This is a genomic window from Superficieibacter electus (genome assembly GCF_002915575.1).
In the GTDB taxonomy this organism is placed as follows: domain Bacteria; phylum Pseudomonadota; class Gammaproteobacteria; order Enterobacterales; family Enterobacteriaceae; genus Superficieibacter; species Superficieibacter electus.
The window spans coordinates 1-52,261 of record NZ_PQGD01000030.1 but is presented as its reverse complement, the minus strand read 5'-3'; the positions used below and the strand labels follow the sequence as shown (position 1 = coordinate 52,261).

General features: G+C 52.9%; 51 protein-coding genes and 4 tRNA genes. 25 read left to right on the top strand and 30 right to left on the bottom strand.

Annotation, left to right across the window (positions count from 1 at the left end):
• Positions 1-197: 197 nt before the first annotated feature.
• The 7 genes from dedD to pdxB form a co-directional block, all read right to left on the bottom strand.
• Complete coding sequence (gene dedD / locus CHU32_RS25175) at positions 198-896, bottom strand: cell division protein DedD (RefSeq protein ID WP_103674410.1); 699 nt, start codon at positions 894-896, stop codon at positions 198-200.
• Positions 886-2,154, bottom strand: a complete 1,269-nt coding sequence (gene folC, locus CHU32_RS25170; protein ID WP_103674411.1) for a bifunctional tetrahydrofolate synthase/dihydrofolate synthase — start codon at positions 2,152-2,154, stop codon at positions 886-888. Before folC ends, dedD begins: the two co-directional genes overlap by 11 nt.
• Before the next feature lie 70 nt (positions 2,155-2,224).
• On the bottom strand, positions 2,225-3,139 hold the full coding sequence (gene accD, locus CHU32_RS25165; protein WP_103674412.1) for an acetyl-CoA carboxylase, carboxyltransferase subunit beta: 915 nt from the start codon (positions 3,137-3,139) through the stop codon (positions 2,225-2,227).
• Positions 3,140-3,284: 145 nt separating this feature from the next.
• Positions 3,285-3,944: a DedA family protein gene (locus tag CHU32_RS25160; protein ID WP_103674413.1), complete on the bottom strand. Its 660-nt coding sequence runs from the start codon at positions 3,942-3,944 to the stop codon at positions 3,285-3,287.
• A 27-nt stretch (positions 3,945-3,971) separates the two neighbouring features.
• Positions 3,972-4,784 carry a tRNA pseudouridine(38-40) synthase TruA gene (gene truA, locus CHU32_RS25155; RefSeq protein ID WP_103674414.1) on the bottom strand — a complete coding sequence of 271 codons (813 nt, stop codon included), beginning with the start codon at positions 4,782-4,784 and terminating at the stop codon, positions 3,972-3,974.
• Positions 4,785-4,786: 2 nt separating this feature from the next.
• Entirely contained in the window at positions 4,787-5,797 is a 1,011-nt protein-coding gene (locus CHU32_RS25150; protein WP_103674415.1) for an aspartate-semialdehyde dehydrogenase, read from the bottom strand.
• Between the two features lie 59 nt (positions 5,798-5,856).
• A complete protein-coding gene (gene pdxB / locus CHU32_RS25145; RefSeq protein WP_103674416.1) occupies positions 5,857-6,993 on the bottom strand; it encodes a 4-phosphoerythronate dehydrogenase PdxB in 1,137 nt (378 codons plus the stop codon).
• A gap of 107 nt (positions 6,994-7,100) precedes the next feature.
• Between pdxB and flk the strand changes: the two genes are divergently transcribed.
• On the top strand, positions 7,101-8,105 hold the full coding sequence (flk, locus tag CHU32_RS25140) for a flagella biosynthesis regulator Flk (protein WP_103674417.1): 1,005 nt from the start codon (positions 7,101-7,103) through the stop codon (positions 8,103-8,105).
• Between the two features lie 37 nt (positions 8,106-8,142).
• On the opposite strand, the gene CHU32_RS25135 is transcribed toward flk, so the two are convergent.
• A complete protein-coding gene (locus CHU32_RS25135) occupies positions 8,143-9,465 on the bottom strand; it encodes a PTS sugar transporter subunit IIC (protein WP_103674418.1) in 1,323 nt (440 codons plus the stop codon).
• 199 nt (positions 9,466-9,664) lie between these two features.
• Between CHU32_RS25135 and CHU32_RS25130 the strand changes: the two genes are divergently transcribed.
• On the top strand, positions 9,665-10,363 hold the full coding sequence (locus CHU32_RS25130; protein ID WP_103674419.1) for a GntR family transcriptional regulator: 699 nt from the start codon (positions 9,665-9,667) through the stop codon (positions 10,361-10,363).
• A 43-nt stretch (positions 10,364-10,406) separates the two neighbouring features.
• Here CHU32_RS25130 and CHU32_RS25125 read toward each other — a convergent pair whose 3' ends face one another.
• Positions 10,407-10,721, bottom strand: a complete 315-nt coding sequence (locus CHU32_RS25125; protein ID WP_103674420.1) for a hypothetical protein — start codon at positions 10,719-10,721, stop codon at positions 10,407-10,409.
• A gap of 62 nt (positions 10,722-10,783) precedes the next feature.
• Between CHU32_RS25125 and CHU32_RS25120 the strand changes: the two genes are divergently transcribed.
• Positions 10,784-11,485 (top strand): SLC5/6 family protein, encoded by a 702-nt coding sequence (locus CHU32_RS25120; RefSeq protein WP_103674421.1) that lies wholly within the window; start codon positions 10,784-10,786, stop codon positions 11,483-11,485.
• A 1-nt stretch (position 11,486) separates the two neighbouring features.
• On the opposite strand, the gene CHU32_RS25115 is transcribed toward CHU32_RS25120, so the two are convergent.
• Positions 11,487-12,674, bottom strand: a complete 1,188-nt coding sequence (locus CHU32_RS25115) for an MFS transporter (protein WP_103674422.1) — start codon at positions 12,672-12,674, stop codon at positions 11,487-11,489.
• A 356-nt stretch (positions 12,675-13,030) separates the two neighbouring features.
• Between CHU32_RS25115 and CHU32_RS25110 the strand changes: the two genes are divergently transcribed.
• Positions 13,031-13,441 (top strand): hypothetical protein, encoded by a 411-nt coding sequence (locus tag CHU32_RS25110; protein ID WP_103674423.1) that lies wholly within the window; start codon positions 13,031-13,033, stop codon positions 13,439-13,441.
• A gap of 96 nt (positions 13,442-13,537) precedes the next feature.
• Here the strand turns inward: CHU32_RS25110 and CHU32_RS25105 are convergent, their stop codons facing one another.
• Both CHU32_RS25105 and fabB read right to left on the bottom strand, forming a co-directional pair.
• Entirely contained in the window at positions 13,538-14,191 is a 654-nt protein-coding gene (locus CHU32_RS25105; RefSeq protein ID WP_103674424.1) for a CPBP family intramembrane glutamic endopeptidase, read from the bottom strand.
• Between the two features lie 94 nt (positions 14,192-14,285).
• Positions 14,286-15,506 carry a beta-ketoacyl-ACP synthase I gene (gene fabB / locus CHU32_RS25100; protein ID WP_103674425.1) on the bottom strand — a complete coding sequence of 407 codons (1,221 nt, stop codon included), beginning with the start codon at positions 15,504-15,506 and terminating at the stop codon, positions 14,286-14,288.
• 157 nt (positions 15,507-15,663) lie between these two features.
• Between fabB and mnmC the strand changes: the two genes are divergently transcribed.
• The gene (gene mnmC, locus CHU32_RS25095) at positions 15,664-17,676 is read left to right on the top strand and encodes a bifunctional tRNA (5-methylaminomethyl-2-thiouridine)(34)-methyltransferase MnmC2/FAD-dependent 5-carboxymethylaminomethyl-2-thiouridine(34) oxidoreductase MnmC1 (RefSeq protein ID WP_176691608.1); all 2,013 of its coding nucleotides are present in this window, start codon (positions 15,664-15,666) and stop codon (positions 17,674-17,676) included.
• 262 nt (positions 17,677-17,938) lie between these two features.
• Here mnmC and CHU32_RS25090 read toward each other — a convergent pair whose 3' ends face one another.
• The 6 genes from CHU32_RS25090 to prmB are packed head-to-tail and all read right to left on the bottom strand — an operon-like array spanning position 17,939 to position 22,482.
• Positions 17,939-18,217, bottom strand: a complete 279-nt coding sequence (locus tag CHU32_RS25090; protein WP_103674427.1) for a YfcL family protein — start codon at positions 18,215-18,217, stop codon at positions 17,939-17,941.
• A 25-nt stretch (positions 18,218-18,242) separates the two neighbouring features.
• A complete protein-coding gene (locus tag CHU32_RS25085; protein ID WP_103674428.1) occupies positions 18,243-18,788 on the bottom strand; it encodes an elongation factor P hydroxylase in 546 nt (181 codons plus the stop codon).
• Positions 18,788-19,597: a sulfite exporter TauE/SafE family protein gene (locus CHU32_RS25080; RefSeq protein ID WP_103674429.1), complete on the bottom strand. Its 810-nt coding sequence runs from the start codon at positions 19,595-19,597 to the stop codon at positions 18,788-18,790. The genes CHU32_RS25085 and CHU32_RS25080 overlap by 1 nt, the downstream gene beginning before the upstream one ends.
• The gene (mepA, locus tag CHU32_RS25075) at positions 19,598-20,422 is read right to left on the bottom strand and encodes a penicillin-insensitive murein endopeptidase (RefSeq protein ID WP_103674430.1); all 825 of its coding nucleotides are present in this window, start codon (positions 20,420-20,422) and stop codon (positions 19,598-19,600) included.
• 2 nt (positions 20,423-20,424) lie between these two features.
• A complete protein-coding gene (gene aroC, locus CHU32_RS25070) occupies positions 20,425-21,510 on the bottom strand; it encodes a chorismate synthase (RefSeq protein WP_103674431.1) in 1,086 nt (361 codons plus the stop codon).
• Positions 21,511-21,549: 39 nt separating this feature from the next.
• Positions 21,550-22,482: a 50S ribosomal protein L3 N(5)-glutamine methyltransferase gene (gene prmB / locus CHU32_RS25065; protein WP_103674432.1), complete on the bottom strand. Its 933-nt coding sequence runs from the start codon at positions 22,480-22,482 to the stop codon at positions 21,550-21,552.
• Between the two features lie 166 nt (positions 22,483-22,648).
• Between prmB and smrB the strand changes: the two genes are divergently transcribed.
• Positions 22,649-23,200: an endonuclease SmrB gene (smrB, locus tag CHU32_RS25060; protein ID WP_103674433.1), complete on the top strand. Its 552-nt coding sequence runs from the start codon at positions 22,649-22,651 to the stop codon at positions 23,198-23,200.
• 35 nt (positions 23,201-23,235) lie between these two features.
• Here the strand turns inward: smrB and sixA are convergent, their stop codons facing one another.
• The 4 genes from sixA to CHU32_RS25040 form a co-directional block, all read right to left on the bottom strand.
• Positions 23,236-23,721, bottom strand: a complete 486-nt coding sequence (gene sixA, locus CHU32_RS25055) for a phosphohistidine phosphatase SixA (RefSeq protein WP_103674434.1) — start codon at positions 23,719-23,721, stop codon at positions 23,236-23,238.
• A 188-nt stretch (positions 23,722-23,909) separates the two neighbouring features.
• Positions 23,910-26,075, bottom strand: coding sequence for a fatty acid oxidation complex subunit alpha FadJ (fadJ, locus tag CHU32_RS25050; RefSeq protein WP_103674435.1), 2,166 nt, complete (start codon positions 26,073-26,075; stop codon positions 23,910-23,912).
• The gene (gene fadI / locus CHU32_RS25045) at positions 26,075-27,385 is read right to left on the bottom strand and encodes an acetyl-CoA C-acyltransferase FadI (RefSeq protein WP_103674436.1); all 1,311 of its coding nucleotides are present in this window, start codon (positions 27,383-27,385) and stop codon (positions 26,075-26,077) included. The genes fadJ and fadI overlap by 1 nt, the downstream gene beginning before the upstream one ends.
• A 159-nt stretch (positions 27,386-27,544) precedes the next feature.
• The gene (locus CHU32_RS25040; protein ID WP_103674437.1) at positions 27,545-27,829 is read right to left on the bottom strand and encodes a YfcZ/YiiS family protein; all 285 of its coding nucleotides are present in this window, start codon (positions 27,827-27,829) and stop codon (positions 27,545-27,547) included.
• A 368-nt stretch (positions 27,830-28,197) separates the two neighbouring features.
• On the opposite strand from CHU32_RS25040, the gene fadL reads away from it, so the two are divergent.
• A complete protein-coding gene (fadL, locus tag CHU32_RS25030; protein ID WP_103674439.1) occupies positions 28,198-29,559 on the top strand; it encodes a long-chain fatty acid transporter FadL in 1,362 nt (453 codons plus the stop codon).
• Between the two features lie 31 nt (positions 29,560-29,590).
• On the opposite strand, the gene CHU32_RS25025 is transcribed toward fadL, so the two are convergent.
• Positions 29,591-29,995: a MarR family winged helix-turn-helix transcriptional regulator gene (locus tag CHU32_RS25025; RefSeq protein WP_103674482.1), complete on the bottom strand. Its 405-nt coding sequence runs from the start codon at positions 29,993-29,995 to the stop codon at positions 29,591-29,593.
• A 207-nt stretch (positions 29,996-30,202) separates the two neighbouring features.
• Between CHU32_RS25025 and CHU32_RS25020 the strand changes: the two genes are divergently transcribed.
• Entirely contained in the window at positions 30,203-31,630 is a 1,428-nt protein-coding gene (locus CHU32_RS25020; protein ID WP_103674440.1) for a non-oxidative hydroxyarylic acid decarboxylases subunit C, read from the top strand.
• A 10-nt stretch (positions 31,631-31,640) separates the two neighbouring features.
• On the top strand, positions 31,641-31,877 hold the full coding sequence (locus CHU32_RS25015) for a non-oxidative hydroxyarylic acid decarboxylases subunit D (RefSeq protein WP_103674441.1): 237 nt from the start codon (positions 31,641-31,643) through the stop codon (positions 31,875-31,877).
• Positions 31,878-31,915: 38 nt separating this feature from the next.
• On the opposite strand, the gene mlaA is transcribed toward CHU32_RS25015, so the two are convergent.
• Positions 31,916-32,671 (bottom strand): phospholipid-binding lipoprotein MlaA, encoded by a 756-nt coding sequence (mlaA, locus tag CHU32_RS25010; RefSeq protein ID WP_103674442.1) that lies wholly within the window; start codon positions 32,669-32,671, stop codon positions 31,916-31,918.
• A 311-nt stretch (positions 32,672-32,982) separates the two neighbouring features.
• Here mlaA and CHU32_RS25005 point away from each other — a divergent pair, with 311 nt between their 5' ends.
• From CHU32_RS25005 to ypdK, 7 genes are all read left to right on the top strand, one after another.
• The gene (locus CHU32_RS25005; protein WP_103674443.1) at positions 32,983-33,921 is read left to right on the top strand and encodes a formate/nitrite transporter family protein; all 939 of its coding nucleotides are present in this window, start codon (positions 32,983-32,985) and stop codon (positions 33,919-33,921) included.
• A gap of 75 nt (positions 33,922-33,996) precedes the next feature.
• A tRNA-Arg gene (locus CHU32_RS25000) sits at positions 33,997-34,068 on the top strand.
• A gap of 451 nt (positions 34,069-34,519) precedes the next feature.
• Positions 34,520-35,059: a DUF2058 domain-containing protein gene (locus tag CHU32_RS24990; RefSeq protein WP_103674483.1), complete on the top strand. Its 540-nt coding sequence runs from the start codon at positions 34,520-34,522 to the stop codon at positions 35,057-35,059.
• 308 nt (positions 35,060-35,367) lie between these two features.
• On the top strand, positions 35,368-36,024 hold the full coding sequence (locus CHU32_RS24985) for a nucleoside recognition domain-containing protein (protein ID WP_103674445.1): 657 nt from the start codon (positions 35,368-35,370) through the stop codon (positions 36,022-36,024).
• Position 36,025: 1 nt separating this feature from the next.
• Complete coding sequence (locus CHU32_RS24980) at positions 36,026-36,487, top strand: YjiG family protein (protein WP_103674446.1); 462 nt, start codon at positions 36,026-36,028, stop codon at positions 36,485-36,487.
• 12 nt (positions 36,488-36,499) lie between these two features.
• Positions 36,500-37,663 carry a beta-aspartyl-peptidase gene (iadA, locus tag CHU32_RS24975; protein WP_103674447.1) on the top strand — a complete coding sequence of 388 codons (1,164 nt, stop codon included), beginning with the start codon at positions 36,500-36,502 and terminating at the stop codon, positions 37,661-37,663.
• 383 nt (positions 37,664-38,046) lie between these two features.
• A complete protein-coding gene (ypdK, locus tag CHU32_RS24970) occupies positions 38,047-38,118 on the top strand; it encodes a membrane protein YpdK (RefSeq protein ID WP_099458783.1) in 72 nt (23 codons plus the stop codon).
• 40 nt (positions 38,119-38,158) lie between these two features.
• Here the strand turns inward: ypdK and alaC are convergent, their stop codons facing one another.
• Positions 38,159-39,403: an alanine transaminase gene (alaC, locus tag CHU32_RS24965; RefSeq protein ID WP_103674448.1), complete on the bottom strand. Its 1,245-nt coding sequence runs from the start codon at positions 39,401-39,403 to the stop codon at positions 38,159-38,161.
• A gap of 386 nt (positions 39,404-39,789) precedes the next feature.
• Between alaC and CHU32_RS24960 the strand changes: the two genes are divergently transcribed.
• Together CHU32_RS24960 and CHU32_RS24955 are read left to right on the top strand one after the other, a co-directional pair.
• Positions 39,790-41,487: a sensor histidine kinase gene (locus CHU32_RS24960; protein WP_103674449.1), complete on the top strand. Its 1,698-nt coding sequence runs from the start codon at positions 39,790-39,792 to the stop codon at positions 41,485-41,487.
• Between the two features lie 12 nt (positions 41,488-41,499).
• Entirely contained in the window at positions 41,500-42,231 is a 732-nt protein-coding gene (locus CHU32_RS24955; RefSeq protein ID WP_103674450.1) for a LytR/AlgR family response regulator transcription factor, read from the top strand.
• A 38-nt stretch (positions 42,232-42,269) separates the two neighbouring features.
• On the opposite strand, the gene glk is transcribed toward CHU32_RS24955, so the two are convergent.
• Entirely contained in the window at positions 42,270-43,235 is a 966-nt protein-coding gene (gene glk, locus CHU32_RS24950) for a glucokinase (protein ID WP_103674451.1), read from the bottom strand.
• Positions 43,236-43,440: 205 nt separating this feature from the next.
• Between glk and CHU32_RS24945 the strand changes: the two genes are divergently transcribed.
• From CHU32_RS24945 to CHU32_RS24935, 3 genes are all read left to right on the top strand, one after another.
• A complete protein-coding gene (locus CHU32_RS24945) occupies positions 43,441-44,676 on the top strand; it encodes an ion channel protein (RefSeq protein WP_103674452.1) in 1,236 nt (411 codons plus the stop codon).
• 142 nt (positions 44,677-44,818) lie between these two features.
• The gene (gene mgrA / locus CHU32_RS24940; RefSeq protein WP_103674453.1) at positions 44,819-45,817 is read left to right on the top strand and encodes an L-glyceraldehyde 3-phosphate reductase; all 999 of its coding nucleotides are present in this window, start codon (positions 44,819-44,821) and stop codon (positions 45,815-45,817) included.
• A gap of 124 nt (positions 45,818-45,941) precedes the next feature.
• Entirely contained in the window at positions 45,942-46,277 is a 336-nt protein-coding gene (locus tag CHU32_RS24935) for a DUF2502 domain-containing protein (RefSeq protein ID WP_103674454.1), read from the top strand.
• A 37-nt stretch (positions 46,278-46,314) separates the two neighbouring features.
• Here the strand turns inward: CHU32_RS24935 and CHU32_RS24930 are convergent, their stop codons facing one another.
• Positions 46,315-47,556: an Nramp family divalent metal transporter gene (locus CHU32_RS24930; RefSeq protein ID WP_103750945.1), complete on the bottom strand. Its 1,242-nt coding sequence runs from the start codon at positions 47,554-47,556 to the stop codon at positions 46,315-46,317.
• 350 nt (positions 47,557-47,906) lie between these two features.
• Between CHU32_RS24930 and nupC the strand changes: the two genes are divergently transcribed.
• Complete coding sequence (gene nupC / locus CHU32_RS24925) at positions 47,907-49,109, top strand: nucleoside permease NupC (RefSeq protein WP_103674456.1); 1,203 nt, start codon at positions 47,907-47,909, stop codon at positions 49,107-49,109.
• A gap of 186 nt (positions 49,110-49,295) precedes the next feature.
• Here the strand turns inward: nupC and CHU32_RS24920 are convergent.
• Together CHU32_RS24920 and CHU32_RS24915 are read right to left on the bottom strand one after the other, a co-directional pair.
• Positions 49,296-49,371, bottom strand: a tRNA-Ala gene (locus CHU32_RS24920).
• 39 nt (positions 49,372-49,410) lie between these two features.
• A tRNA-Ala gene (locus CHU32_RS24915) sits at positions 49,411-49,486 on the bottom strand.
• A gap of 220 nt (positions 49,487-49,706) precedes the next feature.
• Between CHU32_RS24915 and CHU32_RS24910 the strand changes: the two genes are divergently transcribed.
• Positions 49,707-50,072, top strand: coding sequence for a YfeC-like transcriptional regulator (locus CHU32_RS24910; protein WP_103674457.1), 366 nt, complete (start codon positions 49,707-49,709; stop codon positions 50,070-50,072).
• Positions 50,069-50,464, top strand: a complete 396-nt coding sequence (locus tag CHU32_RS24905; protein WP_103674458.1) for a YfeC-like transcriptional regulator — start codon at positions 50,069-50,071, stop codon at positions 50,462-50,464. Before CHU32_RS24910 ends, CHU32_RS24905 begins: the two co-directional genes overlap by 4 nt.
• A 47-nt stretch (positions 50,465-50,511) precedes the next feature.
• On the opposite strand, the gene gltX is transcribed toward CHU32_RS24905, so the two are convergent.
• Entirely contained in the window at positions 50,512-51,927 is a 1,416-nt protein-coding gene (gene gltX / locus CHU32_RS24900) for a glutamate--tRNA ligase (protein WP_103674459.1), read from the bottom strand.
• 257 nt (positions 51,928-52,184) lie between these two features.
• On the opposite strand from gltX, the gene CHU32_RS24895 reads away from it, so the two are divergent.
• Positions 52,185-52,260: transfer RNA gene (locus tag CHU32_RS24895), tRNA-Val, on the top strand.
• The last annotated feature ends 1 nt before the right edge of the window (position 52,261 follow it).

The following is a 52,261-nucleotide window of genomic DNA, read 5'->3' as shown; positions in this document are numbered from 1 at the left end:
TCTCCCTGAGGGAGAGAGAGGTTGAGCGCTGTACCCGGGGTTCACCCTCTCCCCGGCCCTCTCCCTGAGGGAGAGGGTGTATGGGGACTGTACCCGGAATACGGGTACTGAGTTAAGGATGAAAATGCTGAGTCAGACGCCGGACTGTCCCCTCTCCCTCAGGGAGAGGGTTAGGGTGAGGGTGGGAAGCCCCCACCCTAGTTCACGCTGTAGTTCATCACCACGCCGTTCAAACCCGATAGCTGATTCAGCTCGCCCAGTGAACTCTTAAGCTTATCTTTCGATGCGTCAGGCCCTACCAGGATGCGGGTGATTTTACCCTGTACCGGCGTTGAAGGCGATGTATAAACCCGGTAACCAGCCCCGCGAAGTTTGCCGACAATCTCACTGACTTTATCCGCATTTTTCAGCGCCCCCAGTTGCACCACATACGCCTTGCCGGCTGGCGCGGGTTTATCCTCCGCCACTGGCTTCGCGGTGGCTGGCGATGGCGTTTCGCTGGCAGCGGCCAGTTGCTCGCTGGTTTTGTCACGCTGCGGCTTTGGCTGCGGCTTGTCCGCCGGTTTGGGTTTTGGCGGATCGGGCTGCACCGGGATCTGATCGATATCCGCACCGTTGTTCGCTGCCAGGCGCGACGGGTCCAGGGTAGGCGCAGCGGCATCGCCCGCCCTTACTTCTTCTGCTGCGCCTTCAGGCGGTTGTGCAGGCAGCGCCTGCGTTGCGGCAGGCAGCATATCAGGTTCATCGCGATCGCCCGCTTTTGGCACCAGCGGGATTGCGGCGAACTCATCCTGATAATGTTTTTTCTGGCCGTCGAGCAGGCCAGGCAGGACGATAACGCCCAGCGCGACCAGCACAATAGTGCCGACTAAACGGTTCTGAAACTTACTTGCCACCGGATCTCCCCGCCTCTGTTTCTTCCATTACGTGTGCTACCGTGTGAAACGAGCCACACACCAGCACGGTGTCTTCTGGCTGTGCATCTGCCATCGCAGCATGCCACGCTTTCCCTACTGTGGTATACACCTCGCCGTCGGGTAAATGCTCCAGCAACTGCTCAGCCGTTGCGCCGCGTGGGCCTTCTAACGGGGCGCAATACCAGCTGTCTACACAATCCGTCAGGCAGGCCAGCGTCCCGGCAATATCTTTATCATGCAGCATACCAATGACCGCCAGCACGCGCCCGGTTTTTGGTAGCATTTTGAGACGCCCGGCTAAATATGCGGCAGCGTGCGGATTGTGCGCCACGTCGAGGATCACCCGTGGCGCGTCGCTGATAATCTGAAAACGGCCCGGCAAAATGGCGCTGGCGAGACCTTCACGAATTGCCTGTTCGCTGACCTTTAGCGCACTGGCGCGAAGCGCGGCCAGCGCGGTGGCGGCATTAGGCTGCGGCACCTGCGGGATTGGCAGCGCGTTAAGTTCGCCCTGCGCATCGACAAAACGCCAGTCGCGCTCGCAGACCTCATAGTGCCAGTCAACGTCACGACGCCGCAACGTTGCGCCTTTTTCTGCCGCCACCGCCGCAATAGATTGCGGCATATCCGGCTCGCCAACAATAGCAGGCTTACCGGCGCGGAAAATACCGGCTTTCTCTCGCCCGATACTTTCACGGTCCGGCCCCAGCCAGTCAGTATGATCCAGCGCGATGCTGGTCACCACCGACACATCGGCATCAACAATGTTGGTGGCGTCCAGCCGTCCACCCAGCCCGACCTCAAGGATCACCACGTCAAGCTGCGCCTGTTTAAATAGCCACAGCGCTGACAGGGTACCGTACTCAAAATAGGTTAAAGACGTTTCCCCACGCGCCGCTTCAATAGCCGCAAAGGAAGCCGTATGCGCCGCTTCCGGCAGTTCTGCGCCCTGTACGCGAACCCGTTCGGTATAACGCACCAGATGCGGCGAGCTGTAAACGCCGGTTTTATAGCCTGCCGCCATCAGGACAGACTCCAGTGTGCGACAGGTCGTGCCTTTGCCATTCGTTCCCGCAACGGTGAAGACAAACGGCGCGGGCCGCAGCACGCCCAGGCGTGCGGCGACATCGCCAACGCGCGCCAGCCCTAAATCGATGGTCTTTGCGTGCAGATTTTCCAGATAAGAAAGCCACGCCGCCAGAGGCGACGTGGCGTCAGGGATAAGTACTTTTTCCATGATGTCCGCAACGTTTAACGGTTAAGGAAAGCAAAAGGGCAGCGCCGTCTGGCCCTGCCCTTATGCATTATCAGGCCTCGATTTCCTGATCCGGTACTGGCGGCACGACCACCTCTTCACGCGGGGCGTCCGGGTCAGGTGCCGGAAGATTCATCAGCTTCGCCAGAATGCTGGCCAGTTTCAGGCGCATCTCCGGCCGGCGGACGATCATATCAATCGCGCCTTTTTCAATCAGAAACTCACTGCGCTGGAAGCCTGGCGGCAGTTTTTCACGCACGGTCTGCTCAATAACGCGGGGGCCAGCAAAGCCGATCAGCGCTTTTGGCTCAGCAATGTTGAGGTCGCCCAGCATCGCAAAGCTTGCAGAAACACCGCCCATGGTCGGGTCAGTCAGCACCGAGATGTACGGCAAACCGCGTTCCTGCATTTTGGCCAGCGCCGCAGAGGTTTTCGCCATCTGCATCAGCGACATCAGGGCTTCCTGCATACGCGCGCCGCCTGAGGCGGAGAAGCAGATCAGCGGACAGTTGTCTTCCAGCGCCTGTTCAACCGCGCGTACAAAACGCGCGCCGACCACGGACCCCATTGAACCACCCATAAAGGCGAATTCAAACGCGGCAGCTACTACAGGCATGTCGTAAAGCGTGCCTTTCATGACCACCAGCGCGTCTTTCTCACCGGTCTCTTTCTGCGCGCTTGCCAGCCTGTCTTTGTATTTTTTGGAATCTCTGAACTTCAGTACGTCTTTCGGTTCCAGCTCGCTTCCCAGCTCGACCAGTGAACCTTCATCCAGCAGGCTATGCAGGCGATTGCGCGCCGACATTCGCATGTGATGGTCACACTTAGGACATACTTCAAGATTGCGCTCCAGCTCGGCACGATAAAGTACCTGACCACAGCTGTCACACTTCGTCCACACCCCTTCAGGGATACTGGCCTTGCGGGTGGGGGTGATGTTGCTTTTAATTCGTTCAATCCAGCTCATTGATAACCTTTCTGCCTGAACCTGGCCGATGCCAGTTTTGTCAACCGGGAGGGGTTTACACTTCCGCCTGACCATGAATGTTGCACATTAAAACATAACAGTTCACAAGTTGGGATAAAAAAGTGGTCGAACCGCCGTTACCCCATCATTTTATCTGTTTTGATGCCGCTCGCTTATGACGAATAATTTCAATCACGCCGGGTAATACAGACAGCACAATGATCGCCACAATCAATAGTTTAAGGTTTTCCTGCACCACAGGAAGATCGCCGAACAGGTAGCCCGCGTAGGTGAAAAGCAGCACCCACAGCAGCGCGCCAGCCACGTTATATGCCGCAAAATGACGATACGACATATGGCCCATTCCCGCGACAAAAGGCGCGAAGGTTCTGACGATAGGCACAAAGCGCGCAAGGATGATCGTTTTGCCGCCGTGTTTATCATAGAAGGCATGAGTTTTGTCGAGGTAGCTGCGGCGGAAAATTTTCGAGTTCGGGTTACTGAAGAGCTTATCGCCAAATAACCGACCAATCGTGTAGTTCACCGCATCACCCAGCACTGCCGCCACGATCATTAACATCACCATCAGGTGAACGTTCAGATCGTTGGTGGGCAGCGCGGAAAGCGCCCCGGCGACGAACAGCAGCGAATCACCCGGCAGAAACGGGGTGACGACCAGGCCGGTTTCACAAAACAGGATCAAAAACAGGATCGCGTAAACCCAGACGCCATATTCAGCGACCAGTTCCGCCAGGTGCACATCAATATGCAGGATGAAATCAATCAGGAAGTAAATCAGATCCATGAGGTTATATGCCTTTATACCGTCTTATTAGTCCGCCAGAAACAGCGGGCCCATCGGCGTGACCGGCAGGTCGAAATGGTCCGGGTAATCTACCGCCACCAGATACAATCCTTCCGCTTTCGCCGTTGCCGCTGCCAGGTTCCTGTCCTTCGCAGCAAGCAGTTCTGCTATCCAGCTCTCTGGCTGGTTGTTCGCGCCTACTTCCATCAGACTGCCGACAATGTTCCTTACCATATGATGAACAAAGGCATTTGCTTTGATATCGACCACCACGTAAGCGCCGTAACGCTCGACGTTAATGTGCATGACGTTACGCCACGGCGTGCGCGATTGACACTGCACGGCGCGAAACGACGTAAAATCATTCTCCCCCAGCAGCGCCTGGGCGGCACGATGCATGCGCGCAGCGTCCAGCGGCTGATGATAATGGGACACGCCCTGGCTAAGCACTGCCGGACGTAAACGATGATTGTAGATCACATAGCGGTAGCGGCGAGCCGTGGCGCTAAAACGGGCGTGAAAATCATCCGCTACATGTTTCACCCAGCGCACCGCAATGTCACCAGGTAAATTCGCATTTACACCCAGCGTCCAGGCCGCGTCTTTGCGCACCGCATGAGTTTCAAAGTGCACCACCTGTCCCGTGCCGTGAACGCCCGCGTCGGTACGCCCGGCACAGAACACGTTAATCGGCTCGTTAGCCACCTGCGAGAGCGCTTTCTCCAGTTTTTCCTGGACGCTGCGCACTTCATTTTGCCGCTGCCAGCCGTAATATTTGCTGCCGTCGTACTCAATACCAAGCGCAATTTTCATGACCGGCTGCTGTACTACTTCGGTCATAATTACAGGTACTCCTGCACCAGTTTCTCGGCGATTTTCACTGCCATCAGCGCGCCGCCAAAGCGCACGTTGTCGGCAACTGACCAGAACTGAACCTGCTCCGGCATACCGTAATCATTGCGTACGCAGCCGACAGAAAGATGCGCGCTGCCGGAGGCGTCGCCCACCTGGGTCGGGAAATCACTCTCTTCAGACAGTACGATATCTTCGCCACGGGCAAAAGCTTCGCGCGCTTCTTCAGCGGCCAGCGGACGCAGCGCTTCAAAACTGACCATTTGCGCATGCCCGTAAAAGACCGAAGAGCGTACGCAACTGGCAGAAATCATTAAGCCGTCATCCTGCAAAATTTTCCGCACCTGATCGACAATGATCCGTTCCTCGCGCACGGTGCCTTCACGATCCGGCAAAAACGGCAGCAGGTTGAAGGCTAACTGACGGCCAAAGAAATCGTCTTCATCAATCGGAATACCGTTGAGCAGTTTCGCACTCTGCCCCGCCAGCGCATCCACCGCTTTTTTGCCCTGCGCAGAAGCGGAAAGCAGGCTGGTTACCGCGATACGTGCCAGCCCACCATCGTCAATCAGCGGTTTAAGCGCAGTGAGCAACTGGCTGGTCAGACTATCGGCAACTGCAATAATGTTGCGATTACGATAATCGGCCAGCACGAAGGGATTTACCTCCGGTATTACCAGCGGTACATCTGGTTCAAGCGCAAACAGACCGCTGGTATCAATGACCAGGCAACCGGCATTGGCAGCTTCTTCGGCATAAGTCGCTGCTGCCTCTGCGCCAGCGACAAAAAAGGCCAGCAGGACCTGCGTCCAGTCAAAATCAGCGGCATCTTCCACCCGTACGGTCTTTCCTGCGTAGCGCAGTGAATCGCCTGCATTTTCACTGCGCGCCAGAGCGTACAGTTCGCCAACCGGAAACTCACGCTCGGCCAGCGTTTCAAGCAAAGCTTCGCCTACGGTGCCCGTCGCGCCCAGCACGGCAATATTCCAGCCTTCAGACATAATGATTTACTCCAGAAATAGCGACGCACCCCGCCATCGGGCGGGGTACAAAAACAGGATTAACGAATGGGGTGATGAACGGCGTTGAAGCCGAGCTTATGCAGCAAGGTTGCCGCTCCGGCGTCGTCACATTGCACATATAATGAAGACCACTCGCGGCGCTCAAGATAATGTTTACGCAGTTTGTCGAACTCACCCGGTACGCCTGCGACTTTTCGCAGCGGCGCATCGTCGCGGCGCACATCATACACCAAATGCACCAGCCTTTTTAGCGTGGCTTGATCGACCGGTCCCTGCAAAGTGATACGGCCAAACTCTGGCGCAGGCAGCAGCGTAGCCAGCGCCACCTGCTGACGTTGACCAATAAACTCACTAAATGCCTCAAATACCTGAGTGGTACCGCGCGCTTTGCCCTCCAGCGTATAGCCGGCGATATGCGGCGTACCGATATCCACCCGTTCCAGCAGGTCGGTCAGGAGCTCAGGCTCAGGTTCCCAGACATCCAGCACGGTACTCAGAGCCTGACCTTCGCGTAAACAAGTCAGCAGCGCGGCGTTATCCACCACTGGCCCCCGGCAGGCATTGATCAGGATGGTCCCCGGCTTCAGGCGACGGATCAGTGCTTCATCGGCAAGATGCAGCGTGTTATATGGCCCGTCTTTATAGAGCGGCGTATGGAACGTTAACACGTCGGCTTCGCGCACCAGATCGTCCAGTGGACGAAAATCACCTTCCTCGCCACGATCGGCGCGCGGCGGATCGCAGAGCAGCGTGCGCACGCCCAACGCCTCAAGCCGTTCTGCCAGACGACGACCAACGTTACCCACGCCAACGATCCCCACTGTGCGGTCGGTCAGAGTAAAGCCATCGCGTTCCGCCAGCATTAACAGAGCGGAAAATACGTATTCCACGACGGCGATGGCATTACAACCCGGTGCAGCAGAAAAACCAATGCCCGCCTGCGCCAGCCACGCCTCGTCAACATGATCGGTCCCCGCCGTTGCCGTACCGACAAAGGTAATCCCCTGCCCCGCCAGCAGCGCTTCATTCACTTTAGTGACCGAACGTACCATTAGCGCTTGTGCATCCGCCAGGGCGGCCAGTGGGATCGGCCGCCCCGGAACCGCGGTTACCTCACCCAGACGGCTGAAGAGTTCACGCGCGTAGGGCATATTTTCATCAACGAGGATTTTCACGATAAAGTACCTGTCTGAAAGGAGAGATCGTCGGGCAAGTGTGCCATAATCCCGCCGCCAGGCATACTCGCAAACCTGGTTCAGTATGATGACACTAAGGATTTCGAATGACGCAACCCATCTCAGGTATGCCCGCTCGCCCTCCGGGTGATGGCCCTGCCACATCTTCAGCGGTCGGTGAACAGCCGCTTTCCAGCCAGCAGCGTACCGTTCTGGAGCGTCTTATTACGCGACTGGTGGCGCTGACTCGCCAACAAAGCGCTGAAGTCTGGGCCGGGGTAAAGCACGATCTCGGCGTAAAAAATGAGATGCCGTTGCTATCACGTCATTTTCCTGCCGCAGAGCAAAACCTGACTCAGCGTCTGGATGCAGCCCAGCAGAGTTACAGCAACCGTCAGACGCTGGCGCAGCTTACCGAGCTCTTGAATCTCGGTAATAACCGTCAGGCGGTGAGTGATTTTATCCGCCAGCAGTATGGTCAGACAGCGCTCAGTCAACTGACGCCTGAACAGCTTAAGGGCGTGCTGACGCTGCTGCAAAATAATGAGCTGTCAATTCCGCAGCCACAGCAACGTCCGGCGACCGATCGTCCGCTGCTTCCGGCTGAGCACAATACGCTTAACCAACTGGTGACAAAACTTGCCGCCGCGACCGGTGAATCCGGCAAGCTGATCTGGCAATCAATGCTGGAGCTTTCGGGCGTGAAAAGCGGGGAGCTAATTCCGGCAAAACAGTTTACGCATCTGGTGACCTGGTTACAGGCGCGTCAGACGCTGAGTAGCCAACCCGCCCCGACCCTCCATACGTTACAGTCAGCACTGAAGCAGCCGCTGGAGCCGCAGGAGTGGGATTGGCTTGTGGATTACGCGCGCCAGAACTGGCAGGTTAATCCACACGCGATACTGACCACGGCGCAGGTGCAGGATTTACTGAATCAGGTATTTTTAGGCCGGGCAGAGCGTCCGCAGAATGCCCAGGACATTCGCGATGCTCAGCCGATCCACCGTCCTTTTGCCGCGTTGTATGACAACATTAAAATGATGTCGGCGCGTCCTGGCGTGATGCTCATTGCGCTGATAATTGCCTTTATGGTGCTGTATCTGGTGCTTTAAACCGTTGCCCCTGAGCCAGCGCTCAGGGGCATTATCGTTACGCGGATTGTTGCGTCGCATTCACCTTGTTCGCGGCAATCACAAACGGCAGATAAATAAGCGTTGCTGAGACCAGACACAATAGTCCTACCAGTAACGCCATCCAGTTCCCTCCAGTGCCAAAAAAGGCAATCAACGGTCCTGGCGTGGTCCAGGGGACGGCGTAGGCAATTGGCGGAATAATGCCGGTGCTAATGAAAACATAGCCTATTAACGAGCTGACCATTGGCACCAGGATAAACGGGATAATAAAGATCGGGTTCAGCACTATCGGCAGTCCGAACATCACCGGTTCGTTGATATTAAATAACCCTGGTACAAATGACATCTTAGCCAGATCGCGATAATCAGAACGACGTGACGCAATAAAAATAGCGATGAGCAAGCCGAGGGTCATTCCGGAGCCGCCGTAATTGGCGAACGCATCATTGATGCCACCCCAGGTAATCGGATAAGGCGCGCCCCACGTATCGCCATGCTGTGCTGCCCACGACAGGTTTTCCAGGTTTGCTTCAGAAAAAATGGATTCACGGATCGCCGCAATAGTATTCGGTCCGTGAATACCAAGGAACCACAACAGGTTCGAGACCACGCCCAGAATCAGCACGGCGAAAATGTTGGTGCCCATATTTTTCAGCGGAGCCTGAATGAGTTTGTAGATCAAATCATTCAGCCCCTCCGGCGAAAGCATCAGCAAAAGATAATTGAGAATGGAAAAAAGCATCATCACCACAATGATAGGGATCAGCACTTTAAAAGAACGTGCGACCGCAGGTGGCACGGCATCCGGCATGGTGATGGTAATTTTCGGGTTCTTCGCTAACCGGCAAAATAACTCGCTGGACAGCAGCGCCACAATCACCGCGACGAACAGTCCCTGCGGACCAAGGTATTTGGTGGTCATATATGCCTGGCCACCGATGTCCTGATAAGGCGTATAGACGACGAAAAAAGCCCCAATGGCGGTCAGACCGCAGAGCAGATCATCTTCGTGAAAGCTTTTTGCCATATTACGACCGACCAGAAAAGCGATCAGGATCGACATAATATTCACCGAACCATTCATCACTGGTGAGAAAATAGCCTGGGCTTCTTCAAGATGAGGAAATATGGCATTGAGGTGCAGCAATGTGGCGACAAAACCATCCGGAGATAATATTGCAAAGTTAATTAATACAATGATGGAGCTGGCCATCACAATCGGGAACGATAGAATAAACGCATCCCGTATCGCCGAGACATGACGCTGCGAATTGAGTTTTATCGCCACCGGGACAAGTACTTTCTCCATCCCTCGTTCAAATGAGTTCATTAACGACATAGCGACTCCTTTTTATGTCATCTTACTGCTTCCAGAAAACTTTACTTTATTTATGCTAAATGTTTTCTTTTGCTACCCCGATCACATTAAAGTAGCAATATAAAGGTTCAACTTAAGCCATAAAAAGGAACCACTTTTGTTATCTTGTTGAACTTTCAGATCTAACCTGCTGTTTTAAAAAAATTACTGAGGTCCATAAGTGATTTACAAAAATGTTGCAAATATTCTGAAAAATAAAATAAATCATCACACTTATAACACCGGCGATGCTTTACCTTGCGAAAAAACACTGGCAACCGATCTTAACGTTTCCCGCAATACTTTACGCAAGGCGCTCAAACTGTTAGCACAGGAGGGAATTATTGAGCGGGTACATGGCTCTGGAACATATATAAAAGAAAAGAATTTCATTGCCCATATGGATCATATGAATAGTTTTAGCGAAATAGCGCATAAAGCGGGGAAAATCGCCAGCAGCCAGATATTAAAATTTGAAATGCAGCCCGCCTCAGTGCTGGTCGCCGGTGGACTGAATATTGCGGTGGCGGAACCGGTTTATTATATCAAACGCCTGCGTCTGATTGATAATATCGTTATGCAGGTCGAAGAAACCTGGATGTCCGTAAACCGCTTCCCTGCCCTGACTATTGCACATATGAAAAGCTCGAAATTTTCTTTTATTGAAAAAGAATGTGGCGTTACCATCACCGGAACGTTCGAGACGTTTTCGCCAACCCTTCCTACCCCTGAACTGGCAGAAATACTGCGGATCAGTACCAAAGATCCTATCTTACAGATCCAGACGCAGGCGATTGATATTAATCAGCAGCCCGTTGATTATTCAATCCTCTACTCAAACAGCTTTGAGTTCCAGGTGAAATACTTTTTCCCGCGTTGAGAGGAGGCAGATCCCGCGGCCCACAGGATCTGCCTCTCCGTCATTATGGTTGCTGATTAAATGTCGCATCCAGCTGGTCACTAAACCAGCGACCATTAAGCATCTGGCTAATCACCGTTTTCTTATCGCTGGCCGGGAGAGTGCCATCTTCTTTTATCGCCGAAATGACATCGTCCTGGTTATAGTCTTTATTGCTCATATAGAGGATCGCCCGCTGCCGGTTAGCATCCATCATCAGCAGTGACTGGCCTTTTTTGACGTTGTCAGGCGACCACGGTAACCATTCTACGCCTGTTTTGCTAACGGGCTTCCCATGCAATAAAAAACTACCAATGTAGTCATTAAATTTAACCGTCAAATCCTGCGCACCCGGCAGCGCAATGGCTTTCTGAATGAAATCCCTGTTCAGGACCGTGGTTAATGCTCTATGGCATTATTGCCATGGCTGCATTAGGTTTGGGTAGCGGGCAGATTAAAAATCCAGAAGCTGCGTTGCTGGAGATGATCTCGTATAGCGGGTGCGGCGTAATGTTGGGGATTGTCACCACCTTTATTCTGGCCGCGTCATTAGGTACGCTGGATTCAACACTCATCTCTCTGTCAGGTATATTATCAAATGATATTGTGATGAATATCAAGAACATCGCTAATGGTAAAGCCTGCATTGGAGGAAAAGAAAGCACCGATGAAGGGATCAAAAATACCGCAAATAATGGCGGTGCTGAAGTCAAATTGACATGTTGTTTTATCCTGTTATTGGGGGTATCAGCCTATTTTTTAAGCCTGAAGACATTACCGCTATTGGTCATCATGATTAACTATGCCAGCAGTGGAATTTTACAAGTCTTGCCTGCGGCGATTGGCGGATTGTACTGGAAAAAATCGACCCCGATCGCTGCTATATCATCAATGATCGTTGGCGTCGCAACGTTTTTAACCCTGGATTGGGTTAAGGTCAACCTTTACCAGAATAGTGAAAGTTTTATGCACGGCTATTTTCTCGGGCTACCCGCGCTGCTGGCTTCTCTTTTCGTTTTCATTCTGGTTTCTTTATTAACCTGGCGCAGCTATTATGCTGCCGACGTAAGCCGACGGCTGGTTATTGACGGGCTTTTTAAATAAATTACGCGGCAGAAGGTTGCCGGAAAGATAAGATCGTGACGATGATCCCTACAAGGGCAGACACTGCCCCGGCGAGGAAAACGGATGAATACCCGCAGGATGTCGCCAGCATGCCTGCCAGCGGCCCGGTCAATCCCATTGCTATGTCCTGAAAAGCAGCATAACCGCCAAGCGCGGTACCACGCACCTGTGGCGGTACGCGTTTTACAACCTCAACGCCCAGCGCCGGGAAGATAAGAGAACAGCCAGCGCCCGTTAGTGCCGCGCCCGCCATCGCCACCCACGCATCAGGAGCCAGCCATAAAATAATCAGCCCACTGGTTTCCACCAGCAGTGAGAAAATTGCCACCCGGACGCCGCCAAAGCGGTCGGGCATCCAGCCAAACAAAATGCGCACCAGTACAAATGCGCCACCAAAGGCGGTCAGCGTAAAGCCCGCCATCGACCAGTTATTGCTGACAAAATAGAGTGAAATAAAGGTACTAATTACGGCAAATCCGACGCCCTGCAACGCCAGTCCCAACCCCGGTTTCCAGATCAGACCAATGACACTCCACAATGTCGGGCGCTCTCCCCCATGCGCAGGCACCTTACGTACCGTGCCGTTGCAGGCCCAGGCCAGCACCGGCAGGAGCATGGTAACTATCGCCAGCACGGCGAAACCATAGCGATCGTGAATGAAGAGTCCCAGCGGTGCGCCAGCAGCCAGTGCGCCAAAAATAGCCATCCCGTTCCAGGACATCACTTTCCCTGAACGTGCAGGTCCCACCAGCCCCATGCCCCAGGTCAGCGTGCCGGTCAGCAGCTGGCTTTCACCAAAGCCAAGGATCAGACGGCCAATGAGGAGCAGGCCAAATTTCACTATGGGAGCGACTGGCAACAACGCCGCCAGCAGCCATGCTCCGCCTGCGATGGCGCACGCGAGCATCCCCTGCATTACCGAACGTTTTGCACCATATTGATCGGCAAGACGTCCGGCATAACCACGGGTTAAAACGGTAGCCAGGAATTGAATGCCCACCGCAAGCCCCACCATGGTATTGCCAAAACCCAGTTCCTGATGCACAAACAGCGGAATGACCGGTAACGGGATACCGACCGTCATGTAGGTGAGAAAGACGGCAAAAGCGATGCGAAACAGTGAGGCATTCCCTGAACCGGGAAGTGTTGTGTGTGTTACAGATGACATGCATTACTCCATAATGCGAAGTAAGGCGGGAAAGACCACGCCCCCTTCACCCAATGTACAGGATTAAGGTGCGTTGGATAACGTTAAACGCTTACGCATTATCGCCGGGATAATGTTGGGACGGAATTTTGCCTGTCTGAACAGCAGATTGTCAACTGTCAGTGTTTTGCTTCCCTGCATATCGATGTCCATAACCGATTTATCATCGCACCTGTTTTTATACTCAAATATCAGTCATTGCTTTGGTTCACTTCTCACATCTTCTCATCCCGCGATATTTCAGCATCTTTTGTCAAAAGGCCTGTTCAGTGCGCACGCTTAATAAATACCAAAGGTGACATTTAACAGGGATTTTTATGGTCTGGAATAAATACGCTGCCGCAGATTATGCAAAAGCACATGCTAATGCACACTCAACAGGCAGGTGTGCGGAATACACCCGAAAGGCGATTAATGCCGGAGGCGTTGATATCGGTCGAACCCTGCATGCAAAAGATTACGGCCCTCTTCTGCAAGCGGCAGGATTTAATGGTATTGAAGCTGATGACCTGCCAGTTATTGGTGATGTGGTGATTTTGCAGCCTTATGCAGGTGGAAACCACAGCGGACACATGGCAATTTTTGATGGGCAATACTGGTATTCAGATTTCAAACAGCGTGATATGTGGGGCGGACCAGGCTACAGAGCCGCGCGCCCGGCCTACAAAATATACAGGAAAGAGGTCGTGTTTCAGAGGGCGCTGGCTTTTGAGTGTACGCTGATGTAATTCAGCGTGACCAGGTAAGAGAATGAAATCTGTCGCTTCTGGCTGGCACATTAGCTGAAGCGGAAACCTTCATTTTCTTCCTTCCCCTGCCTTCGCTCAGGAAAAATGGAACATCACAAAACTGGCCCAGCTGTTGTTTATGATATGGAGCACCATCGGCACAATCAGGCCACGGTTGTTGATCCTGACAGTACACAGAATGGCTGAAAATATAAAAAGATAGATAAACGTACTTATGGCTGCATACTGAATGTGGGTGAGCGCGAACAACCCGGACGTGGCAATAATACCTGCCGTTTTGGCATAACGCCCCCAGCCGATGCTGCTATTCAGTACAAATCCGCGAAAAATAATTTCTTCATAAACAGGCGCAAATACGCTTATTGCCAGAATCACTGGCCATTTCACAGAAGCAGTTTGCTGCGGCAGTTCACTAAGCCAGGTTTCGGGCTGAGCAAAATAACCGTGAATAAAGGTTAACACCACTAATGCTAATGCAGGCAGCCAGAACCCCTGCGCAGAAAAACGGCCCAGCGTAAGAAAGGGATAACGGCGGGCATATAATGACCACGCCGCCACAGCAAAGGGTACCAGGATGAAAATGGGGACAAATGCCATTGCCAGTCCTGAGCGATAAAGCGCGGCATAACCTGGTATCATTGCCACCAGATAAAAGCACGAATACCAACCAAGAAAGACACCCAGGCATATCACGCTATGAATAACACGGTCAGCAGAATTGTTCATCATCCGTCACTTTCCCTGTAAATCTGTGGAGCCTGAAATGCAAAAAAACTGGCTATCAACTATAGCCAGTTTTGTTCCGTTGCAAAAACTGTTGGGCTTACGCTTTCAGCTTGCGCATAACCAGGGTGGCGTTAGTGCCACCAAAACCGAAGCTGTTGGACATAACGGTCGTCAGTTCACGCTCGGTCGGCGCGGTCACGATATTCAGACCAGCCGCCTGCTCGTCCAGCTCGTCGATGTTAATGCTCGGCGCGATGAATCCATGCTCCAGCATCAGCAGGGAGTAAATGGCTTCCTGCACGCCTGCTGCACCCAGGGAGTGACCCGTCATGGCTTTAGTAGCGGAAATCGCCGGAGAATGATCGCCGAACACTTCACGAATGGCCGCCAGTTCTTTGACGTCGCCTACCGGCGTAGACGTACCGTGGGAGTTCAGGTAGTCAATCGGGGTATCAACGCCGTGCATCGCCATTTTCATGCAGCGCACTGCGCCTTCGCCTGACGGTGCAACCATGTCCGCACCGTCTGAGGTTGCGCCATAGCCAACGATTTCCCCATAAATATGCGCGCCACGTGCCAGCGCATGTTCGAGTTCTTCGACCACCACCATGCCACCGCCGCCAGCGATAACAAAACCATCGCGGTGGGTATCATAGGTACGGGAGGCTTTTTCCGGGGTATCGTTGTACCTGGTGGACAGCGCGCCCATCGCGTCAAACTCGCAGGACATTTCCCAGCACAGCTCTTCGCCGCCGCCAGCAAACACGATGTCCTGTTTGCCCAACTGGATTTGCTCTACCGCATTACCAATACAATGCGCAGAGGTAGCGCAAGCGGAGCTGATAGAGTAGTTCACACCGTGAATTTTGAACGGCGTGGCAAGACAAGCGGAAACGCCAGAGGCCATCGCTTTAGTCACAACATAAGGCCCTACAGCTTTCAGACCACGCGGACCGCGCATGGCGTCTGCACCGAAGACCTGAAAACGCGGGGAGCCGCCGCCGGAGCCGGCAATCAGACCGACACGCGGGTTATTCTGATAAACGTCTTCAGAGAGGCCAGCATCAGCAACCGCCTGCTCCATAGAAAGGTATGCATAGATGGAAGCATCGCTCATAAAACGAACGACTTTACGATCGATAAGGCCAGTGGTATCCAGTTTTACGTTGCCCCAGACGTGGCTACGCATGCCAGAATCCTTCAGCTCCTGAGAGAAAGTGATCCCTGAACGTCCTTCACGCAGAGATGCCAGGACTTCCTGCTGGTTATTACCGATGCTGGAAACGATGCCCAGGCCAGTAATCACTGCACGTTTCATTCAATACCTCTGTAAGTGCACTATTTAAAGATTCGAGTCGCACAATAGCGTACACTTGTACGCCGAACAAGTCCGATCAGCCAAATTATGTTGAAATTTGCTCCGGCCCGCACACATCGCTAAGATCACGCTACTACCTGTCAGACGAGTAACTTACGTGAAACATAACGCCATACAACCTGCCAACCTTGAATTCAACAATGAGGGTACACCTGTTTCTCGAGATTTTGACGACGTCTACTTCTCAAACGACAACGGGCTGGAGGAGACGCGTTATGTTTTTCTTAACGGCAACCAGTTACCGGACCGTTTCATTACCCATTCCCGTCCGCAGATAGTCGTTGCGGAAAGTGGTTTCGGCACGGGCCTCAATTTTCTCACGCTCTGGCAGGCGTTTGACGCCTTTCGCGCCGCTCATCCCGACGCGATGCTACAACGGCTCCATTTCATCAGTTTCGAAAAATTCCCGCTACGAGCGGAAGACCTGCGGCTTGCGCATCAGCATTGGTTAGAACTGGCCGACCGGGCGCAGCAGCTACAGGAGCAGTGGCCGCTGCCGTTTGCCGGATGTCACCGGTTGCTGCTGGATGAAGGTCGCGTGACGCTCGATCTGTGGTTCGGGGATATCAATGAGCTTACCGGTAAGCTGGATGTTTCCCTCCAGCACAGTATTGATGTCTGGTTTCTGGATGGTTTTTCCCCGGCAAAAAATCCTGATATGTGGACGCCGGAACTGTTTGCCGCCATGGCGCGGCTTGCCCGTCCGGGCGGCACGCTGGCGACTTTTACTTCAGCGGGTTTCGTCCGTCGGGGGTTGCAGGATGCTGGCTTCACCATGAGCAAGCGTAAAGGGTTTGGTCGCAAGCGCGAAATGCTGACCGGGGTAATGGAGAAGCCGGAAGCCACCGCATCAACAACGCCGTGGTATACCCGAACAGGAACAACGGCGCGCGAAGCGGCAGTGATCGGCGGCGGTATCGCCAGCGCGCTGCTGGCGCTGGCCCTGCTGCGTCGTGGCTGGCAGGTGACGCTTTACTGCGAGGATGCGAGTCCGGCTCAGGGAGCGTCCGGTAACCGTCAGGGAGCACTTTATCCATTGCTCAGCGCTCACGACCCCGCGCTGGCGCGTTTCTTCCCGGCGGCATTTACCTTTGCGCGTCGCCTTTACGATGCCCTGCCCGTTGCGTTCGGTCATGACTGGTGTGGCGTCACGCAGGCGGGCTGGGATGCCAAAAGCCAGCAGAAGATTGCGCGGCTGCTGGAAATGGACCTGCCACGGGACATCGCGGTGGGCGTAGATGCACAGGAAATGGCGGAGAGTCTTGGGCTTGCGACGCACTGTGAGGGCGTGCAGTATCCACTCGGCGGCTGGTTATGCCCGGCACAGCTTACGGCGGCGGCGCTGTCACTGGCGATCGATCGCGGCCTGCGTACGGTCTGGCAAAAGCCGCTGGCGTCACTGGAAAAAAACGAGGGTGAATGGCACCTGGCTTTTGTCGATGGCGATGTGATAGCGCATAAGGTCGTGGTTCTGGCAAACGGCCACAACATCACCCAATTCACCCAGACTGCGCCGCTTCCGCTTTATGCCGTCGGTGGACAGGTCAGTCATATCCCGACCACGCCAGCGCTTTCCCGACTGCGCCAGGTACTGTGTTATGACGGCTATCTGACCCCACAGAACCCGCATAATCAGCAGCACTGCATCGGGGCCAGCTATCATCGCGGGCAGAGTGAGATCCAGTACACCGAAGAGGATCAGCAGCATAACCGTCAGCGGCTGATTGACTGCTTCCCCAACGCTGCGTGGACGAAGGAAGTGGATGTGAGCGGCGGTTCGGCCCGCTGCGGCGTGCGCTGTGCCACCCGTGATCATCTGCCGTTGATCGGTAACGTACCGGACTATGAAGCTACGCTTGCCGCCTACGCCGGGCTGACGCAGAGCAGTGATAATGCGGTCAGCGCGCCAGTTTATGAGAACTTGTTTATGCTCGGTGCGCTCGGGTCACGTGGTTTATGCAGCGCCCCGCTGGCGGCGGAAATTCTGGCCTCACAGATGAGTGAGGAGCCTGTGCCCCTGGATGCAGAAACCCTGGCCGCGCTAAACCCCAACCGGTTCTGGGTACGCAAATTACTGAAAGGGAAAAAGGTAAAAACGACGACGGTATAGCGGAAACTCTGCCCGGCGGCGCTGCGCTTGCGCGGGCCTACAATTGCAAAATAACCTGTTGATATTTAAAACTTTGTAGACCGGGTAAGGCACAGCCGCCACCCTGCATCAGCGCAGTGCAGATGTTGAACCTGCGCCATTTTGCCCGGCGGCGCTGCGCTTGCGCGGGCCTACAATTGCAAAACAAACTGTTGATATTTAAAACTTTGTAGACCGGGTAAGGCACAGCCGCCACCCGGCACTTTGGCTACAGCGGCAGAGATTATTTAAACTTCGCCTGCTGATACAGGTTATCCCACATGCCCAGCACCAGAGACTGATCGCGTGGAGAAAGTTCGCCCGCGTGAATAGCCGTTTGCAGACTGTTGGTCACCTGAGCGTAGACAGCTTCCGGGGAATGGTCATCACCGCTTTCCAGATCTGCCACTGCCAGCGTCAGATGCCCACGCAGATAACCGCTGGCAAATAACTCGTCATCACTGGCGTGTTCAACCATATCATCAATAAGTGCCAGGATACGTGATTCAAACTCCGCGATCATCTTCTTTCCTCTTGTCTTAATGTGGCTACAGGTCTTCAGGCCACGGGAACTGTTCTGCCGTCAGCGACGGCGTATGATAATAATGTTGTAATGCGTTGATAAAACGTGCCGGCCGCTCCGGTATTCCCTGATTCAGATACTCCATCACCTGCGCATGTACACGACGCTGAAAAACAATCCGATCCGGCTCAAAATCGCCCTCCAGATTGTCGCAACTGACGTTAAAAGGGTAACCCGCCGCGACGCAAAACAGCCAGTCAAAGGCCTGCGGTTTTACCTCAACATCTTCGAACTGACTCTGGGTGGTCGCATCGCGGCCGTCCGGGCAGTACCAGTAACCAAAATCCACCCGCTCACGACGCGCTTTCCCGGCGATGCACCAGTGCGAAATCTCGTGCAAGGCGCTGGCATAGTAGCCGTGAGCGAAAACGATGCGATGGTAAGGCACACTGTCGTCAGCAGGAAGATAGATCGGTTCGTCGTCGCCTTTAATCAGACGGGTATTAAAATCATCAGCAAAACAGCCGTTAAAAATCTCAATGAGCTGTTCGTAATTATGTGTACTGTTCATTAGTTCATCCCCAACCAGTGGAGGATCTCCTGTCCGTGGCTGTCATAAAGTAATTTGGCACTCATTACCGCAGAGACGATAACGATCATCGGGCGAATCAACGTTTGTCCTTTACTGAGCACCAGCCTGGAACCCATCCTGGCCCCGATAAATTGTCCGATCAGCATGACAAAGCCCGTTGCCCAGATGACTTTGCCGCCGAGAATAAAAAGCAGCAGGCCGCCGACGTTGGAGGTGGCATTGAGCACTTTAGCGTGCGCCGTGGATTTAGCGAGGTTATAGCCGCAGAGCGTAACAAAGGCCAGGGCGTAAAAAGAACCTGCGCCAGGGCCAAAAAAACCATCGTAAAAACCCACGCAGCCGCCTGCCACCAGCGCAAATGGAAAACCATATAATCGACGCTGACGATCGTCTTCGCCCAGTTTCGGCATCAATAAGAAGTAGAGACCAATGCAGATCACCAGAACAGGCAGGATCTGGCGCAGCAGGTCAGATTTGACAAACTGCACCAGCAGCGCACCGCTGGTCGACCCAATGAATGTCATCAGGATATTCATTTTCTGATCGCCCAGATTCACCACTTTACGGCGAATAAAATAGAGCGAAGCAGAGAGCGAGCCGCCGCAGGCCTGAAGTTTATTGGTCGCCAGCGCCTGTGCTGGCGACATTCCCGCTGCCAGCAGCGCAGGTACGGTGAGCAACCCACCGCCCCCGGCCAGTGAATCAATAAATCCGGCCAGCAAAGCCACAAAAAACATAACCGCCAGCATCAGCGGCGACATCATAAACAGTTGGCTAAACGTATCCATTTACAGTACATGCTCATCCAGTAGCGCCTGACAGGAAGGATGCAGCGGAGGCGGCGTCTTCTTCGCAGGAGGGGTTGTTCCAGGTTTCGCTGGCTCAAACCAGCTTTGCAGTTCAGCACCACAGCCGTCGCCCGGCGGCGGCGGGTCCTGATCCTGACATTCGAGACTGTCGGCCGGGCAACGTAGCCTGACGTGCATATGCGCGCGATGCTGGAACCACGGACGAACCTTATTCAGCCAGTCGCGATCGGTTCCGGCATCCAGACACAGCTGCTGCTTGATGGCCGGATTGACGAAAATACGCGTGACTTCTGTATCCTGTGCCGCCAGCTTGATCAGGTTACTGATTTCCGGCTGCCACAGCGATGACACCACATGTTTACCATCACGGGAGACGAGATCCAGCGCCTGCGGCTTGAGAAGCTGCGCCGCCGTCCAGCGCGTTTTCGGCAGTTGCAGGAAGATATCAACATCCAGCCCGGACTGGTGGCTGGCGTGACCACCGTTAAAGCGCCCGCCTGCCGGCATGCCCATATCACCAATCAGCACCGTTCCCATGCCCAGATTATGTACCCGGCTGGTCAGACGCTGAATAAACAGCAACAAATCCGGATGACCGAAATAACGACGCTGATCGGTGCGCATCACCTGATAGTCATTTGACTCAAGCGGCAACCCCCGCGCGCCAACAATACAGCCGTTGGCAAACGCGCCTATCGACTGCGGACTACCGGGGATCGGTTGGGTAATTTTCTGCCACGGCGTTGCCGCCTGGACTGAGACGCTGGCGACCAGCGCCAGCAGGATAAGAAGCGCTTTTTTCATAGTTACCAGCGTGGAAGCGTTGTCGTGACATCAGAGTTTTGCGCACGCTGACGCATAAGATGATCCATCAGGACGATCGCCAGCATGGCTTCAGCAATAGGCACCGCGCGAATACCAACACAGGGATCGTGGCGACCTTTAGTGATCATCTCCACTTCCTCACCACTCCGGTTCAGGGTACGCCCCGGCACGGTAATACTGGAGGTGGGTTTTAGCGCCATGTTAGCGATAATCTGCTGCCCGCTGCTGATCCCGCCAAGAATGCCACCGGCGTGGTTACTTTGAAAACCTGCCTGGGTGATCTCGTCGCGGTTCTGGCTGCCGCGCAGGGCGACTACCTCAAAACCGTCACCAATTTCTACCCCTTTTACCGCATTAATACTCATCAGCGCGTGAGCGATGTCAGCATCCAGCCGATCAAACACCGGTTCACCCAGTCCCGGCGGCACGCCATCAGCGACCACCGTGACTTTGGCACCAATCGAATCGCCCTCTTTCTTGAGCGCGCGCATCAGTTCGTCCAGCGCCTCGATTTTATCAGCATCGGCACAAAAGAACGGGTTTTGCTCGACCAGAGCCCAGTCTTTAATCGCCAGCGGGATGTCGCCCATTTGGGTCAGACAACCGCGAATGATGATGCCAAATTTCTGCGCCAGATATTTTTTGGCAATGGCACCGGCCGCCACACGCATAGCGGTTTCCCGCGCTGAAGAGCGTCCGCCGCCGCGATAATCGCGCAGGCCGTATTTTTGCTCATAGGTATAGTCGGCATGGCCCGGACGAAACAGATCTTTAATCGCACCGTAGTCCTGCGAGCGCTGATCGGTATTTTCAATTAGCAGGCCGATGCTGGTCCCGGTAGTTACGCCTTCAAAGACGCCGGACAAAATTTTGACCTGATCCGGTTCACGACGCTGGGTGGTATAGCGTGAGGTACCCGGACGGCGGCGGTCCAGATCGTGTTGCAGATCGGCTTCGGTTAGCGGTATACCCGGCGGCACGCCATCCACGATGCAGCCAAGCGCCAGACCGTGAGATTCACCGAAGGTGGTTACGCGAAAAAGTTGTCCAATACTGTTTCCTGCCATCACGGCTCCGTTATCGTTGTAGTGTTGTTGAGCGCCAGATTAGTCTTTATAGATGCTGAAATAGTCGCGAGCCGCCACCAGCTGCGCTTTGGTCAGCATAAAGACGCCGTCACCGCCGTTGTCAAACTCCAGCCAGGTGAACGGTACATCCGGGTATTGTTCCATCAGATGTACCATGCTGTTACCGACTTCACAAATCAGAATGCCGTCATCGGCGAGATAGTCCGGCGCACAGGCGAGGATGCGACGCGTCAGTTTCAGGCCGTCGCTGCCGGAGGCAAGACCCAGCTCGGGTTCATGGCGATACTCATTCGGCAGGTCGGACATATCTTCCGCGTCAACATACGGCGGGTTCGTGACGATCAAATCATACTGGACCTTCGGCAGGTCGCGGAACAGATCCGAGCGGATCGGCGTCACCTGATGGATCAAGCCATGCTCTTCAATATTGTGCTCGGCCACCGCCAGCGCTTCCGGAGAAATATCCACCGCATCCACTTCCGCCTCCGGGAAGGCATAAGCACAGGCCACGGCGATACAGCTACTGCCGGTACACATATCCAGAATGTGCTGCGGCGCGTGATTGATCAACCCGGCGAAACGGCTGTTAATCAGTTCGCCGATCGGCGAGCGCGGCACCAGTACCCGCTCATCAACGTAAAACTCGTGCCCACAGAACCAGGCTTTGTTGGTGAGATAGGCGACCGGAATACGCTCGTTGACCCGGCGGATCACCCGCTCGACGATGCGGTGTTTTTCACTGGAGGTCAGACGGGCGCTGCGCATATCTTCCGGGATATCCAGCGGTAGCCAGAGTGTCGGTAGCACCAGTTGCACGGCTTCATCCCACGGGTTGTCAGTACCATGACCGTACCAGATATTCGCCGCGCTGAAGCGGCTCACCGACCAGCGCAGCATGTCCTGAATGGTTTGCAGCTCGTTTACCGCTTCATCAACAAAAATTTTATCCATCGTGTTCTCCAGGGCATGCTCGCATTAAATTCGGCGGCTAGTTTGCCACGAAGACAGCGATAAATCAGCATTCACGCGTTCCCGACACGGGGAAAAAATGCGTTTTCGCTGACCAGAACGCTGTGGAGTCAGGTAAACTGGCAAAAAGTATTAATGAGACTGACAAATGAAAAAGAAAGAATCGCTGAGCGGGGAGGATAAAGCGCTATTCCGTCAGCTAATGACCGGCACGCGCCAGATTAAGCAGGACACCATTGTTCATCGGCCTGTGCGTAAGAAAATCACAGAGGTTCCCGTCAAACGTCTGATTCAGGAGCAGGCGGATGCCAGCCACTTTTTTTCTGATGAATTTCAGCCGCTGCTCAATACCAACGGGCCGGTTAAATACGTGCGTGAAGATGTCAGCCACTTCGAGCTGAAAAAGTTAAGGCGTGGCGATTATTCACCAGAACTGTTTTTGGATCTGCATGGCTTAACCCAGCTGCAGGCGAAGCAAGAACTGGGCGCGTTGATTGCCGCCTGCCGCCGCGAACATGTGTTTTGCGCCTGCGTAATGCACGGCCACGGTAAACATATTCTTAAACAGCAAACACCGCTGTGGCTGGCTCAGCATCCGCATGTGATGGCCTTTCATCAGGCGTCGAAAGAGTACGGCGGGGATGCCGCGCTGCTGGTACTGATTGAAGTGGAAGAGTGGCAGCCGCCAGAGCTGCCATAGGATATGGCGGGGGGATTAACGCCTCCCGCCGTCAATCAAATTGCTTTTTGCATTTTGAGATTGCAGGGGTTCATCTGCCAGTTAAAGGTGCCTTTGCCATCAGCATCCAGCGTAACGCTGGCGATTGCCGAGGTTGAAAACATCGGTGGCGTTTCTCCCGGGCATAGCTCGGCGACCAGATAACCGACCAGTGGCAGGTGGGAAACAACCAGTACCGACGTGATACCTTCATCAGCAAGCACCCGAAGGTAATCGCCGACCTGATGGACATCACCGCCCGGAGTGAGTTCAGGCAGAACTTCGACCTTCTCCGGCAGGTACATACATTCCCCTACCATATCCAACGTTTGTTCAGCGCGAAGATACGGGCTGACCAGAACGCGACCAATATCTGCTTTTTGACCTTTCAGCCAGGTCGCCATCAGACGGGATTCATCACAACCACAGTGGGTTAATGGACGAGCCGAGTCGCTGGCAGCCTCGAGAGCTGCGTCGCCATGACGCATGATAAAAACTTGCATATTGCACCGCTTTTGTTAACCAGAAGCACCGAAGTTAATCCGCAGAGGACATCATATTCATGCAGAAAACCGGGTGGCCGGGCATTGTGCCTTATCCGTTTGCTCAATGAAACGCTGTTTTTTACCTCAATGGCATAAGTATAGTCAATCAGTGTTTACAAAATAACCTGATGACCCTTCCAGCGCTGTCACTCTATTATTTGACCTTCAACATGCAGGTCAGTTTCTTTACGGGACCAAAAGGTTTGCTGTTGCAACGCCATCGTTAATAAAGCCTCACAAGGCGCAAACCGTGGACCATACTGTGCGGCCAGACGTTGTAATGTCGCCACAACGTTATCAGCACCGAGCATATCCATGTAGCGGAACGGCCCACCTAAAAAAGGCGGGAAGCCGATACCAAAAACTGCACCGATATCGCCGTCACGCGCACTGCGGATAATACCCTCCGCGTAGCAACGCGCTGCCTCATTTAGCATCATCATGACGCATCTTTCACTCATTTGTGGCGCTGAGAGTGCGCCATTCTGCCCGCCAGTTCCGATCAGCGCATAAATTGCTGAATCGGGCTGTTTTTTGCTTTTACGCCCTTTTGTTCCGTAAAGATAGAAACCGCGACCATTTTTTCTGCCTTTGCGATCGTCGTTCAAAATTGCGCTAATAATGTTTGCGGGCGGGCTAAAACGTTCTCCGTATGCTGCCTCTAGCACCGGAATAATTTTCGTCCCGGTGTCAATGCCAACTTCATCAAGTAATTGCACCGGTCCAACCGGAAAGCCAAATTTTACCAGCGCCCGATCGACCTGTTCGATTTTTGCCCCTTCCGTCAGCAGGCGCATAGCCTCATTGATATAGGGGGCCAGAATGCGGTTGACATAGAAACCGGCTTTATCTGCCACCACAATAGGCGTTTTGCCCTGCTTTTTCGCCAGCGTTACCGTCGTTGCAATGGTCTGCGGTGAAGTGGTTGCATGTGGGATCACCTCCACCAGCGGCATTTTTTCGACCGGACTGAAAAAGTGCAGACCAATCACCTGCTGCGGCCGGGCCGCCCCGGCCGCGATGTCGCCAATGGGCAGCGAGGAGGTATTTGACGCAAAAATGGTGTGCGGCGCGCAGTGCGCCTCGACTTCCGCCACCATTTGCTGTTTAAGGTTCAGATCCTCAAAGACCGCCTCGATAATCACATCGCGATGGGAAAACCCACGGTAATCGGTGGTACCTGAAATCAGCGCCATCTGGCTGTTGCGTTCCGCTGGCTTCAGATGCCGACGACGCACTTTCTTATCCAGCAACTCCCAACTGTATTTCAGGGCGTGATTAATTCCCTGTGGCTTAATGTCTTTGATTCGCACCGGCAGCTTTCCTTTACTGGCGGTGACATACGCGATACCGCCCCCCATCAGGCCGCCACCGAGTACGCCAACGGAACGCAGCGGACCCGCCTCTGTTGGCGCACCCGGATCTTTTTTGACTTCGGTGCTGGCAAAGAAAACGGCACGTAGCGCGGCGGATTCTGGCGTCATCGCCAGTTCACCGAAAGCACGCGCTTCTGCGTCATATCCGCTACTACTGCCCTGGCTTAATCCCGTTTCAATGACCTGTAAAATACGATCGGTTGCCGGATAGTTGCCCTGAGTTTTATCGGCGGTCTTTTTACCCACCACCCGAAACAGCACGTTACGTCCCAACGGCCCGGCAAGAATACGTTCGCGCACCGGCAGGCGGCGACTCGGGCGGCCTTTTTTGGCCAGTTCGACGGCGGCCTCCAGTAATATGGAGACAGGGACGACTTCATCAACCAGTCCTGCTTTCAATGCCTGTCGTGCCCGAAGCTGTTTTCCGGTCAGGATCATCTCCAGGGCGGTACTCACGCCAATTAACCTTGGCAGACGTTGCGTACCACCGGACCCCGGGAGCAGACCAAGCTGCATTTCCGGTAAACCAAGCACCGTTTTCGGGTCGTCAGTACATACCCGGGCATGACAGGCCAGCGCCAGTTCCAGACCGCCGCCCAGACAGGCACCGTTGATGGCAGCGACCACCGGGATGGGTAGCGCATGGATATCCGCCATAATTTGCTGCCCCTGGCGTGCCAGCGTTTCCGCCTCCTGCGCTGTTTTGCAGCGGCCAATCATGTTGATATCGGCTCCGGCGATAAAATTATCGTTTTTCCCGGAAATAAATACCACGCCGGAAATGGCTTTGTTGTCGCGGATTTGCTTGAGAATAGCCCGCACCTGATGGCCAAATTCCGCCTTCAGGGTATTCATTTTTTCACCGGGGACGTCGATAGTAATAACGGCAATATTGTCTGCCCGCACGCTCAGGGTAAAAGCGGATGTCGTTTCCATTATTCGGCCTCCAGAACCATTGCCGCACCAAGACCGCCCGCCGCACAGGCGGTCACTAAACCAAATCCGCCGCCGCGTCGGCGAAGTTCATGTAGCGTCTGGGTTATCATTCTCGCGCCCGTGGCGGCGAAAGGATGGCCATAGGCAATTGACCCACCCAACACGTTAAATTTGCTATCGTCAACTTCACCGGTCGCCTGAGTTCGTCCCAGAACCTCGCGGGCAAAGCGGTCGCTGGCAAGCATTTTCAGGTTGGTTAAGGTCTGAGACGCAAAAGCTTCATGCATATCAAACAGGGTTAAATCCCCGAGCGTTAAGCCCGCGCGATCCAGCGCCAGCGGCGTGGCCCACGCAGGACCAAGTAGCATATCCTGCCAGACATCAATCGCCGTGAACGCATAACTGCGCAGATAGCCGAGCGGCACCAGCCCTAACTCACGAGCGCGGGATTCCGTCATCAGGATCACCGCCGCTGCGCCGTCAGTAAGGGGGGTACTGTTTGCTGCTGTTACTGTGCCGTGCTTGCGATCGAACGCCGGACGCAGTTTGGCATAGTCCGCCAGCGCGGAATTCGTGCGCACGTTATTATCACGTTCCACAGGTTCGCGGTAAGGGGGGGCATACGCCGTCATCACTTCGTCTGCCAGTTTCCCCTCTTCCCATGCGCGGGCGGCAAGCTGGTGGGAACGGTGCGCCAGTGCGTCCTGTTCTTCGCGGGTGATGCCCCAGGTTTTAGCCATCTGTTCTGCCGTATCGCCCATTCGCAGTCCGGTAGAATACTCCGCCACCGCCGGGGGTACCGGCAGTAAGTCGCGTAATCGCAGGCGGGAAAACAGCGACAGCCGCTGGCTTAAGGTGCGCGCTTTATTGGCGTCCACCAGCGTACGCGCCAGTTTTTTACTGACGCCAATCGGTAAAACAGAAGACGAATCTGCGCCGCCTGCGATCCCGGCGCGAATAGTGCCCGCCATCAGGCTCTCCGCCACATTTGCTACCGCCTGAAAGCTGGTGGCACAAGCGCGGCTGACGCTATACGCATCCGTATGCACACTCATTCCGGTACCGAGTACAATTTCACGGGCAATGTTGGGCGCTTCCGGCATTTGTACAACCTGGCCGAAAACCAGTTGCTCGATGACGTCCGGCGGAATTTCGCTGCGAGCCAGCATCTCACCCACCACCATTTTTCCCAGATCGATAGCCGGAACACCGTGAAAGGCGGTCGCCTGACGAACAAAGGGAGTTCGCAACCCGGAAACAATGGCAATGCGATCGCCCTGACGGGTGATAAGCGGTAGTGCCTGACTCATAACGCTCCCCTGTTAACAAAAATAAATTAAGTGGTCTGACCTGAACATAGTCTTAACCATTTTTTTACATTTAGCCAAGAGGAGGTGAAGAAAAGTGGGAGCTAAAACACACGGTCAAAAAAGAAAACGCCTCCACATTGGGAGGCGCGGATGGAAGGCTTAACGCAAGCCAAGCTGGAAAATCAGGGTTTCCGCTTCGCAGGCAAACTGGAAGTCGATATCCAGTTTTACGCCATCGGCAACGTCGGTAAACGTTGAGGTGATCTGGCACGGTTCAGATTCCACGCCACGGGCTTTTGCGCTTAACGCGGCCAGCGTCTCTTCAGCGTCAGTGCGGTTAGCAAATACGCGGCTATAAGAGGCTGTGCAGTCGGAGTTGTCCATAATGGTACCCACATCCATACAGCAGCAAACCGGGGTTTCATCAGCACTACATTTACTCATTGAAGATTTCCTCTGTCTATGCACCTCAGGTGCTGAACACTATTGTGTCTATTTTACGCGCTACCGCAGAGGGTCTCCAGTCGTTAATTTCCTGTGAGCGGATTAGTGATAAAAATCACATTTAAAAATGATCTAAAACAAAAATCACGTTCATTAGTGATGACCAAAAGGGGCAATTTTGCCAGCGGGATCGCGTTTCTCAGATCATATTCGAAAAAATTTAGAAACATACTTGCAACATACTATCTGGTCAGACCTATACTCTCGTCACTGGTCTGCTTTCTCTGCCGTATAACAGACCCTACACTTCGCACTTCGTTACACCATGTAACTTTTTTAAATAAAAATAACGCAATGAGGTTATGGTCATGAGCCAGAAAACCCGGTTCACCAAGTCTGCTATCGCAGTGGCAGTGGCAATCGTTTCTACCCAGGCCTGGTCAGCAGGCTTCCAGCTAAATGAATTTTCTTCCTCTGGTCTTGGCCGCGCGTATTCAGGCGAAGGCGCGATTGCGGATGACGCCGGTAACGTCAGCCGTAACCCGGCACTGATTACCATGTTTGATCGCCCTACCTTTTCAGGCGGCGCGGTTTTTGTTGACCCGGATGTAAATGTGTCTGGCCGTTCTGTAATTGGTAATAATGCCAGCCAGGATAATATTGCGCCGACCGCATGGGTGCCTAATCTGCACTTTGTCGCTCCGATTAACGATCAATTTGGCTGGGGCGCTTCCGTCACCTCAAACTATGGTCTGGCAACCGAATTTAATGACAGTTTTGCCGCCGGTTCGATGGGTGGGAAAACCGATCTTGAAACACTGAATCTTAATTTGAGCGGCGCTTACCGCTTAAATAATAGCTGGAGCTTCGGCCTTGGCTTTGATGCCGTCTATGCGCGAGCGAAAGTTGAGCGTTACGCCGGCGATTTGCCGCAGATTATTGGTGCCAATATTCCGGCGCTGGTACGTGCAGGCCAGCTTTCTCCGCAGCAGGCGGCAGCAGTTGGCGCGCAGGCGGGGGGTATCAGCCGTGATACGCAAATTGCCCATCTCAAAGGCGATGAATGGGGTTTCGGCTGGAACGCCGGTATTCTGTATGAAGTGGATAAAAATAACCGCTATGCCCTGACCTACCGCTCAGAAATTAAAGTTGATTTTGACGGCGATTATAAGAGCAGCCTCCCGGCGACGCTGAATCCGGTTAACGCCGCGTTGGGTCTTGGTCTGCCCTACGGTACTGGCGGCTCCACTATTGACGGCTCACTCAGCCTGCATCTGCCTGAAATGTGGGAAATCTCAGGTTATAACCGCGTCGCGCCAAAATGGGCCGTTCACTACAGCATGGCGTATACCAGCTGGAGCCAGTTCCAGGAGCTGAAAGCGAAAGGCGACGGCGGCAATACCCTGTTCTATAAAGATGAAGGCTTTAAGGATTCTTATCGTATCGCACTGGGGACCACCTATTACATGGATGATAGCTGGACCTTCCGTAGCGGTATCGCCTTTGATGACAGCCCGGTTCCGGCCAATCAGCGTTCTATCTCCATTCCTGACCAGGATCGTTTGTGGCTGAGCGCCGGTACTACCTACGCCTTCAACAAAGATGCCTCGGTTGATGCGGGCGTTTCTTACATGCACGGTCAGCACGTTAAATTCGAAGAAGGCCCCTATCAGTTCAAATCTGAAGGTAAAGCCTGGCTGTACGGCGTGAACTTCAACTACGCGTTCTAATCTCCTGCCCGGCGACGCTTGTCGCCGGGTTTTATTGCATCATTTTTGCTATCAGTCCGCGAAATTGTTCGCGCTCCTGCACACTTAATTTTGTCAGAAAAGCCTCGTCAACACCGTCACCAATGGGCCTGCTTCTCTCAAGCAGATGTTTGCCCTGCGGTGTAAGAAAGACAAAACGCCGACGTTTATCAGCAGGATCTTGTTCGCGACGCACCAGCTCGCGGCGCTCCATCCGGCTGAGCATTTCTGCCAGCGTCGCTTTGGTGCTGACTGCTGCTTCCATTAATGCCACCTGCTCAATACCCGGATACTCGCTTATGGCACGCATCACGGCATATTGTGGTTTAGTCAGTTCGGCCAGTTCCTGCTGCCATCTGGCCGTATGCTGTTGAAAAAGCTGACGTAAAAGGTGAAAGGCTTCATCCTGTAATTTCATGGTGGCTCTCTTGTAGGCTTTTTCTTTTATCATAGCGCCTTCGCATGAAGATAAGTACGGTTAGCGCATGAACGAAACGTGCGAGTAAATAGTCAACGTCTTGCCAGTTGCCGTCATCAGGCGTATTTTCGCTGTTAAAGTTCGTACACGAACAATATATTTAATAGCAGGGCAGACTGTTGCCCCCCCTGCACAGGAGAATAAGAAATGGCTTTCGATGATTTACGCAGCTTTTTACAGGCGCTGGACGATCAGGGACAGTTGTTGAAAATCAGTGAAGAGGTCAGCGCCGAGCCGGATCTGGCCGCCGCGGCTAACGCAACGGGCCGTATTGGCGACGGCGCACCCGCACTGTGGTTTGATAATATTCGTGGTTTTACCGATGCCCGCGTGGCGATGAATACCATTGGCTCCTGGCAGAATCATGCGATTTCGCTGGGGTTAGCGCCCAATACTCCGGTCAAAAAACAGATCGATGAGTTTATCCGTCGCTGGGATAATTTTCCCGTTGCCCCGGAACGGCGGGCACATCCTGCGTGGGCAGAAAACAGCGCCGACGGCGATGATATTAACCTGTTTGATATTCTGCCACTGTTTCGTCTTAACGATGGTGACGGCGGTTTTTATCTGGATAAAGCCTGTGTAGTGTCCCGCGATCCGCTCGATCCCGATCATTTCGGCAAACAGAACGTCGGCATCTACCGCATGGAGGTGAAAGGCAAGCGCAAGCTGGGACTACAGCCGGTACCGATGCACGACATCGCGCTGCATTTGCATAAAGCGGAAGAGCGCGGCGAAGATCTGCCGATCGCCATTACCCTGGGTAACGATCCTATTATTACGCTGATGGGGGCAACCCCACTGAAATACGATCAGTCTGAATATGAAATGGCTGGCGCGCTACGTGAAAGCCCCTATCCCATTGCCACTGCCCCGCTGACCGGTTTTGACGTGCCCTGGGGTTCTGAAGTCATTCTCGAAGGCGTGATTGAGAGCCGCAAGCGTGAAATAGAGGGGCCTTTCGGCGAATTTACTGGCCACTACTCCGGCGGACGTAACATGACGGTGGTGCGCATTGATAAAGTGAGCTGGCGCAGCAAACCGATTTTTGAATCGCTGTATCTCGGGATGCCGTGGACCGAAATTGACTATCTGATGGGGCCGGCCACCTGCGTTCCTCTCTATCAGCAACTGAAAGCGGAGTTCCCGGAGGTTCAGGCGGTCAATGCTATGTATACCCACGGGCTGCTGGCGATTATCTCCACGAAAAAACGCTACGGCGGCTTTGCCCGGGCGGTGGGATTGAGGGCGATGACCACGCCGCACGGCCTCGGCTATGTGAAAATGGTGATTATGGTCGATGAAGACGTCGATCCGTTTAACCTGCCGCAGGTGATGTGGGCGCTGTCGTCAAAAGTTAATCCGGCAGGCGATCTGGTGCAGCTACCGAATATGTCAGTGCTGGAACTCGATCCCGGCTCCAGCCCGGCAGGTATCACGGATAAATTAATTATCGACGCCACGACGCCGGTCGCGCCAGACAAGCGCGGTCACTATAGCCAGCCGGTACAGGATCTGCCAGAAACCAAAGCCTGGGCTGAAAAACTCACTGCCATGATGGCTAAGCGTAAATAAGGAGCGAGAGATGATTTGTCCACGTTGTGCTGATGAGCATGTTGAAGTGATGGCAATATCACCGGTGAAAGACGTCTGGACGGTATACCAGTGCCAGTACTGTTTTTATACCTGGCGTAATACTGAACCGCTGCGCCGTACCCACCGCGAGCATTATCCTGAGGCGTTTCGCATGACGCAGAAAGATATTGATGAAGCGCCGATGGTGCCGAGCATCCCACCGCTGCTGGAGGCAGATAAACGCTAAGCAGAAGGCCGCAAACAGGACTGTTTGCGGCCAGACATTTATTCTGAGTCGATATCTTTTAAATCACCCTCAATGGCCTTCGCATTCGGGTTATCCTGCGGCTTCAGCTCGCCACCGTTGGCAATAAAGTCATGCCGCTGGAAATAAGCCTCACGCACCATGATATAGGGGTCGGAAGACTGACGCAGCAGGCCGTCGGAATCCAGCAACTGAGCACGGGTTTCGACGCCTTCCACCGCCCATTTACCCACCGACAGCGGCCATGTGAGCCAGGAGAGAACCGGGTAAGTGGTATCCGCCATATCGCCGACATCTTCACGCAGCGTGAAACTGCCGTAGAACGGTAATTGTAAATAAGGACCGTAACCGACGTCATAATGACCAAGCGTACTGCCGAAGCGATGAGGTTCAACACGCTGCAATTTCGGGTTTGCCATACCGGCTACATCAATAAAGCCGCCCATACCCAGTAGCGTGTTCAGGAAAAAGCGCGTGAAATGCACCATCCCCTGATAAGGATCGCCCTGCAGGAAGTAGTTAACCATCGTGGCGGGTTCTTCAAGGTTGCCGGTAAAGTTACCCAACCCGGTACGTGCAGGCTGTGGCACATAATCACGCCACGCCACCGCGACCGGACGCAGAACATAGGGGTCCACCACGTTAAAGTTGAAGTTATACATGGTGCGGTTGAAGCCCTCAAAAGGATCTGAGCGCCCCTGTTGTTGATCTGTAGAGCTTGCGCAGCCCACCAGTAAAGTAGCGCCTACCGCAAGCGCCGACAGCCGAAAATTCATAGATGTCTCCCTGTAAAATATGGCTATCGCTGTTTGCCATCTGACGGAACGGCTTAAAACCCGCCTTTTCACGTGCAAGCGATTGTATCAGCTCATTTCCTGATGTCCACGCACGCTGGCAATATGGCTGCGACCTCCATTCAGCATAGTCTGTATTTAGCGGTCTGGTTTCGCCGTCGAGTGTAAACATACTTAGAAACATTCTTAACACTATTTATGCTGTCAGGCCAAAAAAATCGCGTTATCTGTGGTCCTCACTCCGGCAAAAAAGCCGCTACGCTTAGAAGATATTTTCAAAGCGGGTGACGTATATGGACAAGTTAGAAGAAGAAAAAATTGGTAAAGAGGAAGACGAGCACGCTGTAGAAAGCGATGAGAACTCACAGGGCAAGGACATTGAAGTGGATGAAGACCGTTTACCGTCCCGCGCGATGGCCATCCATGAACATATCCGCCAGGATGGCGAAAAGGAGCTGGAACGTGATGCAATGGCATTGCTATGGTCCGCCATCGCGGCGGGTCTCTCAATGGGGGCGTCGCTCCTTGCCAAAGGGATCTTTCACGTGCAACTTGAAGGCGTTCCGGGCGGTTTTTTGCTGGAAAACCTGGGCTATACCTTCGGCTTTGTGATCGTCATTATGGCGCGCCAGCAGCTATTTACGGAAAACACCGTCACCGCCGTGCTGCCTATCATGCAGAACCCTACATTGCGCAATATCGGCCTGCTGCTGCGGCTGTGGGGCGTGGTTCTGCTTGGTAACCTGATTGGTACCGGCACCGCCGCGTGGGCATTTGAATATATGCCGGTATTTGACGAGCCGACTCGCGACGCGTTCGTGAAAATCGGGATGGACATTATGAAAAACACGCCGTTTGAGATGTTCGCCAACGCCATCATCTCCGGCTGGATCATTGCCACCATGGTCTGGATGTTTCCCTCCGCTGGTTCGGCAAAGATCGTGGTGATTATCCTGATGACCTGGCTTATCGCTCTCGCGGATACAACGCACATCGTGGTGGGGACTGTTGAAGTACTCTATCTTGTCTTTAACGGTGATCTGCAATGGCATGAGTTTTTCTGGCCTTTCGCCCTGCCGACGCTTGCCGGTAACATTTGCGGCGGGACTTTTATTTTCGCTCTGCTAAGTCATGCGCAAATCCGCAATGACATGAGCAATGCCCGTAAAGCCGAAGCAAAAGCACAGGCTGATGAGCAGGCAAAGCGCAAGAAAGAAGCGAAACACGGGTAAATGGCGACTCTTTGAGCAGTCAGGCGGCAAGATGCTTAACGCAGTAACGAATTACCGTTATACTCTTGCCGCCTTGTCCCCTTAGTTAAATGGATATAACGAGCCCCTCCTAAGGGCTAGTTGCAGGTTCGATTCCTGCAGGGGACACTTTGCTCATTTTCAGCCTACCCCAACAAAAACCACACATCCCGCGCCACGCAAGGCGTTGAGCGATAATTCATATCTTTCCACTTCCAGCAAATAACTCCCATAAACACAACATTCAATGTCCCTTCATGGTGCGGCAAATACCTGACGACGTGCGGTCGGAGTAGGAGTGTGTAACGTAAGGCAGTGACATCCCTGATAATCACACCATTGATGAAACTATTTCTGGGGGCGTTATGGCTACGACTCACCCGGTATTTTCCAGCATGGCCGAGCATAAACTTGAGACTGTTGACACTCTGTGTAGTGCTTAATTTGATGAGCATCTCATTCAGGAGAAGCGCAAAAAACGCCAGGAGAGAGCACCGGTAAATCTGACTCGTCATCTGGTATGGATGCAAACGTTATGGTTATAATCCCTGGCACTGTCTTAGCGGATGTAGAAACGAATATGGCAAAATTAACCTTACAAGAGCAGATGCTTAAAGCGGGACTCGTCACCAGCAAAAAAATGGCGAAAGTGCAGAGAACCGCTAAAAAATCGCGGGTTCAGGCGCGTGAAGCACGAGAAGCGGTGGAAGAAAATAAAAAGGCACAGCTGGCGCGTGATAAGCAATTAAGCGATGAGCAAAAGCAGGCCGCCTTATCAAAAGAATATAAAGCGCAGATCAAACAACTCATTGAAATGAATAAAATTGTTATTGCCAGAGGCGATATTGGCTATAACTTTACGGACCACAATGTCATAAAAAAAATCATTGTTGATAAAATGACGCAGGCGCATTTGATCAATGGTCGCCTTGCCATTGCTCGTCTGATGGCTGACAACAGCACCGAGAGCGAATACGCGATCATACCTGCAAGCGTGGCCAATAAAATTGCCCAGCGCGATGCAAGCTACATTGTATTCAGTAGCGAGCTGAGTCAGCAAGCGAAGGACGAAGACGACCCCTATGCCGATTTTGTCGTGCCTGATGATTTGATGTGGTGATGGCTAATGTACCGGGCACAAGTCCCGGTCAGGCAGAGATGATATTCACCTCTGCTTGCGTTCAGACCTGAAATTATCGAGCACGTTAGCAGAGAAAACAGATGTCGGCGATGAAATCAGGCTGACAGTATCTATTTTTACTTATTGGTAACAACCCCCAGCCAGCCCTTATCACTGCTGATTTTACACACAATCCTTTTAGCCCGTAGTTCTAAATTTATTCCTATAATGCCTGCCCCCCTCTCGTCTTTATGACAAATTTCGTTTTAAGTTCTTTTGACTACGAAAACGATTGTCAGGAGGACAATATGAAAAATACTTCTCCCGTGCAGGAGAAGGTCAGTTGGATTGGCTATCTGGCTTTTTTTGTCACAATCATCTTTTTTTCGGGTATGTTCGCCAAAAGCAGCGAATGGTGGCGGGTATTTGATTTTACGGTCCTGAACGGCTCTTTTGGGCAGATCAACGCGGCGGGTGAAAAAGCACTTTCTTTCCGGGGTGCTGGTGGTACCGGCGCAAAAGATGGCTTTCTCTTTGCGCTGGAACTGGCCCCTTCCGTTATTCTCTCGCTGGGCATTATTTCTGTAACTGAAGGTCTTGGTGGGCTGCGTGCAGCACAACAGTTAATGACTCCCATTCTGCGCCCGTTGCTGGGTATCCCCGGTATTTGTTCTCTGGCATTGATTGCCAACCTGCAAAATACTGATGCTGCCGCAGGGATGACCAAAGAACTGGCGGAAGAAGGGGTTATCTCCGAGCAGGAAAGGGCTATTTTCGCTACATATCAAACCAGCGGCAGTGCCATCATCACCAATTACTTCTCCTCGGCTGCCGCGCTTTTTACCACCATTACTGTTCCGGTTATTACGCCGCTGGCGGTGATCCTTGTATTTAAATTTATTGGAGCAAATCTGCTCCGGGCCTGGATTGCACAGATAGAACGCCGTCAGTCAGGGGAGGCATAACATGACCGTACAAACTCGCAAAAATATAATGGACCTCTTCACCGACGGGGCGCGGCGCGGTTTCACTATTGCAACGACCAGCTTGCTGCCTAATGTCGTTATGGCGTTCGTGATTATCCAAGCACTCACGGTCACTGGTTTATTGGATATTGTCGGTAAAATTTGTGAACCGGTGATGGCCCTCTGGGGCTTACCGGGCGAGGCAGCAACAGTTCTGCTGGCGTCTGTTATGAGTATGGGCGGAGGCGTCGGTGTATGTGCCAGCCTGGTCGTCAAGGGCGTGTTAACTGGCCATGATGCGACCGTTCTCCTGCCCGCCATTTATTTGATGGGTAATCCGGTACAGAACGTGGGCCGCTGCCTGGGTACTGCTGGCGTAAAGCCCAAATACTATCCACACATCATTGCTATCTGCGTTATTAACGCCCTGCTCTCCCTGTGGGTGATGCAGGCACTGGTTTAAAAGGAGACCTACATGGATTTGTCAGTGCTGGGGCTAAAACTCTTTCGTCAGGGAACGGTTTACTCCCCTGATCATCTCGGCATCCGGGATGTTCTGGTTGCCGGCGGCAAAATCGTCGCGATTGAAGCCAATATCGACCCGCAAGGGCTGCCTGATTGTGAAGTCATTGAACTGAACGGTGCGATTCTGTGTCCGGGATTTATCGATCAGCATGTTCATTTGATTGGTGGCGGTGGAGAAGCCGGGCCTCATACCCGCACGCCTGAGGTCCGCTTATCACATCTGATTAAAGCCGGTATTACTTCGGTGGTGGGCCTGTTGGGAACCGATGGCATTACTCGTCATCCTGAATCATTACTCGCCAAAACACGTGCGCTGGAAAATGAAGGCATCAGTGCGTGGATGCTCACTGGCTCCTACTCCCTTCCTTCTGTCACGGTTACCGGCAGTATTGATCGTGATGTGGCGCTGATTGATAAAATCATCGGCGTGAAATGCGCGGTCTCCGATCACCGCTCTTCCGCACCGCAAAGCAGCGAGCTGGCCAATATGGCCGCGCAGTCAAGAACCGGTGGACTTCTGGGAAGTAAAGCAGGTATCAGCGTCTTTCATATGGGCGACAGCCCACGGCTGCTGGAACCCCTTTATGACGTGTTGCAAAATTCTGATGTTCCGATCACCAAGCTCCTGCCCACGCACGTCAACCGCTCGGAAACCCTCTTTTTAGCGGCGCAGCATTTTGCCCGGGAAGGGGGTTATATTGATATTACCAGCAGTATTGATGCTCCCATCGATCCGGCATTAGCCATTGTTACCGCGCTGAATGACAAGGTGCATCTGTCACGTCTGACATTAAGTTCTGACGGCAACGGTAGCCAGCCGGAATTCGATGAAGAAGGCAACTTAATCGGCTTTGGGGTAGCTGGTTTTGACTCAATGCCAGCCACGGTCCGCCAGTTGGTGCAGCAGCACCATATTCCGCTGGAAGTAGCGCTGCATCCATTGACGCGTAACGTTGCTGAGTTCCTGGGGTTTGCGCATAAAGGCCAAATTGCATCGGGCTGTGATGCGGACCTGGTCGTACTAAATGATGACCTGTGCGTGCAGGACGTCTGGGCAAAAGGCAGAGCCATGATGCGTGACAGCATCGTCTGCGTTAAAGGAACCTTTGAGTAAAAACCGCCCATGGCGAGGGCGTTATGGCCTTCGCCATTCCTGGCTGAGCGCATCCGGGCTAGTCACTTTTTTCACACTTTCACACATACATAAGTTAAATGTATAGGTTCGCTGGATAGCGATTTATCACTGCACGAAATCAAAGTGTCGCCGATATGAGACACTCATAAGTAACTAAATTTAAATAGAAAATTGCCCCTTGTCACCGTACTTTTTTAGGCGTACATTAGCCCCCGTATTGCGTTAAGAGACGCAAAATTCCGGGGTGATGCTGGGGTCAGAAAAGAGATAAATCTCAATTCGAAACGGCGGTAGCGTCAGCTCTCTATACTCAGTGAGCCTTGTTCTTTTGGCGTATCGATGGATGCGCGGAGCGATGAAACGTGAAATATTTTTTTATGGGCATTTCGGTGATGGTAATTGTCTGGGCCGGAACATTTGCCTTAATGATCTGAGCAAAAATGAGTGTAAAAAAAGCGCCTGACGGCGCTTTTTTCATTCCTGCCCGGCGCTTTCCGCCATACTCCTCGGGTTAAGCGCAAGCAGACCATCCGCTCTGAACATCGCTTTAATACCGCGCACCGCCTGACGAATACGATCACGGTTTTCGATCAGCGCGAAACGGACATGCGTATCACCATAATCACCAAAGCCAATACCAGGCGAGACGCAAACCTTCGCATCCTGAAGCAGCTTTTTGGCAAACTCCAGCGATCCCATTGCAGCATATTGCTGCGGAATTTTGGCCCAGACATACATGGAGGCTTTAGGCATCTCTACCATCCATCCGGCTTCGTGCAGGCCTTTTACCAGCACGTCGCGACGGCGTTTATACTGCTCAGCAATATCCTTCACGCACTGCTGATCGCCTTCCAGTGCGGCAATGGCTGCCACCTGAAGCGGCGTGAAGGTACCGTAGTCGTGATAGCTTTTGATCCTTGCCAGCGCGCTGACCAGAGTTTTATTGCCCACCATGAAACCAATACGCCAGCCCGCCATATTGTAACTTTTTGACAGGGTGAAAAATTCCACCGCCACATCCCGCGCCCCGGGAACCTGCATAATTGACGGGGCTTTCCAGCCATCATAGACGATATCGGCATAGGCCAGGTCATGCACCACCAGCACGTCATAACGTTTCGCCAGGGCAACCACTTTTTCAAAAAATTCCAGCTCCACGCACTGTGCGGTAGGATTGGAAGGGAAACCGAGGATCATCATTTTCGGTTTCGGATAGCTTTCACGAATGGCGCGCTCCAGTTCGTTAAAAAAGTCCACGCCTTCCACCAGCGGGACAGAACGCACCTGAGCGCCGGCAATCACCGCGCCGTAAATGTGGATCGGATAGCTCGGATTCGGTACCAGTACCGTATCACCATGATCGAGTGTCGCCAGCATCAAATGCGCCAGCCCTTCTTTCGAGCCTATCGTCACAATGGCTTCACTTTCCGGATCAATTTCCACCGCATAACGATCCTGATACCAGCGCGAGATAGCGCGGCGCAGACGCGGAATGCCGCGTGAGGTGGAATAACCGTGCGTATCGGGACGCTGCGCCACCGTGCAGAGTTTCTCAACGATATGCGGCGGCGTGGCTCCATCCGGATTTCCCATGCTGAAATCGATAATATCTTCACCGCGCCGACGCGCAGCCATTTTCAGTTCAGCCGTAATATTGAACACATAAGGGGGAAGACGATCGATACGCGTGAAACGGCGTTCAGGAGTGAACTCAGCCATAAATACCTCAGATTACGTTAGCGCCCGGACCGTCCGAGCGACGCGGCCACCGATGTGGCACAACAAGAAAATAACCTGAAAAAAATCTCGCTGTCGAGAGGGGAAGCTAAAAATAATCACCTCAGACTAAAACCGGAAGCGAGAAAAAGTAAATGACAAAAATCAGGATGTATTTATGGTTAAATGAAATATTTATTTAACACAACAGCATAAAATTATTTACTTAAAATTTTGCGTTAACAGCCGCTTTGCCAGCTTGCATGCACCGCCCCTACAATCCCCTTTTATTTTTGTGGTATTTCCCTGTTTTCAAAAATACATCTTGCTGGTCATCTGCTCGCAGGTTTTTTATCATAGTGTTATCACACGTTTTACATGGTTACCCCATGCACGAAATATTCACTATGCTGCTGGCAGTATTCGATCGCGCGGCATTAATGCTTATCTGTTTGTTTTTCCTGATAAGAATCCGCCTTTTTCGCGAGTTACTGCATAAATCAGCGCACACACCGCAGGAGTTGCTGGCGGTTACCGCCCTCTTTTCTCTCTTTGCCCTGTTTAGCACCTGGTCGGGTGTGCCGGTAGAAGGTTCTCTGGTAAACGTGCGGGTGATCGCCGTAATGTCCGGTGGGATTCTGTTTGGGCCGTGGGTGGGGATCATTACCGGCATTATTGCCGGCACTCATCGATATCTTATTGATATCGGTGGCGTCACGGCGGTTCCCTGCTTTATCACCAGCATCATTGCCGGGATTTTTTCCGGTTTAATTCATCAAAAGGTGCCCAAGGCGCAGCACTGGCGCATCGGCATCCTCGGGGGAATGCTGTGCGAAACGCTTACCATGATCCTCGTCGTGATATGGGCTCCTACGCTGCCGCTGGGTATGGATATCGTCTCCAAAATCGGCATTCCCATGATCCTTGGCAGCGTTTGTATTGGCTTTATTGTCTTACTGGTGCGCAGTGTGGAAGGTGAAAAAGAGGCCAGCGCCGCCCGCCAGGCCAAGCTGGCGCTGGAAATTGCCAATAAAACGCTACCGCTGTTTCGCAATGTGAATATCGAGTCTCTGCGTCAGGTCTGCGATATTATTCGTAATGATATTGATGCCGATGCGGTTGCTATTACCAATAATGATCGCGTGCTGGCCTATGTGGGCGTCGGTGAGGATAACTACCATGATAATGACGACGCCATTAGTCCCACCACCCGCCAGGCAATTAATTCCGGCAAAATCATTATTAAAAACAATGACGAAGCGCACCGCACCCCTGAAATTCACTCTATGCTGGTGATCCCTCTGTGGGAGAAAGGTATTGTGACCGGAACGCTCAAGATTTATTATTGCCATGCCCATCAGATCACGTCGTCCTTACAGGAGATGGCCATTGGTCTGTCGCAGATCATTTCCACGCAACTGGAAGTTTCCCGCGCCGAACAACTGCGGGAAATGGCCAATAAGGCAGAACTGCGCGCTCTGCAAAGTAAAATCAATCCTCATTTTCTGTTTAACGCCCTGAATGCGATTTCTTCAATGATTCGCCTGAATCCGGATACCGCGCGCCAGCTCATTTATAATCTTTCCCGCTACCTGCGTTATAACATTGAGCTGAATGACGACGAGCACATCGATATCAAAAAAGAGCTGTATCAGATTAAAGATTACATTGCGATTGAGCAGGCGCGGTTTGGTGACAAGCTCACGGTGATTTATGACATCGACGATGAAGTAAGCTGCGTTATTCCAAGTCTGCTGATCCAGCCGCTGGTGGAAAACGCTATTGTTCACGGTATTCAGCCCTGTAAGGGTAAAGGCGTAGTGACCATTGCGATTGCCGAGTGTGGCAACCGGGTGCATATTAGCGTGCGTGATACCGGGAACGGCATCGATCCACAAGTGATTGAGCGTGTGGAGGCCAATGAAATGCCGGGCAATAAAATCGGCCTGCTCAACGTCCATCACCGGGTCAGATTGCTGTATGGCGAAGGGCTACATATCCGCCGACTGGAGCCGGGTACTGAAATCGCTTTTTATGTGCCCAATCAGCGTACAACACTTGCCGCCCCAGCCACCTTGCTGACCTGACCGGAGAAAACGATGAAAGTTATTATTGTCGAAGATGAAGTTCTGGCGCAGCAGGAATTGAGCTGGCTTATCAAAACGCACAGTCAGATGGAGATCGTCGGGACATTTGATGATGGGCTTGATGTGCTGAAATTTTTACAGCACAACAAGGTTGATGCCCTGTTTCTTGATATCAATATCCCCTCGCTGGATGGCGTACTGCTGGCGCAAAATATCAGCCAGTTCGCGCACAAGCCGTTTATCGTGTTTATTACTGCCTGGAAAGAGCACGCGGTAGAAGCGTTTGAACTTGAGGCGTTTGACTACATTCTGAAGCCTTATCAGGAGTCGCGGATTATCACCATGCTGCAAAAGCTGGAAAATGCGTGGCAGCAACAAACGGGTACCGGGGTCGCTCCTCCCCTCACTCGCGAAAATGACACGATCAACCTGATAAAAGACGAACGCATCTACGTCACCAGCATCAACGATATTTACTACGCTGAAGCCCATGAAAAAATGACCTTCGTCTATACCAAACGTGAATCCTGGGTGATGCCAATGAACATCACCGAGTTTTGTAGCAAGCTGCCCGCGTCACATTTTTTCCGCTGTCACCGCTCGTACTGTGTGAACCTGAATAAAATTCGCGAGATAGAGCCGTGGTTTAATAACACCTATATTTTGCGCCTGCGCGACCTTGAGTTTGAGGTGCCGGTCAGCCGCAGCAAGGTGAAAGAGTTTCGCCAGCTTATGCACCTGTAAATATTCACCGGCGGGAACACGGTCCCGCGCGGCGTATTTTACAGCGTTTGGCCCAGCGTCTGGCGCAGATGCGCACCGGAGCCCAGCAGACCTGGGTTATCATGGACAATCAGATATACCGGGATATCCTGAACATAGGCTTTAAAACGGCCTTTGTCTTCAAAGCCGCCACGGAAACCTGACGCTTTAAAAAATTCCAGAAACCGTGGCACAATGCCACCGGCAATATACACGCCGCCAAAGGTACCCAGCGTAAGCGCCAGGTTGCCACCAAAACGCCCCATGATGACGCAGAACAGGGATAACGCACGGCGACAGTCAATGCAGCTGTCTTCCAGTGCACGGGTGGTAATATCTTTCGGCTGTAAGTTTTCCGGCAGGCGTCCGTCAGATTTCACAATCGCCCGGTAGAGATTTACCAGTCCTGGTCCGGAAAGAACGCGCTCGGCGGACACATGACCCAGCTCAGCCCGCAGTTCTTCGAGAATAATTGCCTCTTCTTCGCTGTTTGGCGCGAAATCCACGTGACCGCCCTCACCCGGCAGGCTGACCCAGCGTTTATCAACGTGCACCAGATGTGCCACGCCAAGCCCCGTCCCCGCGCCATAAACGGCAATCGGCTTGCCCGAAACCGCCTCGCTACCGCCAAACTGAATCAGATGTTCAGCTTTCAGCATCGGGATCGCCATGGATACGGCAGTAAAATCATTAATGATTTCCAGATGCGCGAAGCCGAGATTTTTTTTCATTTCAGCAATGGAGAATGCCCAGGTATGGTTGGTCATTGCCACCCAGTCGCCGGTAATCGGACAGGCGATAGCGATACAACCGTCTTCAACCTCAACGTTATGTTCTTGCAAATATACGCGTACGACCGCTTCAAGGCTGGGGTAATCCAGACCTGAATAGGTTTTCGCCTGGGAAATCTCGCCGCTCGTCACGTCACATAACGCCAGACGCGCGTTCGTGCCTCCCACGTCCCCCACTAAAGCATACTTTGTCATTCTTTTACTGCTCCGCTAAAGTCAGAATAAATCTTTTGGCACACTGTAAATTCATGGCGAGCTAACAACAACGTCCATATTCTAAGTGCCCCTGGATTATAGATCTGTGTCACATAATAACTTTACCGTTTCAGCACCATTTGCACTAACCCTATGTCAAAGTGTGGGCAAAGTGATGCCCGAATTCAGCTAAAAGGAAATCATCATGCTCCACCCGCGAGCCAGAACCATGTTGATACTGTCTGTGCCTGCCCTTTGCATCGGGGTTGCCTCCAGCTTGATCCTGATAGTCATTATGAAAATTGCCGCCGTGCTGCAGTTTGTCCTGTGGACGAGTGTACCAGCCCGTCTGGGCGTGGCGCTGGATTCCTCCTGGTGGATAGTGCTCATTCTGACGCTGACCGGGGCGGCGGTGGGTGCAGTCATCCATTATAGCGCAGGGCATGGCGGCCCCGATCCTGCCACAGAGCCACTGATTGGTGCGCCAGTACCAACTATGGCACTGCCGGGTCTTATCATTGCGTTAATTCTCGGGCTTGCCGGAGGCGTCAGCCTCGGACCAGAACATCCGGTAATGGCAGTCAATATTGCGCTGGCCGTCGCATTGGGTACGCGATTTCTCCCACGGGTGAATGCCCTGGACTGGACAATTCTCGCTTCAGCGGGGACCATCGGCGCACTATTTGGTACGCCCGTTGCCGCAGCGCTGATTTTTTCACAGACTTTAAGCGGCAGTAACGATGTGCCGATGTGGGATCGGTTATTTGCTCCCCTGTTGGCCGCCGCTGCCGGAGCGTTGACCACCGGCCTCTTTTTTCATCCTCAGTTTTCGCTGGCCATTCCTCATTACACTCAGCTTAAGCTCATTGATATTGTCAGCGGAACCGTGGTGGTAGCCATCGCGATTGCCGTAGGTATGATTGCCGTCTGGTGTCTGCCTCGCCTGCACGCGCTCATGCACCGGCTTAAACATCCGGTGCTGATTCTGGGCATCGGGGGGTTTGCGCTTGGTCTGCTGGGTGTTATTGGCGGTCACATTACGCTATTTAAAGGTCTGGATGAAATGCAGCAATTGGGCTTTAGCCAGACGCTCAGTGCATCTGACTTTTTACTGATCGCCCTGGTAAAACTGGCCGCGCTGGTTATTGCCGCTGCCTGCGGATTTCGTGGTGGGCGCATTTTCCCTGCCGTCTTTGTTGCCGTAGCGTTGGGGCTGGGACTACACGCCCATGTTGATGCAGTGCCCGCGGCCATTACCGTTTCCTGTGCCATTCTGGGACTGGTACTGGTGGTCACACGCGACGGCTGGCTGAGCCTTTTTATGGCGGCGGTGGTCGTGCCGGACACCACCCTGCTACCGCTGCTGTGTATCGTGATGCTGCCGGCATGGCTACTACTGGCCGGTAAGCCGATGCTGATGGCACACCGCAAGAAAGAATGATGAACGTGCAGGATAATTACGGAAAATAATTCTTACCCTGTATTTTCTGACCCGTCTGATTTTGTGAACGCTGCCGGGTAATTTATCGGGAAAGCGTGTACTGTGTAAACGCATACATTTGTCTTTCGATAAGGATAACAGCATGGTTTATCAGGCAAATCCCACACGTTATGAGACGATGGAATACCGTCGCTGCGGGCAGAGTGGGTTAAAACTTCCGGCGGTATCACTGGGGTTATGGCATAACTTCGGCGACGCCACGCTGGTGGAAACAAGCCGCCAGCTTCTGCAACACGCCTTCGATCTGGGTATTACGCATTTTGATTTAGCCAACAACTATGGCCCGCCTCCGGGATCGGCAGAGAGCAACTTTGGGCGCATCCTGCGCGAAGACTTTTTGCCTTACCGCGATGAACTGATTATCTCATCTAAAGCTGGCTATACCATGTGGGAAGGCCCCTATGGTGACTGGGGGTCACGTAAATATCTGATTTCAAGCCTTGACCAAAGTCTCAAGCGTATGGGGCTGGAGTACGTTGATATTTTCTATCACCACCGTCCTGATCCTGAGACACCGCTGAGTGAAACCATGCGCGCGCTGGATCATATTGTGCGACAAGGGAAAGCGCTTTACGTTGGTCTTTCCAACTACCCGGCCGAACTGGCGCGTCAGGCGATAGATATCCTTAACGATCTCGGTACGCCATGCCTGATTCATCAGCCCAAATACTCGATGTTTGAGCGCTGGGTAGAAGAGGGATTGCTGGACGTTCTTGAAGACAAAGGCGTGGGCAGTATTGCCTTCTCTCCACTGGCGGGAGGGCTGTTAACGGACCGTTATCTCAATGGTATTCCCCCAGATTCCCGCGCCGCCAGCGGCAGTCGCTTTTTGAATCCTGAGCAAATCACGGAAAGTAAAGTCGCTAAAATCCGCCAGCTCAACGCGCTGGCGGAAAAACGCGGACAGAAACTTTCGCAAATGGCGCTCGCCTGGGTGCTACGTGGCGACCACGTCACCTCGGTGTTGATCGGTGCCAGCAAAACCGCACAGCTTGATGATGCTGCGGGTATGCTTAAGAACCGTCACTTTAGCGAACAGGAATGCGCAGACATCGATGCCATCCTGAATCGTGCGGACTGACACTTTTTTTAACAAAAAATGCGCCTTCAGTGACTTTAAGAGTTAATCGGATGCTACGGGGCTTTACGGCCCCGTAATATTTGTTTAACAGGCCGCTATCATCCCGGCCGTGAAGGAGAAAATTATGTTCAGGTCGCTGATTCTGGCTGCTGTTCTGGTAGCCTCTACCGCCCCGCTTATCGCCAGCGCGGAGGAAATTACTCTGTTGCCCTCTGTGAAATTGCAGATTGGCGATCGCGATCGTTCAGGTAATTACTGGGACGGCGGTCACTGGCGCGATCGTGATTACTGGCATCGTAATTATGAATGGCGGAAAAATCGCTGGTGGCGGCACGAACCTCCACGTTATCGCGGGTGGGATGACCGTCGGGCTTATGAACGAGGGTATCGCGAGGGATGGCACGATCGTAACGATCGCCGGGGTCCGCCAGGGCGCGGCCATCACGGACATCATCATTAATATCACGCCGTGGTCTACCTCAGGCCACGGCGCATTATCAGGCTAAATCCAGTAACGTTCCCACCAGCAACCAGCCATTCAGCACCACCACCAACACCACAATGGTCCAGCCGGTACGCTTAATCAACGTGCTGTTCACCAGCTCTCCCATTAATTCACGGTTACTGGTAAAGACCAGCAACGGCACAAGGGCTAATGCAATCCCAAAACTGAGAAGTACCTGGCTCATCACCAGAATGCGGGTGGGATCAAGCCCCATAAGGATGACAATAAAGGAAGGCAACATGGTTACCGTGCGGCGTACCCACAGCGGAATATGGAAACGAATAAACCCCTGCATCACCACCTGCCCGGCCAGCGTCCCGACGACGGTGGATGACAGGCCGGCCGCCACCAGACTCAGGCCAAAGACCGTCGCCGCTGCATGGCTAAGCAAGGGTTCCAGCGTCAGATACGCCTCTTCAAGGTCGGCAATGCCGGTATGGCCGTTAAAATGAAACGCGGCGGCTGCGGTTGCCATCATCGCCAGGTTAACAAACCCGGCAATGGTCATCGCAAAGGCTACATCCCAGCGCGTGGCGGAATAGCGCTCTTTGCGTGTACCGGCATGCTGATTTTGTGTCAGCGAGGAATGCAGGTAAATAACGTGCGGCATAATCGTTGCGCCCAGCACGCCAGCCGCGAGAAACACCGCATCGGTGCCCGGTAGCGAAGGAATAATCATGCCGCGCGTCAATGCAGCCATCTCCGGGCGGGAGAAGATCAGCTCAACAATATCCGCGGCCGCAACAAACAGCAGCAGCCCGCCAATCACCATTTCCAGCGGCTTTTGCCCACGACGCTGTAGCATCAGAATTAAAAAGGTCGCAATGCCCGTCAGTACCGCCCCCTGTAACAGAGAGACTCCAAAAAGCATCTTAAAGCCGATTGCCGCACCGATAAACTCCGCAAGATCTGTCGCCATGGCGATAATTTCCGCCTGCACCCAGTAAAACCACACCAGCGGCCGGGGATAATGATCGCGAATTTGTTCCGCCAGGTTTTTGCCGGTGGCGATTCCCAGCTTGGCGGACAGCACCTGAATCAGCATCGCCATCAGGTTGGCCCATACCACCACCCACAGCAACTGATAGCCAAAACTCGCTCCCGCCTGAATGTTGGTCGCGAAGTTACCAGGATCGATATAGCCAATAGCGGCAATAAAAGCGGGCCCCATCAGCGCCAGCCTTAATCTGCGCCCGGCCTTACCGGTAGTACTATCAACGCGACTGTTGCTCATTCTTTGCCTCTGAAATATAGCCTTTGCTATGTTTCATGCTATCAAAATGAGAATGATTATCAAGATCATTTATAACGTTGAAATTGATTTCTCTGATAGGCCGAAACAATAGCCGGGCTGGATGTCTGGTAGGATGGTATTTGTTTTAGTTATTGGCACTAATGTTAACAGAGTAGTACATCAACGCAACTTTTCACCATTTTGAGCGACATAATTAAAATGTCTGGTAGATCACTATTTTTGAGATTGCTCACAGGAACTTACTATATTGCGGGTTTGATCTCGTTTTCTTTGGTGTTGTTACATAGAATGTGCACGAAAACTAAACCTGCCTCATATTCGGAGCAAATATGTCCGCCGTTCTGCACTTTATTCTGGCGTTAGTCGTTGTTGCGCTGCTCGCTCTGCTGGTCAGCAGCGACCGTAAAAAAATTCGCATTCGCTACGTCGTTCAACTTCTGGTGATTGAAGTTTTACTGGCCTGGTTCTTCCTTAACTCAGACATTGGCCTGGGTTTTGTGAAAGGCTTCTCCGAAATGTTCGAAAAGCTCCTCGGCTTTGCGAACGAAGGGACTAACTTTGTCTTCGGTAAAATGAATGATGAAGGTCTGGCATTCTTCTTCCTGAAAGTGCTGTGCCCCATCGTCTTTATCTCTGCGCTGATCGGTATTTTGCAGCATATTCGCGTGCTGCCAGTAGTGATTCGTGCGATCGGTTTCCTGCTCTCCAAAGTCAACGGCATGGGTAAGCTGGAATCTTTTAACGCCGTCAGCTCGCTGATCCTCGGGCAATCTGAGAACTTTATCGCCTATAAAGACATTCTCGGCAAGATGTCGCGCAACCGGATGTACACCATGGCGGCAACTGCGATGTCAACAGTATCCATGTCTATCGTGGGTGCGTATATGACCATGCTTGAACCTAAGTATGTTGTCGCCGCGCTGGTGCTTAACATGTTTAGTACCTTTATCGTGCTGTCGCTTATCAACCCTTACCGCGTTGACGCGCACGAAGAAAACATCCAGATGTCAAACCTGCACGAAGGTCAGAGTTTCTTCGAAATGCTGGGCGAATACATTCTGGCAGGCTTTAAAGTAGCAATTATTGTTGCAGCGATGCTGATCGGCTTTATCGCGCTGATTGCCGCGCTGAATGCCCTGTTTGCGACAGTTACCGGTTGGTTTGGCCACAGCATCTCCTTCCAGGAAATCCTTGGTTATATCTTCTATCCGGTAGCCTGGGTAATGGGTGTGCCGGCACACGAAGCGTTGCAAGTGGGTAGTATTATGGCCACCAAACTGGTGTCGAACGAATTCGTGGCGATGCTGGATCTGCAAAAAGTAGCGGCAACCCTGTCTCCACGCTCTCAGGGCATCATCTCTGTCTTCCTGGTGTCGTTCGCGAACTTCTCGTCTATCGGGATTATCGCGGGTGCGATTAAAGGTCTTAACGAAGAGCAGGGTAACGTAGTTTCCCGCTTTGGCCTGAAGCTGGTTTACGGTTCAACGCTGGTGAGCGTGTTGTCCGCGTCTATCGCTGCACTGGTACTGTAATTCGCATTTCCTTTTAAGCCGGGACACGTTCCCGGCTTTTTTACGCCCGTCGTTTATCCCACGCCATAAAAAGCGTATGCCTCGCCATTATGGCAATCAGCGCGATGAAGAAATAATGCCGAAAGGCGTTGTCTGTTTTATCTGACGGAATAAAAAAACCCCCGCCACAGGCGAGGGTCTGAATGGTGGTGGAGCTAAGCGGGATCGAACCGCTGACCTCTTGCATGCCATGCAAGCGCTCTCCCAGCTGAGCTATAGCCCCACATCATCTTTACGCACCAAATCTGATGGGAGCAGAATTTGGTGGAGCTAAGCGGGATCGAACCGCTGACCTCTTGCATGCCATGCAAGCGCTCTCCCAGCTGAGCTATAGCCCCGTTGCGTAAAGCTTGTCGAGTAGACGGGCGGCATAATATGAATTCCCTTGGCCAGTGTCAACGGCAAAATAGGTTTCCCCCTTTCGTTTGCTGAAAAAGCAGGCAAACCCAAATGCGGTTGCGAGCCGCCTCGCAGCACACCATTAATCTTGTGCCCCTTTCCTGTAAAATGATGCTATAACATGAACTACTAATTCCACACACCTGGTCAGGGAATAGTATGATCAAGGAACGAATGACGCCGGACGAAATCGCGAGGCTTACCGGCTATAGCCGGCAGACTATTAATAAGTGGGTACGCAAAGAGGGATGGGAAACCTCACCCAAACCAGGCGTACAGGGTGGTAAAGCACGACTAGTTCACGTAGATGGAAATGTGCGGGAATTTATTCATAGCGCCCGGCGGGCGTCAGACAACACCGCAACCTATCATGCGGCGGTCAATGATACCTCGTTTGACATCCTGCTCCTTACGCTTGCCAACGAAATGACCGAGACCGAACAAAAACAACTCACATCACTTTTATTACGTGAAGGCATCACTGGTTTGCTGGAACGACTTGGAATTCGTAGCCCGTCATCATGATCACACTACAAAGCAAAATGACAACGGTTGAACTGGCGGAATGCCTTGGCATGGCAACGCAAACCATCAACCGATGGGTCCGTGAACAAAACTGGCGCACAGAGAAAATTCCGGGTGTGAAAGGTGGACGAGCAAGGTTGATCCATATTGATCAGCAGGTGTGCGAGTACCTGACGAATGTCCCGGCGCTGCGCAAACATACTATTCCTTTACTGGCTCACGATGTGGGACTGGAATACGGTGCTGTCGATACAGAAAATCCGCTGCATCAAATTTATCAGATTTTGCAAAATTTAACGCCAAATGAGCAACGGCAGCTTTGGGCCTTTCTGGCGCGGGAAGGAATTCGTGTTTTTCTGCATCGTCTGGGGATTGTCAGCGACGAAGACTAAACGCGAAGCCCGGGAATGCCTAAACGTTCCCGGGCATGATTCTGCGATTATTGCTGGCTTTCACGCCCGGCAATAAACGTCAGCGCTTTATTGATGCGCTCAATACTGCGCGTCTTGCCAATAGCATGGACCGTTACGTCCAGCGCCGGAGACTGCCCTGCTCCCGTTACCGCTACGCGTAGCGGCATCCCCACTTTGCCCATGCCAACGTCCAGCTCGTCCGCTGTCGCCTGAATCGCATGGTGCACGTTTTCAGCAGACCAGTCGGTAAGCGCGGAGAGTTTATCGCGCACCACTTCCAGCGGCTGGCGCGCCACCGGGCGCAGGTGTTTTTTCGCCGCGTCCGCATCAAACTCAGCAAAATCTTCATAGAAATAACGGCAGCTCGCCGCCATTTCTTTCAGCGTTTTGCAACGTTCGCCCAGCAGTTTGACCAGTTCACTGAGCTGCGGCCCGGTGCGGGTATCAATATTTTCCTGCTCAATATGCCACTGCAAATGAGTCGCGACATACTCTGGGGCCAGGGTATTGATATAGTGATGGTTCAGCCACTGCAATTTTTCGGTGTTAAACGCGCTGGCAGATTTGCTGACCGCGCCGAGAGAAAACAGCTTAATCATCTCTTCACGGCTGAAGATTTCCTGATCGCCACTGGACCAGCCCAGACGCACCAGATAGTTCAGCAGCGCTTCCGGCAGGTAACCGTCGTCGCGATACTGCATCACACTCACCGCGCCGTGGCGCTTGGAGAGTTTTTTGCCGTCGTCGCCGTTGATCATCGAAACGTGCGCGTACACCGGCACCGGCGCATTCAACGCTTTCAGGATGTTGATCTGGCGCGGCGTGTTGTTGATATGGTCTTCACCACGGATCACATGGGTAATTTGCATATCCCAGTCGTCAACCACAACGCAGAAGTTATAGGTTGGAGAACCATCGGTACGGCGAATAATCAGATCGTCCAGCTCCAGGTTGCTGAACTCAATCGGACCACGGATCTGATCGTCAAAAATAACGGAACCGTCCTGCGGGTTAGCAAAACGCACCACGCACGGTTCGTCATCCGCATGATGTTCATGACCGTGGCGGCAGCGGCCGTCATAGCGCGGCTTTTCGCCTTTCGCCATTTGTTCTTCACGCAGCGCTTCCAGACGCTCTTTAGAGCAATAACACTTATAGGCAGTGCCCGCTTCCAGCATCTCATCAATAACGGCGTTGTAGCGATCGAAGCGTTTGGTCTGATAGTACGGGCCTTCATCCCACTCCAGGCTCAGCCAGTTCATCCCATCCATAATGGCTTCTATAGCTTCAGGAGTAGAGCGTTCAAGGTCGGTATCCTCAATACGCAGTACAAACTCACCGCCGTGATGACGGGCAAAAAGCCAGGAGTAAAGAGCAGTACGTGCACCACCGACATGCAGATAGCCGGTCGGGCTGGGCGCGAAGCGCGTTTTGATTTTCATGAAAAGGCCTTACGTTTATAAAGATGCCGACAACCGGCAAATCCTGAAAAAATGCGTGGCAGATATTCTATCACTCCCGCCTGATTCCTCAATGTTGTTACCGCCGCAAGCGCGTGCTTTGCTGTTTTTGTTTATAAATCATGCTGAATCTGACTCCTAATCATAGATTTGTTTAATTTTACGACGAACGAACAATTTCTTTAGAAAATGCGTTGACTCATTTTCAACTCTCCCTATAATGCGACTCCACACAGCGGGGGTGATTAGCTCAGCTGGGAGAGCACCTCCCTTACAAGGAGGGGGTCGGCGGTTCGATCCCGTCATCACCCACCAC

Excerpts from the sequence above, each read along its gene's own strand:
- nupC (WP_103674456.1), top strand. The coding sequence starts at position 47,907 with ATGTCCGCCGTTCTGCACTTTATTCTGGCGTTAGTCGTTGTTGCGCTG.
- alaC (WP_103674448.1), bottom strand. The coding sequence starts at position 39,403 with ATGGCTGAGTTCACTCCTGAACGCCGTTTCACGCGTATCGATCGTCTT.
- CHU32_RS25005 (WP_103674443.1), top strand. The coding sequence starts at position 32,983 with ATGGACAAGTTAGAAGAAGAAAAAATTGGTAAAGAGGAAGACGAGCAC.
- fadJ (WP_103674435.1), bottom strand. The coding sequence starts at position 26,075 with ATGGAAACGACATCCGCTTTTACCCTGAGCGTGCGGGCAGACAATATT.
- folC (WP_103674411.1), bottom strand. The coding sequence starts at position 2,154 with ATGGAAAAAGTACTTATCCCTGACGCCACGTCGCCTCTGGCGGCGTGG.
- CHU32_RS25080 (WP_103674429.1), bottom strand. The coding sequence starts at position 19,597 with ATGGATACGTTTAGCCAACTGTTTATGATGTCGCCGCTGATGCTGGCG.
- CHU32_RS25025 (WP_103674482.1), bottom strand. The coding sequence starts at position 29,995 with ATGAAATTACAGGATGAAGCCTTTCACCTTTTACGTCAGCTTTTTCAA.
- CHU32_RS25150 (WP_103674415.1), bottom strand. The coding sequence starts at position 5,797 with ATGTCTGAAGGCTGGAATATTGCCGTGCTGGGCGCGACGGGCACCGTA.
- aroC (WP_103674431.1), bottom strand. The coding sequence starts at position 21,510 with ATGGCAGGAAACAGTATTGGACAACTTTTTCGCGTAACCACCTTCGGT.
- fabB (WP_103674425.1), bottom strand. The coding sequence starts at position 15,506 with ATGAAACGTGCAGTGATTACTGGCCTGGGCATCGTTTCCAGCATCGGT.
- mepA (WP_103674430.1), bottom strand. The coding sequence starts at position 20,422 with ATGAAAAAAGCGCTTCTTATCCTGCTGGCGCTGGTCGCCAGCGTCTCA.
- CHU32_RS24960 (WP_103674449.1), top strand. The coding sequence starts at position 39,790 with ATGCACGAAATATTCACTATGCTGCTGGCAGTATTCGATCGCGCGGCA.
- glk (WP_103674451.1), bottom strand. The coding sequence starts at position 43,235 with ATGACAAAGTATGCTTTAGTGGGGGACGTGGGAGGCACGAACGCGCGT.
- CHU32_RS24905 (WP_103674458.1), top strand. The coding sequence starts at position 50,069 with ATGATCACACTACAAAGCAAAATGACAACGGTTGAACTGGCGGAATGC.
- CHU32_RS25015 (WP_103674441.1), top strand. The coding sequence starts at position 31,641 with ATGATTTGTCCACGTTGTGCTGATGAGCATGTTGAAGTGATGGCAATA.
- mlaA (WP_103674442.1), bottom strand. The coding sequence starts at position 32,671 with ATGAATTTTCGGCTGTCGGCGCTTGCGGTAGGCGCTACTTTACTGGTG.
- CHU32_RS25105 (WP_103674424.1), bottom strand. The coding sequence starts at position 14,191 with ATGATGAACAATTCTGCTGACCGTGTTATTCATAGCGTGATATGCCTG.
- iadA (WP_103674447.1), top strand. The coding sequence starts at position 36,500 with ATGGATTTGTCAGTGCTGGGGCTAAAACTCTTTCGTCAGGGAACGGTT.
- CHU32_RS25160 (WP_103674413.1), bottom strand. The coding sequence starts at position 3,944 with ATGGATCTGATTTACTTCCTGATTGATTTCATCCTGCATATTGATGTG.
- prmB (WP_103674432.1), bottom strand. The coding sequence starts at position 22,482 with ATGGATAAAATTTTTGTTGATGAAGCGGTAAACGAGCTGCAAACCATT.
- CHU32_RS24985 (WP_103674445.1), top strand. The coding sequence starts at position 35,368 with ATGAAAAATACTTCTCCCGTGCAGGAGAAGGTCAGTTGGATTGGCTAT.
- CHU32_RS24930 (WP_103750945.1), bottom strand. The coding sequence starts at position 47,556 with ATGAGCAACAGTCGCGTTGATAGTACTACCGGTAAGGCCGGGCGCAGA.
- CHU32_RS24910 (WP_103674457.1), top strand. The coding sequence starts at position 49,707 with ATGATCAAGGAACGAATGACGCCGGACGAAATCGCGAGGCTTACCGGC.
- CHU32_RS25040 (WP_103674437.1), bottom strand. The coding sequence starts at position 27,829 with ATGAGTAAATGTAGTGCTGATGAAACCCCGGTTTGCTGCTGTATGGAT.
- CHU32_RS25020 (WP_103674440.1), top strand. The coding sequence starts at position 30,203 with ATGGCTTTCGATGATTTACGCAGCTTTTTACAGGCGCTGGACGATCAG.
- accD (WP_103674412.1), bottom strand. The coding sequence starts at position 3,139 with ATGAGCTGGATTGAACGAATTAAAAGCAACATCACCCCCACCCGCAAG.
- CHU32_RS25085 (WP_103674428.1), bottom strand. The coding sequence starts at position 18,788 with ATGAACAGTACACATAATTACGAACAGCTCATTGAGATTTTTAACGGC.
- smrB (WP_103674433.1), top strand. The coding sequence starts at position 22,649 with ATGAAAAAGAAAGAATCGCTGAGCGGGGAGGATAAAGCGCTATTCCGT.
- CHU32_RS24955 (WP_103674450.1), top strand. The coding sequence starts at position 41,500 with ATGAAAGTTATTATTGTCGAAGATGAAGTTCTGGCGCAGCAGGAATTG.
- CHU32_RS25115 (WP_103674422.1), bottom strand. The coding sequence starts at position 12,674 with ATGTCATCTGTAACACACACAACACTTCCCGGTTCAGGGAATGCCTCA.
- CHU32_RS25110 (WP_103674423.1), top strand. The coding sequence starts at position 13,031 with ATGGTCTGGAATAAATACGCTGCCGCAGATTATGCAAAAGCACATGCT.
- CHU32_RS24990 (WP_103674483.1), top strand. The coding sequence starts at position 34,520 with ATGGCAAAATTAACCTTACAAGAGCAGATGCTTAAAGCGGGACTCGTC.
- gltX (WP_103674459.1), bottom strand. The coding sequence starts at position 51,927 with ATGAAAATCAAAACGCGCTTCGCGCCCAGCCCGACCGGCTATCTGCAT.
- mgrA (WP_103674453.1), top strand. The coding sequence starts at position 44,819 with ATGGTTTATCAGGCAAATCCCACACGTTATGAGACGATGGAATACCGT.
- CHU32_RS24980 (WP_103674446.1), top strand. The coding sequence starts at position 36,026 with ATGACCGTACAAACTCGCAAAAATATAATGGACCTCTTCACCGACGGG.
- truA (WP_103674414.1), bottom strand. The coding sequence starts at position 4,784 with ATGACCGAAGTAGTACAGCAGCCGGTCATGAAAATTGCGCTTGGTATT.
- fadL (WP_103674439.1), top strand. The coding sequence starts at position 28,198 with ATGAGCCAGAAAACCCGGTTCACCAAGTCTGCTATCGCAGTGGCAGTG.
- fadI (WP_103674436.1), bottom strand. The coding sequence starts at position 27,385 with ATGAGTCAGGCACTACCGCTTATCACCCGTCAGGGCGATCGCATTGCC.
- CHU32_RS24935 (WP_103674454.1), top strand. The coding sequence starts at position 45,942 with ATGTTCAGGTCGCTGATTCTGGCTGCTGTTCTGGTAGCCTCTACCGCC.
- CHU32_RS25120 (WP_103674421.1), top strand. The coding sequence starts at position 10,784 with ATGCTCTATGGCATTATTGCCATGGCTGCATTAGGTTTGGGTAGCGGG.
- flk (WP_103674417.1), top strand. The coding sequence starts at position 7,101 with ATGACGCAACCCATCTCAGGTATGCCCGCTCGCCCTCCGGGTGATGGC.
- CHU32_RS25135 (WP_103674418.1), bottom strand. The coding sequence starts at position 9,465 with ATGTCGTTAATGAACTCATTTGAACGAGGGATGGAGAAAGTACTTGTC.
- sixA (WP_103674434.1), bottom strand. The coding sequence starts at position 23,721 with ATGCAAGTTTTTATCATGCGTCATGGCGACGCAGCTCTCGAGGCTGCC.
- CHU32_RS25090 (WP_103674427.1), bottom strand. The coding sequence starts at position 18,217 with ATGATCGCGGAGTTTGAATCACGTATCCTGGCACTTATTGATGATATG.
- CHU32_RS24945 (WP_103674452.1), top strand. The coding sequence starts at position 43,441 with ATGCTCCACCCGCGAGCCAGAACCATGTTGATACTGTCTGTGCCTGCC.